The sequence below is a fragment of the Dyella sedimenti genome (assembly GCF_022760995.1).
Classification (GTDB): domain Bacteria; phylum Pseudomonadota; class Gammaproteobacteria; order Xanthomonadales; family Rhodanobacteraceae; genus Dyella; species Dyella sedimenti.
In genome coordinates this window covers 1-57,671 of record NZ_JAKWJO010000007.1, presented here as the reverse complement: position 1 = coordinate 57,671, position 57,671 = coordinate 1, and the positions used below count along the sequence as shown (strand labels likewise).

The 57,671-nt window shown below is 66.1% G+C and carries 41 protein-coding genes and 2 pseudogenes; 29 read left to right on the top strand and 14 right to left on the bottom strand.

Translation table 11 applies throughout. The annotated features are described in order from the left end of the window. Positions 1-176 precede the first annotated feature (176 nt). Together MJ605_RS14700 and MJ605_RS14695 are read left to right on the top strand one after the other, a co-directional pair. Positions 177-2,036 (top strand): ABC transporter ATP-binding protein, encoded by a 1,860-nt coding sequence (locus MJ605_RS14700; protein WP_243042296.1) that lies wholly within the window; start codon positions 177-179, stop codon positions 2,034-2,036. Between the two features lie 202 nt (positions 2,037-2,238). Further along, positions 2,239-2,760 (top strand): DUF6496 domain-containing protein, encoded by a 522-nt coding sequence (locus MJ605_RS14695; protein ID WP_243042295.1) that lies wholly within the window; start codon positions 2,239-2,241, stop codon positions 2,758-2,760. Here the strand turns inward: MJ605_RS14695 and MJ605_RS14690 are convergent. The 4 genes from MJ605_RS14690 to MJ605_RS14675 all read right to left on the bottom strand — a co-directional run bounded on the left by MJ605_RS14690 (position 2,757) and on the right by MJ605_RS14675 (position 7,833). After that, complete coding sequence (locus MJ605_RS14690; protein ID WP_243042294.1) at positions 2,757-3,959, bottom strand: cytochrome-c peroxidase; 1,203 nt, start codon at positions 3,957-3,959, stop codon at positions 2,757-2,759. The two genes, MJ605_RS14695 and MJ605_RS14690, sit on opposite strands and share 4 nt — an antisense overlap. A gap of 17 nt (positions 3,960-3,976) precedes the next feature. Continuing rightward, on the bottom strand, positions 3,977-6,550 hold the full coding sequence (locus tag MJ605_RS14685) for a TonB-dependent receptor plug domain-containing protein (protein ID WP_243042293.1): 2,574 nt from the start codon (positions 6,548-6,550) through the stop codon (positions 3,977-3,979). Positions 6,551-6,793: 243 nt separating this feature from the next. Further along, the gene (locus tag MJ605_RS14680) at positions 6,794-7,243 is read right to left on the bottom strand and encodes a PaaI family thioesterase (RefSeq protein ID WP_243042292.1); all 450 of its coding nucleotides are present in this window, start codon (positions 7,241-7,243) and stop codon (positions 6,794-6,796) included. Next, positions 7,240-7,833 carry a TetR/AcrR family transcriptional regulator gene (locus tag MJ605_RS14675; RefSeq protein WP_243042291.1) on the bottom strand — a complete coding sequence of 198 codons (594 nt, stop codon included), beginning with the start codon at positions 7,831-7,833 and terminating at the stop codon, positions 7,240-7,242. The genes MJ605_RS14680 and MJ605_RS14675 overlap by 4 nt, the downstream gene beginning before the upstream one ends. A 76-nt stretch (positions 7,834-7,909) precedes the next feature. Here MJ605_RS14675 and MJ605_RS14670 point away from each other — a divergent pair, with 76 nt between their 5' ends. From MJ605_RS14670 to MJ605_RS14660, 3 genes are all read left to right on the top strand, one after another. Further along, positions 7,910-8,089: a hypothetical protein gene (locus MJ605_RS14670; RefSeq protein ID WP_243042290.1), complete on the top strand. Its 180-nt coding sequence runs from the start codon at positions 7,910-7,912 to the stop codon at positions 8,087-8,089. Positions 8,090-8,185: 96 nt separating this feature from the next. Next, on the top strand, positions 8,186-8,767 hold the full coding sequence (locus MJ605_RS14665; protein WP_243042289.1) for a TetR/AcrR family transcriptional regulator: 582 nt from the start codon (positions 8,186-8,188) through the stop codon (positions 8,765-8,767). Between the two features lie 83 nt (positions 8,768-8,850). After that, positions 8,851-9,588: an SDR family oxidoreductase gene (locus MJ605_RS14660; RefSeq protein ID WP_243042288.1), complete on the top strand. Its 738-nt coding sequence runs from the start codon at positions 8,851-8,853 to the stop codon at positions 9,586-9,588. 230 nt (positions 9,589-9,818) lie between these two features. On the opposite strand, the gene MJ605_RS19445 is transcribed toward MJ605_RS14660, so the two are convergent. Further along, the gene (locus MJ605_RS19445; protein ID WP_425601021.1) at positions 9,819-10,157 is read right to left on the bottom strand and encodes an Lrp/AsnC family transcriptional regulator; all 339 of its coding nucleotides are present in this window, start codon (positions 10,155-10,157) and stop codon (positions 9,819-9,821) included. 418 nt (positions 10,158-10,575) lie between these two features. On the opposite strand from MJ605_RS19445, the gene MJ605_RS14655 reads away from it, so the two are divergent. The 5 genes from MJ605_RS14655 to MJ605_RS19440 all read left to right on the top strand — a co-directional run bounded on the left by MJ605_RS14655 (position 10,576) and on the right by MJ605_RS19440 (position 14,042). Further along, a complete protein-coding gene (locus MJ605_RS14655) occupies positions 10,576-11,406 on the top strand; it encodes an alpha/beta hydrolase fold domain-containing protein (RefSeq protein ID WP_243042287.1) in 831 nt (276 codons plus the stop codon). Positions 11,407-11,499: 93 nt separating this feature from the next. Then, positions 11,500-11,976, top strand: coding sequence for a carboxymuconolactone decarboxylase family protein (locus MJ605_RS14650; RefSeq protein ID WP_243042286.1), 477 nt, complete (start codon positions 11,500-11,502; stop codon positions 11,974-11,976). Beyond that, the gene (locus tag MJ605_RS14645) at positions 11,973-12,935 is read left to right on the top strand and encodes a sigma-70 family RNA polymerase sigma factor (RefSeq protein ID WP_243042285.1); all 963 of its coding nucleotides are present in this window, start codon (positions 11,973-11,975) and stop codon (positions 12,933-12,935) included. The genes MJ605_RS14650 and MJ605_RS14645 overlap by 4 nt, the downstream gene beginning before the upstream one ends. Continuing rightward, positions 12,932-13,417, top strand: coding sequence for a hypothetical protein (locus tag MJ605_RS14640; protein WP_243042284.1), 486 nt, complete (start codon positions 12,932-12,934; stop codon positions 13,415-13,417). The genes MJ605_RS14645 and MJ605_RS14640 overlap by 4 nt, the downstream gene beginning before the upstream one ends. Positions 13,418-13,601: 184 nt before the next feature. Next, positions 13,602-14,042 (top strand): SRPBCC family protein, encoded by a 441-nt coding sequence (locus MJ605_RS19440; protein WP_425601020.1) that lies wholly within the window; start codon positions 13,602-13,604, stop codon positions 14,040-14,042. A gap of 85 nt (positions 14,043-14,127) precedes the next feature. Here the strand turns inward: MJ605_RS19440 and MJ605_RS14630 are convergent, their stop codons facing one another. The 6 genes from MJ605_RS14630 to MJ605_RS14605 form a co-directional block, all read right to left on the bottom strand. After that, the gene (locus tag MJ605_RS14630) at positions 14,128-15,150 is read right to left on the bottom strand and encodes an amidohydrolase family protein (protein WP_243042282.1); all 1,023 of its coding nucleotides are present in this window, start codon (positions 15,148-15,150) and stop codon (positions 14,128-14,130) included. A 69-nt stretch (positions 15,151-15,219) separates the two neighbouring features. Continuing rightward, on the bottom strand, positions 15,220-15,891 hold the full coding sequence (locus tag MJ605_RS14625) for a 4-carboxy-4-hydroxy-2-oxoadipate aldolase/oxaloacetate decarboxylase (RefSeq protein WP_243042281.1): 672 nt from the start codon (positions 15,889-15,891) through the stop codon (positions 15,220-15,222). Positions 15,892-15,910: 19 nt separating this feature from the next. Beyond that, entirely contained in the window at positions 15,911-17,401 is a 1,491-nt protein-coding gene (locus tag MJ605_RS14620; protein WP_243042280.1) for a carbohydrate porin, read from the bottom strand. Between the two features lie 72 nt (positions 17,402-17,473). Then, entirely contained in the window at positions 17,474-18,766 is a 1,293-nt protein-coding gene (gene dctA / locus MJ605_RS14615) for a C4-dicarboxylate transporter DctA (RefSeq protein ID WP_243042279.1), read from the bottom strand. A gap of 62 nt (positions 18,767-18,828) precedes the next feature. Continuing rightward, positions 18,829-19,728, bottom strand: a complete 900-nt coding sequence (locus MJ605_RS14610; protein WP_243042278.1) for a substrate-binding domain-containing protein — start codon at positions 19,726-19,728, stop codon at positions 18,829-18,831. Then, on the bottom strand, positions 19,725-20,582 hold the full coding sequence (locus tag MJ605_RS14605; RefSeq protein ID WP_243042277.1) for an amidohydrolase family protein: 858 nt from the start codon (positions 20,580-20,582) through the stop codon (positions 19,725-19,727). The genes MJ605_RS14610 and MJ605_RS14605 overlap by 4 nt, the downstream gene beginning before the upstream one ends. A 255-nt stretch (positions 20,583-20,837) precedes the next feature. Between MJ605_RS14605 and MJ605_RS14600 the strand changes: the two genes are divergently transcribed. Together MJ605_RS14600 and MJ605_RS14595 are read left to right on the top strand one after the other, a co-directional pair. Next, positions 20,838-22,061: a LysR family transcriptional regulator gene (locus MJ605_RS14600; RefSeq protein WP_243042276.1), complete on the top strand. Its 1,224-nt coding sequence runs from the start codon at positions 20,838-20,840 to the stop codon at positions 22,059-22,061. 132 nt (positions 22,062-22,193) lie between these two features. After that, positions 22,194-22,754: pseudogene (locus tag MJ605_RS14595) on the top strand (alpha/beta hydrolase); the annotation flags it as partial. 52 nt (positions 22,755-22,806) lie between these two features. Here MJ605_RS14595 and MJ605_RS14590 read toward each other — a convergent pair. Further along, the gene (locus MJ605_RS14590) at positions 22,807-23,415 is read right to left on the bottom strand and encodes a TetR/AcrR family transcriptional regulator (RefSeq protein ID WP_243042275.1); all 609 of its coding nucleotides are present in this window, start codon (positions 23,413-23,415) and stop codon (positions 22,807-22,809) included. A 156-nt stretch (positions 23,416-23,571) separates the two neighbouring features. On the opposite strand from MJ605_RS14590, the gene MJ605_RS14585 reads away from it, so the two are divergent. The 3 genes from MJ605_RS14585 to MJ605_RS14575 are packed head-to-tail and all read left to right on the top strand — an operon-like array spanning position 23,572 to position 29,332. Continuing rightward, positions 23,572-24,705, top strand: a complete 1,134-nt coding sequence (locus tag MJ605_RS14585) for an efflux RND transporter periplasmic adaptor subunit (protein ID WP_243042274.1) — start codon at positions 23,572-23,574, stop codon at positions 24,703-24,705. After that, a complete protein-coding gene (locus MJ605_RS14580) occupies positions 24,702-27,872 on the top strand; it encodes an efflux RND transporter permease subunit (RefSeq protein ID WP_243042273.1) in 3,171 nt (1,056 codons plus the stop codon). Before MJ605_RS14585 ends, MJ605_RS14580 begins: the two co-directional genes overlap by 4 nt. Then, positions 27,869-29,332: an efflux transporter outer membrane subunit gene (locus MJ605_RS14575; protein ID WP_243042272.1), complete on the top strand. Its 1,464-nt coding sequence runs from the start codon at positions 27,869-27,871 to the stop codon at positions 29,330-29,332. Before MJ605_RS14580 ends, MJ605_RS14575 begins: the two co-directional genes overlap by 4 nt. Positions 29,333-29,379: 47 nt before the next feature. Here the strand turns inward: MJ605_RS14575 and MJ605_RS14570 are convergent, their stop codons facing one another. Then, on the bottom strand, positions 29,380-29,964 hold the full coding sequence (locus MJ605_RS14570; RefSeq protein WP_243042271.1) for a cytochrome b: 585 nt from the start codon (positions 29,962-29,964) through the stop codon (positions 29,380-29,382). Further along, positions 29,961-31,037, bottom strand: coding sequence for a catalase family peroxidase (locus MJ605_RS14565; RefSeq protein WP_243042270.1), 1,077 nt, complete (start codon positions 31,035-31,037; stop codon positions 29,961-29,963). The genes MJ605_RS14570 and MJ605_RS14565 overlap by 4 nt, the downstream gene beginning before the upstream one ends. A 235-nt stretch (positions 31,038-31,272) precedes the next feature. Here MJ605_RS14565 and MJ605_RS14560 point away from each other — a divergent pair, with 235 nt between their 5' ends. The 14 genes and pseudogenes from MJ605_RS14560 to MJ605_RS14495 all read left to right on the top strand — a co-directional run. Beyond that, on the top strand, positions 31,273-31,977 hold the full coding sequence (locus MJ605_RS14560) for a TonB family protein (RefSeq protein WP_243042269.1): 705 nt from the start codon (positions 31,273-31,275) through the stop codon (positions 31,975-31,977). A gap of 7 nt (positions 31,978-31,984) precedes the next feature. Continuing rightward, the gene (locus MJ605_RS14555; RefSeq protein ID WP_243042268.1) at positions 31,985-32,530 is read left to right on the top strand and encodes an RNA polymerase sigma factor; all 546 of its coding nucleotides are present in this window, start codon (positions 31,985-31,987) and stop codon (positions 32,528-32,530) included. Between the two features lie 5 nt (positions 32,531-32,535). Next, positions 32,536-33,525 carry a FecR family protein gene (locus tag MJ605_RS14550; RefSeq protein ID WP_243042267.1) on the top strand — a complete coding sequence of 330 codons (990 nt, stop codon included), beginning with the start codon at positions 32,536-32,538 and terminating at the stop codon, positions 33,523-33,525. A 548-nt stretch (positions 33,526-34,073) separates the two neighbouring features. Next, a complete protein-coding gene (locus MJ605_RS14545; protein WP_243042266.1) occupies positions 34,074-35,684 on the top strand; it encodes a ShlB/FhaC/HecB family hemolysin secretion/activation protein in 1,611 nt (536 codons plus the stop codon). 58 nt (positions 35,685-35,742) lie between these two features. Further along, the gene (locus MJ605_RS14540; protein WP_243042265.1) at positions 35,743-37,548 is read left to right on the top strand and encodes a DUF2341 domain-containing protein; all 1,806 of its coding nucleotides are present in this window, start codon (positions 35,743-35,745) and stop codon (positions 37,546-37,548) included. Between the two features lie 11 nt (positions 37,549-37,559). Next, positions 37,560-37,964: an ExbD/TolR family protein gene (locus MJ605_RS14535; protein WP_243042264.1), complete on the top strand. Its 405-nt coding sequence runs from the start codon at positions 37,560-37,562 to the stop codon at positions 37,962-37,964. 17 nt (positions 37,965-37,981) lie between these two features. Further along, complete coding sequence (locus MJ605_RS14530) at positions 37,982-38,653, top strand: energy transducer TonB (RefSeq protein WP_243042263.1); 672 nt, start codon at positions 37,982-37,984, stop codon at positions 38,651-38,653. Between the two features lie 61 nt (positions 38,654-38,714). Further along, positions 38,715-40,475: a putative porin gene (locus MJ605_RS14525; protein WP_243042262.1), complete on the top strand. Its 1,761-nt coding sequence runs from the start codon at positions 38,715-38,717 to the stop codon at positions 40,473-40,475. 12 nt (positions 40,476-40,487) lie between these two features. Beyond that, positions 40,488-41,111 carry a DUF4407 domain-containing protein gene (locus MJ605_RS14520; protein WP_243042261.1) on the top strand — a complete coding sequence of 208 codons (624 nt, stop codon included), beginning with the start codon at positions 40,488-40,490 and terminating at the stop codon, positions 41,109-41,111. 20 nt (positions 41,112-41,131) lie between these two features. After that, entirely contained in the window at positions 41,132-41,500 is a 369-nt protein-coding gene (locus MJ605_RS14515) for a hypothetical protein (RefSeq protein WP_243042260.1), read from the top strand. 234 nt (positions 41,501-41,734) lie between these two features. Continuing rightward, the gene (locus MJ605_RS14510; RefSeq protein WP_243042259.1) at positions 41,735-54,916 is read left to right on the top strand and encodes a filamentous haemagglutinin family protein; all 13,182 of its coding nucleotides are present in this window, start codon (positions 41,735-41,737) and stop codon (positions 54,914-54,916) included. Between the two features lie 229 nt (positions 54,917-55,145). Beyond that, positions 55,146-55,580: a hypothetical protein gene (locus MJ605_RS14505; protein ID WP_243042258.1), complete on the top strand. Its 435-nt coding sequence runs from the start codon at positions 55,146-55,148 to the stop codon at positions 55,578-55,580. Between the two features lie 263 nt (positions 55,581-55,843). Then, on the top strand, positions 55,844-57,130 hold the full coding sequence (locus MJ605_RS14500; protein ID WP_243042257.1) for a substrate-binding domain-containing protein: 1,287 nt from the start codon (positions 55,844-55,846) through the stop codon (positions 57,128-57,130). Positions 57,131-57,452: 322 nt separating this feature from the next. Beyond that, positions 57,453-57,671: pseudogene (locus tag MJ605_RS14495) on the top strand (type II secretion system protein GspE); the annotation flags it as partial.

Below are 57,671 nucleotides of genomic sequence, written 5' to 3'. Positions count from 1 at the left end.
TATCTTAAGTAACAGTCTTACGATATATCTTATTTTGTTGGGAATGCAAGCGGGGTTGGCGTGCAGCGTTCAGAGCGGCAAGGCGGTAGCTACGCCACCAATCCAAAACTTGAAACTCCCCCTCTTCACCATCACTAACCAACGATTCCCTCCCGTCCCGAGGACGCATCCCCCTCATGCTCTTCCGCTGGTTCGAAAAGCTCATCGACCCGTTCAGGGCGCCCGCCGACGGCATGCCGCCCACCTCGGTGTGGCGTTTCTATGCCTATTACTTGCGCCAGGCCGGCCCGCTATTCGCGGTGGTGCTGCTGGTGGGGCTGGGCTTTGCGCTGGTGGAGGTGGCGCTGTTCGGGTTCATCGGGCGCATCGTGGACATGGCGCACGGCGTGCCGGCGGCGGATTTCTTCCATGTGCACGGCCATGAGCTGCTGTGGATGGGCTTCGTGGCACTGGTGCTGCGGCCGGTGCTGTCGGCGGTGCACGACCTGCTGGTGAACCAGGCGGTGGTGCCGGGACTGACCGCGCGCATCCGCTGGCAGCATCACCGCTACGTGGTCCGCCAGAGCCTGGGCTTTTTCCAGAACGATTTCGCCGGCCGCATCGCCAACCGCATCATGCAAACCGGTGCCTCGCTGCGCGAGTCGGCGGTACAGATCGTCGACGCCATGTGGTACGTGGTGATCTATACCGGCAGCGCCATCGTGATGTTCGCCCAGGCCGATGCCTGGCTGGCCGCGCCGCTGGTGCTGTGGCTGGGCTGCTACGTGGCGATCCTGGCCTATTTCGTGCCGCGCACCAAGGAGCGTTCGTGGAAGGCGTCGGAGGCGCGTTCGCGCCTGATGGGCCGCATCGTGGACGGCTACAGCAACATCCTCACGCTCAAGCTGTTCGCGCATACCCGCCGCGAGGAGGACTACGTGGCCGACGCCATGCGCACGCAGGTGGACAGCACGCGCGCGATGACGCGCCTGACCACCGCGATGGACGCCAGCATCACCACGCTCAACGGCTTCCTGATCGTGGGCACCTCGGGGCTGGCGGTGTGGTTGTGGAGCCAGGAAAAGATCACGGTCGGCGCCATCGCGCTGTGCACGGGCCTGGTCATCCGCATCAACAACATGTCCGGCTGGATCATGTGGGTGGTCAACGGCATCTTCGAGAACGTGGGCACGGTGCAGGACGGCATCACCACCATCTCGCAGCCGCGCGCGGTGCAGGACCGCGAGGGTGCGCCGCCGCTGGCGGTCACCGAGGGCAAGGTGCGCTTCGAGGACATCCACTTCCATTACGGCAAGCAGGGCGGGGTGATACCGGGGCTCGACCTGGAGGTGCGCGGCGGCGAGAAGATCGGCGTGGTCGGGCCGTCGGGCGCGGGCAAGTCCACGCTGGTGAACGTGCTGCTGCGCCTGTATGACCTGGAGGGCGGGCGCATCCTGGTCGACGGGCAGGACATCGCCACTGTCAGCCAGGAGAGCCTGCGCGCGCAGATCGGCGTGGTGACCCAGGACACCTCGCTGCTGCATCGCTCGATCCGCGACAACCTGCTGTACGGCCGCCCGGACGCCACCGAGGCGCAGCTGGCCGAGGCCGTACGCAAGGCGCGCGCGGACGAGTTCATTCCGCAACTGGTCGACGGCGAGGGCCGCACCGGCTACGACGCCCACGTCGGCGAGCGCGGCGTGAAGCTCAGCGGCGGGCAGCGCCAGCGCATCGCCATCGCCCGCGTGCTGCTGAAGGACGCACCGATCCTGGTGCTGGACGAGGCCACCTCGGCGCTGGATTCGGAGGCCGAGGCGGCGATCCAGGACAGTCTGGAGCTGCTGATGCGCGGCAAGACGGTGATCGCCATCGCCCACCGGCTCTCCACCATCGCGCGCATGGACCGCCTGGTGGTGATGGACAAGGGCCGCATCGTGGAAAGCGGCACGCATGCCGAGCTGATCGCGCGCGGCGGCCTGTATGCGCGCCTGTGGCAACGCCAGACCGGCGGCTTCGTGGCGGCGGAGGATCCGGCCGAGGACCACGCGCTGGCATGATGCCCTCCTTAAGCTCGTGTAGGAACGCACCCAGTGCGCGACCGCGGCATGGCCATGACTCCGCGGTCGCGCACAGGGTGCGCTCCTACAAAATTAAGGCTGGTTGGCCCTGAACGCTTGGCGGCACCTTCAATATTCCTTGCCCCATGCTTCACGGCGCCGCCTTCAGCATAGGCCTTCCTTTCGAGACCGGAGCAGCGTCATGCCTACCCAGAGAGCGATGGCACGCGCGCGCAAGGACCAGCGCGAAGGCAAGTCCGCCAGCACGCAGGCCGGCGAGTTCGTCCGCGAGGAGATCGAGCACGTCCGCGAGGGCAAGCACGGCGCCCGGTCGGCCAAGCAGGCCATCGCCATCGGCTTGTCCGAGGCGCGCCGGGCCGGCGTCAAGGTGCCGGCGAAGAAGGGCTCGACGGCCAGGAAGGGCACGGCCGCCAAGAAGAGCGCGCGCAAGAAGCCGGCGGCTCGCAAGCGCGGCACGGCGACGACCAAGCGCACCTCGGCCACGCGCAGCCGCGCCACCGAGGCGGCGCTGAAGCGCGAGCCCGCCGGCACGGCGAGCAAGTCCGCGCTGTCGCGCCAGGCCCGTACGGCGGCCAGCAAGCGCACCTCGTCCCAGCGTTCCGCCGCGGCCAAGAAGGCGGCCCGCACCAAGGGCGCGGCAGGCCGTTCGGCCGCCGCCAAGAAAGCAGCGCGCACCCGGACCATGCGCGCGCACGCCCGCTAGAGCACTTGCAGGAACTCGGCGATCGCCTCGATCTCGGCGGCACTGAGGTCGAGTGGGCGCAGCAGCGGGTCGGTTCGGGGAAACAGCGGGTCGTTCACCTGCGCGGCGCTGGGTTCGGGGTGCGGCGCGCCTGCCGCGTACATCGCCACGATGCCGCGCAGGTGCGGGAACAGCCCGTTGTGCATCCAGGGACCGCTCTGCGACACCATGCGCAGCGACGGCGTGCGGAATTTGCCCGCGTCGGCGGGGTCGCCGGTCACCTCGTAGCGGCCCAGGTCCTGGTAGCGCCGTCCGTAGTAGTGCAACCCGAGGTTGTGGAAGCGCTGGTCGGTGAGGGCCGGCCCGCTGTGGCAGTTCATGCAGCGGCCGCGCGTGCGGAACAGGTGCAGGCCCCATAGCTGGCGATCGCTGAGCAGGCCACGCTGGCCGGCCAGGAAGCGGTCGAAGCGGTTGGGCCGTGGCGCCAGGCTGCGTTCGTAGGCGGCCAGCGCCCGCGCCACGCGCGGCGCGCTGACCTTGGTGTCGCCAAAGATCTGCCCGAACGCCGCGCGGTAGTCGCCATCGCGGTCCAGCCGCCGTTCCAGGTCGCCGAGGTCGAAGGCCATTTCCCTGGGGTCCTGGATTGGCCCCGGCGCCTGTTGCTCCAGCGAGCCGGCGCGACCGTCCCAGAACAGCGAGGTGGCGTAGGCGGCCATCGCCACGCCCGGCGCGTTGCGTCGGCCGGCCTGGCGGCCGTGCCCGAACGAGACGCTGCGCCCATCGCCCCAGCCGAGCTGGCGGTCGTGGCAGCTGGCGCAGGCGATCTGCCCCGAGCGCGACAGGCGAGGATCCTCGAACAGGCGCTTGCCGAGCGCGATCTTCGCGGGCGTGGACGGGTTGCCGGCCGGCTCCGGCGGCAGAGGCAATGGCGCGAACTCCTGCCACGCGGCGCCTTCGGACAGATGCGGCGCGGGCCAGGCGGCGATGGGCCGCGCATAGATCCGCCGCAGGCAGACGGTGTCGACGCGGTCAGTGCGCGTGGCGAGGCGCGCCGCGCATTCGCCCAGCGAGGGCGTGGCGTCCTGGGTGCCGTCCGGCGCGACGGGAGACGATGCGGTGCCGGCCGCCACCGCCAGCAGCAGTACGGAACAGCGGCGCAGCGCCGGATGCATCCGGCGCGGGAGATCGCGGTACATGGCTGGAATGTGGCCGGCTGCCATGGGGCGCTTCGGTGGCATCAGAACCGGTAGCCCGCTTCCAGCCAGTAGCTGCGGCCCGGTTCGTAGACGTTGGTGCCGTTGATGAGGTTGGCGCGGTTGGTCAGGTTCATCGCCTCCACGCGGATATAGGCCTGCTGCGTGCTGGTGAGAGGGAGCGTGTATTCCAGCGCGCTGTCCAGCGTCCAGCTGCGCGGCCAGTGCACGTTGCTCACCACGTCGATCAGTTCGTCGCCGAGCATCTCGCCGCCGGTGACGGCGCGGCCGCGGTAGCCGGCGCGGTAGCGGAGGAAGTTGCTCCACAGCAGGCCCAGCGAGTCGATATGCGTCTGTGTGGACAGACGCGCGGTCCATGGCCGGTTGAAGTTGCCGGCAGGCAGCTCGTAGTAGCGCATCAGCTTGCCCTCGTAGCGTACCCAGGCGTTGTAGGCGCTCTCGCTGTAGAGGTTGTCGTAGTCCATCGTGGTGCTGGAGCCGGTGTACGAGCGGCTGGTGTCGGTGTAGTCGAAGGCCAGTTGCGCGTTGGTACGGGCCGGTCCCCATTGCCACGGCGAGAGCAGGCCGACGCTCAAGGTGTAGGTATTGCTCCTGGCACGGCCGACGTTGCGGTATTCGTAGACGTTGGTGTCGTAGTAGCCGCTGGTATCCAGGCTGGGCACGCGCCAGCGCATGATCTCGTCGCGGTTGTCGCGGTGCACCGCCTTGAGGTTGACGTCCAGGTTGCGCCAGCGCTGGTTGAAGCCCAGGTCCCACTCGTCGCTGTACGGCACGGACAGGTCGCTGAAGCGTGTGGCGCTGCGGCTCTGCGTCGGCTTGCCCCACACCAGGCTGGCGCCGCGCGTCTGCACGGTTTCCAGCGTTTCGCGTCCCTCGCGCAGCTTGTAGGCGAACAGGTTGCGGCCGTAGTAGCGGTTGACGCCGCCGGTAAGCAGCGAGTTGCGGTCGCCGAACAGATCCCACGAGGCGGCGAAGCGCGGCGAGGTGGTGGTCTTGCCGCTCAGGCTGTCGTGGTCCACGCGCATGCCGGGACGAAAATTCCAGTGGCCGAGGCGGATATCGTCCTGGGCGAACAGCGCCCACTCGCGCGATTGCGCCTCGAAATAGCCGGCATGGTAGGTGGTGAGGCGCGACAGGTACTGCCCGCGGCCGCTGTAGTAAGGCACCGGCGACATCGAGCAGGCGACGGTGTCGAGCACGCCACTGGCGTCGATGCAGGTGCTGGTGGCGGCCGGGGTGATATAGGAATAGTGGTCGTACAGGCGCTCGTAGCTCGCCTTGCGGTCGGCCAGTTCCGCGCCGAACTGCACGCGATGCTCGGTGCGGCCCAGCGACATCGGGTCGTGGTCCACCAGCAGCTTGTAGCCGATGTTGCGGTTGGTCTGGTCCACGCTGCCCCAGTTGCCTTCCGTGCTCAGGCTGCCGGTGCTGACGCCGGAGTTCTTTTCCGCCGAATAGCGCCAGCTGTACCAGTAGCGCGCGTCGCTGCGGCGGGAACTGTCCAGGTCGCTGTAGCTGAGCGTGTTGCGGAAATTCCACGCGCCGCGCTCAAGGTTGGCGCGCAGGCTCATCACCGGTCCGCCCTGCTTGAGGTCGAACCAGGAGTCCTTGGCGTTCTGGATGAAGTAGCGCTCCTCGGTGGGCGCCCAGTTGAGGCTCGCGCCCAGCGACAAGCCTCGGTCGTTGCTCCAGTCCGCGCGCAGGCTGGCGGCGGTGTTCTGGCGAGTGGTGTCCTTGCGGTTGGCGTCGTGCTCGGAGACGTTGCCCGCGCTGTAGCCGCGCAGCGGGATGGTCGAGTGGGTGCGCACCACGTTGGCGATCAGCCCGATGCCGCCGGCGGTGCGGCCTTCCAGCACCATATTGGCCTGGTACTTGTCGTAGCGCGGCTGGCTGTCCAGCGTGGAGGATTGCTCGAACGCGGTGCGGCTGGCGTCGGCGATATGCACCTCGTTCCACGCCGAGCGTGCCATGCGGTAGGACAGCCTGCCGGCCAGCCTATTGCTGGCTTTGCGGCTCTCGGCCTCCACCACGCCACCGTTGAAGCCGCCGTAGCTGGCCGGCACGTTGCTGTCGTACACGGTGAGGCTGCCGATCAGGCTGGTGTCCAGCGCGATGCCCTGGGTATGGCTGGACGGGTTGTTGATGTCGTTGGGGTTGTTGCTGTTCGGGTCGAGGTCGTTGGTGAAGCTGGCGCCATCGAGCAGGAAGGCGTTCTGGTAGTACAGGCCGCCGTTGATGCTGATCTCGGCGGGGCGGATCTCGCCCATGTTGCGCGAGGTGGCCGCGGTGTCGTTGAACTGCACGCTGGGATTGAGCCGCAGCAGGGTGCCGATGTCGCCGTTGCCCTTGACCTGGTCGTCGATGGCCGACTGGTCGATCACCATGCCTTCCTGGTAGGGAAACAGGCGGTAGCCGACCACCTGGATAGTGGGGAGGGTGGCGTGGGTGTCGGACCTGGCCTTGTTCTTCTTGCCGTCGGCCTCCTTGCCGGAGTCCTCCTGTTCCGCCGGTTCCGTGGTGGCAACGGTCTGGGCGGCGGTGCCGATGCTGCCGAGCGAAAGCGCCATCAGCGCCATCCATGCATGGGTACGACTCATGAGATCTCCGTGGAGCGACGAACGGCCCGGACAGGGCGGTGACGCTGGCGGGAGGTCGCATGGCGATCTCGCTGGCTGGCTGCGAAAGCGCGCGACTATCGTAAATTATTGCGATAAGAGGCAATGGACAAAATGCCGCACGCTGCCTTTGCGCGCGGAATGAAAAGCGTGCGGACATGGCCCGCGATCACGGCATCGTTCATGGGAGTCGTCCGGTGGGGAAGGGGCAGTCGCTGCGGCCGGTCAGCGTTCGAACACCAGCAGGGTGGAGGTGGCCGAGGCATATAGGCGGCCCTGCGCATCGAGCAGGCTGGCCTCGGCGAACGCCACGCGCCGGCCGAGGGTGCGCACGCGGCCCTCGGCGCGGACGCGGCCGGTATCCTGCGTCATCGCCTTGTGGAAGGCGACCTTCAGTTCCAGCGAGGTATAGCCCTGGGCGGCGGTGAGCCGGGAGTGCACGGCGCAGCCGCAGGCCGAGTCGAGCAGGGTGGCGAAATAGCCGCCGTGCACCGCGCCCATGGGGTTGTAGGCATGCGGTCCCGGCGTGCCTTCGAACGCGGCGAAGCCGTCGCCCGCGTCGACCAGGTCGAAATCCAGTGCATCGGCGATGCCGGGCCGGCGGCCCGAGGCGATGAATGCGCGCAACTGGGCAAGGCCGTCGAGGCCGGCGCCGATCTCGGTGACCATGCTCATGTGGCGGCCTCCAGGCCCAGGCGGCGTTTCAGCAGGCGGCGCGAGCCGGCCAGGATGGCATCGGAACGGGTGGCGTCGGGCTCGATGCGGGCCAGCGACAGCGCGCCGATCAGTTCGGCCACGGCCGAATGGGCTTCCGCCGCGGCATCGTCGTGGCCGAGCGCGCGCAGCTTTCCGGCGAGCGTATCGGCCAGGTGCCGCGTGCCATCGGCGAACAGCCGGCGCGTGTCCTCGGAGAGCCGCGGCAGGTCCGAGGCGAGCGCCGCCATCGGGCAACCCTTCGAGCGGTCGTCGCGGTGCGCGGGAGAAAGATAGAAGTCGATGTAGGCGGCCAGGCCCTCGGCGGGACCACGGCCATCCATCTCATGGCGCTGGCGCGCGCGGCCCTGTGCGAGCATTTCGCCGATGGCGGCGGTGACGAGTTCGTCCTTGGAGCTGAAATGGGCGTAGAAGCCGCCGTGGGTGAGGCCGGCCTGCGCCATCACGCCGGCCACGCCGACGCGGTCGGGACCTTCGGCGCGGATGGCCCTGGCGGCCACGCGCACGACCTTGTCATGGGTCTTCTGCTTGTGTTCGGCGTCATAGCGCATGGCCGGGCTCCGTATATTAGGATTACAACCATAATACTAAGCGTTCGCGCCGATGCAAGCGCGCGTAACGCGCCGAATGGCCGAAGCCGCGCCCCAAGCGGACGGTACGGATATCGCATCGGTGGTATTCCCTGCGCAGGCGTTGGTAAAGGACGACATCCTGCACGACGGTTCCATCTATGTGGTGATCTACGAAGGTGGAAGCACGGTGCGCGTGCGACGCCTGCATGCCATGCAGGGTGACGAGCGCCATTGATGGCGGGGACGGGAGCGGGAAGTCCACAGTTCCTGCGCCAAGCGAATGAGACGATGTGTTATTGACCGGTGAGTCCATAATTGCCATGATGACGCCATGGCCAGGCCGCGTGAATTCGATCGTGAAACCGCCCTCGGGCAAGCCCGGCTCGTTTTCTGGGCCAAGGGTTATGCCGGCACGTCTACTGACGATCTGGTGAAAGCCATGGGTATCGGGCGCCAGAGTCTCTACAACGCCTTTGGCGACAAGTGGCAGCTGTATGTAGAAGCCCTCACCGACTACCAGCAGCGTTCGACCTCGTCCCATGTGCTTCGCTTGCAGGCTCCCGCTTCTGCGCTGCAAGGCTTCCGGGACATGCTCGAAGGCCTGGCGGTCGACGACGATGCCATGCGGGCGCTGGGCTGCATGGGCGTAGGCTCCGCATGCGAATTTGGCTCGACCGAGCCGCAATTGTCGGAGCTTCGTGCGAAGGGCTCGGCTTACCTCCATTCGCGGCTGGTCAAGCGGATTCGCGAAGGACAGGCCGCCGGTGAGATCGATCCGGCGCTAAGCCCGGGCGAAGCGGCCAACTACCTGTTGATGAGCATGACCGGCATCCAACTCGCTGCCCGCAGTGGGGCGAAGGTGGCGGAACTGCGCCGGCTCGCCCGTTTCGCGGTGGACCGCCTGCAGGCTTAACTACCCTATGGAATGGCGGCGCCTGGCATGGCGCTTTTTTTGTTGTCAGTTATTGACCGATCATTCAATAAAAAGGATATGTCGTGAATGCCGATCCGAGCAATAACAGCGTAGCCCTCGTCTTTGGTGGCTCCCGGGGCATTGGTGCGGCTGCGGTGCGACGATTGGCGCGCGACGGCTTCTCCGTGGGCTTCACCTATGTGTCGCGCCCCGACAGTGCGCGGCATCTCGTGGATACCGTCATGGCGGATGGCGGCCAGGCCTTTGCCTTGCAGGCCGACAGTGCCGATGCAAGTGCCATCCAGGCAGCCGTCGAGAAGGTGGTGACACGTTTTGGCCGACTTGACGTCGTGGTGGTCAACGCCGGCATTCTGCGCCTGGGCATGATCGATGCCTTCACCCTGACGGATCTCGACCAGGTGCTTCAGGTGAACATACGCGGTGTCTACGTGGCGATTCAGGCCGCGGTTGCCCACATGGGCGAGAACGGGCGGGTCATCACCATCGGCAGCAATAGCGCGGTACGTCCACTGACGCCGATCGGCACGGTCTACGGCATGAGCAAGGCCGCGGTGGCAGCCATGGTGAAAGGCCTTGCGCTGGACCTGGCCCCGCGCGGCATCCGTGTCAACAATATCCAGCCCGGTCCCATCGAAACCGATATGACGATCGAGCACATCGAGCATATCAAGGGCCTGGTGCCGCTCGGACAGGTGGGCCAAACCGAAGACGTCGCCGAACTGGTCTCCTATCTGGCAGGCGCGTCGTCCCGCTACATGACGGGTTCAAGCCTCACTATCGACGGCGGCATGACGCTTTAGAGCCTGTTCACGATCTCCCCGTGGCCCGCGCCGGGAGCTGTTTGCGCGCAGGCCAAGGAAGAGCGAGGGAGTGTACGTCCGTACACGACCGAGCGATGACGCCGGCCTGGGGGCAAACAGACCCGGCCCGGAGGGTTGAGTCGGTGTGCCCGCCAGGAAGCCGCGCGCGGCTCGACCTGACAGCCAGTCAGGCGCTTCGCCACGCACGACTCCCTGGCGGGCACACCGACTCAACGCGGGCTACGTGGAGATCGTGAACAGGCTCTTAGTCCACGCAGGCATTGCCATGGCAACCCATGCGGGAATGGATGCCTGCTTCGGTCGCCCCATGGAATTCGCCGCCGGCAGGTCGAGGGGAGTGCTGGCCATTTTCCCCAAAAGGCACCGCACCCGGTGACCTCGTCCTTGATCACGCCCTGTTCGCGCATGCGCTTGAGGCGCCGCCGCACGGCGGCGGGGGACAGCCCGACGGTGGCGCCGGCTTCGGCCACGATGCGTGTATTCGCCTGGTAGAGCTTCAGGATGGCGTGGTCGAAGCGATCCAGGGTGGGTGGGCGTCTGGCGGTCATGACGGGTGGCTTGGCGAAACCGGGGGCGCGGTTCGTTTAGCCGCGGTCGCCGTGGTGTATCCAAGGGATGCCATGGACCGTCATATCGCAGGGCAGGCGTCCGCGCCGTGCCATGTCACATCGCCGGGAGCTGGCTCGTCAGGGTGAAGGAAAGCATCCGTCCGATAGCGCTTTCCGACCCGGTCGGACGCCGCCGCCATTCGATCCGTATCCATGGCATGTGAACCATTGCCCATAGGCCCGTTAGATGAAAGCAGAATTTCCATCGGTACCATCCATCCGTCTGGGAGGCGAGGTCGCAACGGTATCTCCAGCGGCCGACGCCGGCCCAAGTTGGCAGAGCCGTTGCTTCAACCGGCTGTTCCGGCTGCTTGGCGTCAAGCAGCAGATGGCATCGGCCGACGCCGTCCACGATTGGGTGGCCAGGCTGGCGCTGCGCCCCGTGTCCCACCAGCCCAAAGGCCTGGGCCGTGGTGTCATGGTGACACGCAAGGACGAGCACGGCTGGCCGGTTTATCACACGGCGCGAACCACCGACCCAGGGGGCTGCAACTATGTGATGTTCCTGCACGGCGGGGGATACATCAACGAAATCGAGCGCGCGCACTGGCGGTTCATCGGCCTGCTGACCCGGGAGGCCGGTGTGCGCTGCGTGGTGCCCATCTATCCGCTTGCACCGGATGCCACGGCGAAACTCATCGTGCCACGCATGGGTGAGATCCTGCGCAGGCTGATGGATGACATCGCGCCCGCCAGGCTCACCTTGATCGGCAACTCGGCCGGTGCCGGCATGGCGCTGGCCGCCGCCCAGTGGCTGCGCCATGCCGGATACCGGCAGCCGGATGCGATGGTGCTCATTTCCCCCGGCGTGAATGCGGTGGTGAATCGACCGGAGCAGGCTGCGCTCGCCGCGCTCGATCCCATCCTGGACATTCCTGGCCTGCTCGAAGTAGGGCGCTTGTATGCCGGCGACCTGGATGTCGCCCACCCATACGTCAGTCCACTGAACGGCGAATTCCCGGGACTGGCGCCGATGATCGTATTTTCCGGTACCCACGACCTGCTTTACCCGGACAGCGTGGACCTGGTGGCCAAGGCCCGTTCGGCAGGCGTGCCGGTCCAGTTCCACCTGCGCGAGGGCCAGCCGCACAACTACGCCGCGCTGCCGACACCGGAGGGCCGCCAAGCGCGGGAGATCATCCTGCGCACCGCCGCGCTCGGGTCGGCGCTGGACCTGCCTGCGCCATGATGCCGGCGTCGTGCCGGCGCCTCGGCGGGTGGGATGTCACAACCGGCGGCTGCCGCTCGTCCAGGTATTGCGATCCTATCGAGGAGTCCATGCATGAAAGCCCGATTCGACCCTGTCGCCGCCGCGCCCGAGCTGATGAAAGCCTGGATCGGTGCGGCGCCCCCCATTGCCGCGAGCCTGGAGCCTGCGCTCGCGGAGTTGGTGGAAATTCGCGCCTCGCAGATCAACGGTTGCGCCAGCTGCATCCATATGCACAGCCAATTCGCCCGGGAAAATGGCGAAACGGAGCAACGCATCTACCTGTTGCCGGCATGGCGCGAAGCGCCTTGCTATACCAGGCGCGAACGTGCGGCGCTCGCATGGACGGATGCGCTGACCCTGCTTTCCGATGCCTCCGCGCGTGAACGCGCCTACGAGGCGTTGAGACCCCATTTTACCGGAGAGGAAATGGTCAAGCTCACCTTGACGATCGTGGTGATCAACGGATGGAACCGGATCGCCATGGGATGCGGCGGTTTCGCCGATCCGGCCGCCGCCAGGGCCGTGGCAACAGCGGTGGCCGGGCCATGAGCGCCGATAAGCCTGAGGATGCGGCGGCGACGTTCGCGCCGTGGCGCCCGGCGCTGTTGCGCATCGCCTATCGCATGCTCGGCTCGGTGGCCGATGCAGAGGACGTGACGCAGGAGGCTTTCATCCGCTGGATGAAAGTGGATCGCCGCGAGGTGCGCGAGCCGGCGGCATTCTTGCGGCGCACCGTCACGCGGTTGTGCCTGGACCAGCTCAAATCCGCGCGTCATCAGCGCGAGACCTACCTGGGTCCGTGGCTTCCCGAACCGGTCCTGGAAGAGGACGAGGTGGAAGACGTCACCCTGCCGCTGATGCTCGCACTGGAGCGCCTTTCCCCGCTTGAACGGGCGGCGTTCCTGCTGCATGACGTGTTCGGGTTGGACTTCAAGGAAGTGGCCGCGACCATCCAGCGCGACACTGCGGCCTGCCGTCAGCTTGCCGCCCGTGCGCGAAAGAACATCCGCCAGGAACGGCCCCGCTTCCGAGTGGAAAGGCAGCGTGGCATCGAGCTGGCGGAGGCTTTCTTTGCCGCTTCGCGCAGCGGAAACATGGATGCGCTCGGCGCCATGCTGATGGACGACGTCAGCTTCCATGCCGACGGTGGCGGCAAGCGCCCGACGCTGCTGGAGGTGATCCAGGGCATCGATGTCGTCATGACGCAATTGGAAGCGCTGGCGCGCATCGTCTTCCGTGCGCGCGGATCGAAGCTGTTGCGCGCCGGTTTCATCAATGGCCTGCCCGGGTTCGTCAGCCAGGAAGCGGATGGCGAGCTGCAGAGCACGGCGCTCGACGTCGAGAATGGAAAGATCGCGGCGATCTATCTATGTCGTCAGGAATCCCGACAAGCTCAGGCACCTGCATTAGCCGCTCCGTGGCGCCACGCAACGGCGCCGAACGCAATTGCCCCGGCTGGCGTCCACGAAGCCGGCTGCCATTCTTCCGATCCGAGAGCCCAGACATGAAAGATGAAACATACGCAAGCACATCGTTGATGCGCTCGATAGTGCAAGCCACCTTGGCCGCCGCGACCCTGGACATCGCTTCGGCGTTCGCCTATGGGTGGTTGGAAGGGCATCCTCCCATCGTCATATTGGTCGGTATCGCCAGCGCCGTATGGCCGGATGCGCGTCACGCACCTGTTGCGGCCGCTTTCATTGGATTGCTGGTGCACGTCGCGATCATGCTGGTCATGGTCGTGGTCTTTGCGCTGATGGCAAGGCGGCTGAAGTGGCCGCAGGCGCATCCGGTTTGCTCGGGGTGCCTGTATGGCCTGTTCTTGTGGGCGGCCATGAACCTGGTGGTCCTGCCATGGCGCTGGCCGGCCATTTTCCCGCATTTCACGGCACTCACCCTGGCCGAGCAATGGTTCAGTCACATCGTGCTGGTAGGCGTTCCCATCGCCTGGTTGACCAGACCTGGCGCCGATGCAAGAGGAGTCGAATGAGCATGAACCATCCCTTGCCAGAGAGATCGTCCGAGGAGCGCGCTGTGGACGCCTTAGGCGATTTCTTCAACAGTGAATTGCACCATCACCAGGGTGCGTCCCGTCATTGACCGAGGCCAGCGCTGGGATGAAGCGCCTTCCGACGACAAGTGATTTGGCCCTGACTGAACGCAAGCCTTGATCCATGACGACGGCCTTTTTCCAAACAAGCCAGGATATAGCCGCACCGGCCGCGGTCGTGTGGCGTGTGCTGTCACGTGTAGCGGATTGGCCCGCATGGACTCCCACCGTGTCGTCCATTGAGCCGCTGGATGGTCCCGAGTTGCGTCCGGGGGCACGGTTCACGGTCCGCCAACCCAGGCTTCGGCCAGCCACGTGGCGCGTGAGTTCCATCGAGCCGAATGAAGGCTTTACCTGGACCATGCGCACGGTCGGCGTCACGGCCTCGGCATTCCATCGCGTTTCCGCCACGTCGGAATATACCTCGATGGTTGTTTTGAGCATCGGGTTCAGTGGGCCAATGGCTGCCGTGATCTGGCTATTGGTCGGTCGTATCACCAGGCGATATGTCGTACGAGAGGCGCTTTCGCTCAAGAGGGCTTCCGAGCAGGCATTCAGGCCATGATGCGGCATGGCCTGGCAAGTCACCGCTTTTTCGGCTGCAGGCAGGCCATCCGGCGTCGTGGGTGCTGGTAAGCCAGTGAACAGGGTTACTTGCCGCGCGCCTTAAGCTGTGCGTCCAGGCGCGGATAGACGCGGCGGGCATTGCCTTCATACACCTTGTGCGCGTCCTCGGCGGAAAGCCCCAGCGAATCGATGTAGCGGCGGGTATCGTCGAAGTAATGGCCGGTGGTCGGGTCGAGGCCGCGGACCGCGCCCAGCATTTCCGAGCCGAACAGGATGTTGTCGATATCGATCACCCTGAACAGCAGGTCGATGCCCGGCTGGTGGTAGACGCAGGTATCGAAGTACACGTTCCGCATGACGTGCTCGCCCAGCGGCGGCTTCCCCAGCATGTCGGCCAGCCCGCGGTAGCGCCCCCAATGGTAGGGAACCGCGCCGCCACCGTGCGGAATGACGAAGCGCAAGGTGGGGAAATCCCTGAACAGGTCGCCCTGCAGGAATTGCATGAACGCGGTGGTGTCGGCGTTGATGTAGTGCGCGCCGGTCGCATGGAAGTTGGCGTTGCAGCTGCCGGAGACATGCACCATCGCCGGCACGTCCAGCTCCACCATCTTCTCGAAGAACGGATACCAGGCACGGTCGGTGAGCGGCGGCCCATCCCAGTGGCCGCCCGACGGATCGGGATTGAGGTTGCAGCCGACGAAGCCCAACTCGTCGACGCAGCGTTCCAGCTCGGCGATGGAATGCCTGATCGTCACCCCGGGCGACTGCGGGAGCTGGCACACGCCGATGAAGGTCTCCGGGTAGAGGCCGACCACGCGGGCGATCAGGTCGTTGCAATGGCGTGTCCACGCCTGGCTCACGGCTTCGTCGCCCTGGTGGTGCGCCATGGCGCTGGCGCGCGGCGAAAAGATGGTCATGTCCGCCCCGCGCTCGCGCAGCAGGCGCAGCTGGTTGGCCTCGATGCTGTCGCGGATCTCGTCGTCGGAGATGCGGGGATAGGCCGGCGGCGGCAGCGACGGATCGGCGAAGTGCTTCAGCTGCGCGTCGCGGAAGGCATCGTGGCCCTTTGGCGCGGTGGTGTAGTGCCCGTGGCAATCGATGATCATGGTGAGTCTGGTTTCCGGATACGGGAGTGCCGGCATGCACGCGGCGCCGTGCATGCCGGGAGGATTGCCTCAAAGGTATGTCAGGCCTTTCTGGGCCAGCCGCTCGCGCATGCCGTAGATGTCCAGCCCCAGTTCGCCCGCGGCCAGGCGCTCGCGCTTTTCCGCCTCCCTGGCCTCGCGCTCCGTCGCCTTTTCCAGCACCGTGGCGGCGGTGACCCGCGGCACCACGCAGACGCCGTCGTCGTCCGCGATGACCACGTCGCCCGGATGGACCAGGGCACCGCCGCAGACCACCGGCACGTTGACCGAGCCCAGTGTTTCCTTGACAGTGCCCTGCGCATGGATGGCCCGGCTCCAGACCGGAAAGCCCATGGCGGTGAGGTCGCGCACATCGCGGACGCCGGCGTCGATGATCAGGCCACGACAGCCGCGCGCCTTGGCGGAGGTGGCCAGCAGGTCGCCGAAGTAGCCGTCCTCGCAGGGGCTGGTGGTGGCGGCGACGAGCAGGTCGCCCTCGCGCAGCTGCTCGATCGCCACATGCATCATCCAGTTGTCGCCCGGCGGCATCAGCACGGTGACCGCCGAGCCGGCGATGCGTGCGCCGCCGTAGATCGGGCGGAGGCCGGACTGCATCAGGCCGGTACGGCCCTGCGCTTCGTGCACGGTGGCGACGCCCGCGAGGGCGAGGCCGGCGATCACACGGGTATCGGCACGTTCGATACGGGTTACTACGACGGACATAGCCAATCCTCTTTCATCATCAATCGTTGGCGGCGGCGGGCCTGAAGCCCATGAGCACGCCGATGTCCATGCGCAGGCCGATCGCATAGACGAACAGGTTCCTCGGCAGCACCGGCGTTTTCGGAATGGACGAGTTGTCCGGATGCACGATGTACTGCAGGCTCGGCATCAGCTCGAGACCCCTCACGAGGTGGAGGCTGTAGGTCAGGTCGTAGGCGAACTGGTGCCGCGCGTTCCAGCCGCTGCCGCCGAGCTTGGAGCGTTCCTCGGCGAGGTAGGCGCGTTCGCCCGTGGTCAGCTCGAATGCGGAAACGTTCAGGCCGAGCGTGTCGTACGGCCGGGAGGCGAGTGGGCCGGTCATCACGAAGCCGGCATAGATCTGCTGTCGCATGATCTCCTGCTGTTCCAGCTGCTGCACCCAGCCACCGAAGACATTGAAGCTGCGCGGTGAATTCGGATCGGGGCGCCAGATGACCTTGTCGCCCATGAGGTAGACGCCGTCGCGGACGTGGTGGTCGGTGGCGGCGGTGCCGCCATCGATGCCCAGCGGCAGACCCCGCGTATTGAGGTTGACGTCGGTCAGCGGCGCCGTGCTTGCATAGACGCCGCCCTTGAGTTCGAACGGGTATTGCACGGCATGCGGGTCGTTCTTCACCCAGCCGAATTCGACCGGCACGGTGTAGCCGGTCGCATGCTCGATGCCCCAGTGCAGGCCGTTGCTGGGCTGCACAGCGGGATTGACTTCGAAGGCGCCAACGTCGACATAGGTGCTCTCGGTGGTCTTGTACTTGACGTTGCCGCCCCAGGTGGCCGATGGCAGCAGGCTGAGGCCGGTTTCGGATACCAGCATGCGCGGCTCGCCGCAGGTGTTGGCTGAGGTGAACTGGCAGTTGACCACGAGGTGGCCGAAATACGTGGTGCTGCCCAGGCGGCCGACCTGGATGTCCAGGCGATCGTCCAGTCCCTTGAACTCGTACGAGAACAGGCCAAGGTGCCAGCGCGGATAGGGGTTCTTGTAGATGTATTGCTGCTTGGTGTAGGTGCCGGTGATGAGCGCGTTGAGGCTCAGCCCGTAGTCGCGGTACACGGTGAAATGGAAACTGGAGCCCGACCAGCCGAGGATCTTGCCAAGGTCCAGGTCCGCGCCGACATAGAACTGGCCGACGTTGTGGCCACCCTGATGGACACCACCGGCGGTGTTCCTGGCGTACTGGTCCACCAGGTTGGCGCGGATGTTGACGCCATCGTCGAGCATCTTCTGCACCCATGCCGGGCGCGGCAGCGCCGGCTCCCGGTAGGGTGACTGCGCTCCGGCGGCCGCGCCGGAAGCATCGGCACCGTTCTGCTGAGCATCCGCCTGCGCCGCGGCATACGTATCGGCCCAGTTGCTTGCCGGGCCACTGTCCGGCGCCGCCGGCGATGCCAAGATGGACTGCGCGTGTGCCGCGGGCACCAGTAGTGCGGCGGCGAGGCCAGCGTACAACGTCTTGCGTGCTATCCGACTTTTCATAGGCACAACCCTCCCCATCGCGGCGCCATGAGGAGCCGCGGTCTGCATGTTGTCTTGAAGGCGAACTTCCTGTTAGCCCGCTTGTAGTTCCCGTTGAAGCCTGTCGCGGTCGACGGCCTTCTCCCAATGGCCGACCACCACGGTGGCAACGCAATTGCCAACGATGTTCACGAACACGAAACCCGCTGACAGCAGGCGATGCACGCCCAGGATCAGGGCGACGCTGCCGACGGGAATGGTCTTGGTCGCCGCGAGGGTCATGGTCAGCACCGCGATGGCCGAGCCCGAGACGCCCGCGCCGCCCTTGGAGGTCACCAGCAGCACTAGCAGCAGGCCCAGTTGCGCCTGCCAGCCCAGCGCCGTGTCGGTTGCCTGCGCGAGGAACACCGTCACCGCCGCGAAATAGAGGCAGGTGCCGTCGTGATTGAAGCTGTACGCCGTAGGCAGCACCATGCCGACCACGGATTCGTCCACGCCGAGGCGGGTGAGTTTCTCGGTGAGCTGCGGAAACACGCTCTCCGAGGAACTGGTGCCGAGCACCAGCACCAGTTCCTCGCGGAAGTAGCGCATCAGCTTGAGCAGGCTGAAGCCGGATGCGTGCGAAATCGGGGCAAGCACCGCGACCAGGAACACCACGCAGGTCAGCGCGAACACCGCCACCAGCTTGGCCAGCGGCAGCAGGCTGCCGACGCCGAACCTGGCGGTGGTGAAGGCGATCGCGCCGAAGGCGGCCAGGGGGGCGATCTTCATCACCAGCCGGATGATCCAGAACAGCGCCTGCTGGGTGGCATCGACGACGCGCAGCACCGGCTGTGCCTTGTCGCCAAGACTGGCCAGTCCGCAGGCAAACAGCACGGAGAACAGCAGCACCTGCAGGATGTCGCCGCGACTGAAGGCATCCAGCGCGGACGTCGGCACCAGGTGGGTGAGGAACTCGCCGAAGCCCTGCGGCGCGGACGCTCCCTGGTCGGCCGCATCCATGCCGTGCCTGAGCGAGGCCAGGTCCACGTGCATGCCCACGCCGGGCTTGAGCACGTTGACGGCCACCAGCCCGATCACCAGCGCCACGCTGGTGACCAGCTCGAAGTACACCATGGCCTTGAGCGCGATGCGCCCCACCTTGCCCATGTCGCGAACGCTGGCGATGCCATGGGTGACGGTGCAGAAGATAATCAGCCCTACCACCATCTGGATCAGGCGGATGAAGATGTCGCCCAGCGGCTTGAGCGTGGCGCCGACGTCCGGCCACAGCACGCCGACCAGCACGCCCAGCACCATGCCCGCCAGCACCTGGAAAGTGAGGTCGCGGTAGAGCGGGCGCCGCTGCGCGGTTACGTGGGTCTGCAGGTTTACCGGTCCGGTCATGGTGAAGCTGAACTCTTGGCAGGCGCCGCGCCGGTTTTCACGGAGCGGCACGATAGGCAGTGTCAGGGCGTCTCGCCTTCCAGCAGTGCATGGGCGGGACCCAGCACCTCGTCGAGGCTAAGCTTGCGCGGCAACAGCGCCTGTTCCAAGCAGGCATCGATGATCCATGCCAGCGGGCCGCTCAAGGCGTCAAGGCCGGACAAGGTCTTGCGTGGGCCGGCCGTCGCCGCGGCCTGTTGCCTCTCGGCCTGCGACAGCAGCCCATAGGCGGCGCGCACGGCAGCCGGCTCGCGTCGGCAGGTCTCGGCGCTGGCGGCCACCACATGGTTGATGGGCACGAAGCCGTGCTGCTGCGCCCAGGCCAGGTCCTTGGCGCTGGCATGGTCGATCACGGGCACGTAGTCATCGCCCGGTGGCAGGTCGTTGCCGAAGATCGCCGCATCGATGTCGCCATCGTGCAGCATCGCCAGCAGGCCCTTGCCATGTGCCGGGTGTTCGACGAACGGCGGATCCCGATACTGCTCCACATGGGCCGGGTCGTGGGTCACCCAATGGATGTCGGGCGTGGCCAGTCCGTAGTCTTCCACCAGGTGGGCACGTACCCACATGCCGGTGGTCTGCGTGTAGGATCGCACGCCGACGCGCTTGCCGCGCAGCTGTTCGGGCCTGACCTCGCCATGCGGGCGATACGAGACCAGGCAGCCGCGCTGGTAGCGCGAAGCCACCACCACCGGCAGCAGCACGACCGGCCGCTCGAAGGCGATCGCCTGCAGGGCAGTGACGATGGCCAGCTCGGAGATATCGAACGCCGCCTCGCGCACCATCGGCGCAAAGGCCTTGTGGATGGGTTCGACCTCGGTGAAATCGAGCGCCACCCGGTCGCTGCGGAGCGTGCCGTCCTTCAGCGGTGCCGTCATGGCCGTGGTCTTGAGCACGGCGCGCAGGTGCACCGGCTGGCTCATGCCGCCACTCCCGCCAGTGCCGGGTAGATGCGCGCCACGGTGCCGCCGAAGATCATCGCCTGCTGCTCCGCGGGCAGGCTCGACAGCACCTCGCGCGCCGTCGCCGCCAGCTCCTGGAGCGAGCCTTCGGCCGCGGGGAAGTTGGAGCCCCAGGCGATGCGCTCGGCACCGAACGTGTTCACCAGCTTTTCGAGGAAATCCCTCGGATGGGATCGCCCCTGGGCGGCGGCGGCCAATGTGCGGTTGGTCAGCTTCAGGTGCACGCCCTGGAACTGGGCCATGTCGAACAACGCCTGCGCGGCCTTGTAGGGCGTGCCATCGTCCAGGTCCGGGCGGGCGCAATGGTCCAGCAGCACACGCACCCTGGGGAAATGCTCCAGCAAGGTGCGCAGCGTCGGCAGGCCCTGCATGGTCATTTGCAGGCAGACCGGAATGTCCTTCTTTTCGGCATGGGCCCACGCCGGATAGGAATCCTTGTGGCCGAGCCAGTCCGACTGGCCTGGCATGGTGGTGCCGGTGGTGAACAGGCGGAACCCGTGCAGGCCCTGCGCCTCCCAATGATCGATCCGCTCCACCGCATCCGGCGACAGCGCATCGATGGAATACACGCCGACCAGCCGCTCCGGGTACGCGCGCACCGTATCGACCACATAGCGGTTGTCGTGTCCGTACACGGTCGATGCCTGCACCACCACGGCCTTCGCGATGCCGGCGGCGTCCAGCGCCTTGATGACGCCTTGCGCATCGACCGGACGCTTCTGCGACCACTCGGACTGATGGCCGCCGATCGGGTTCTTCGGGTACGTGGCCGTATCGGATGCGATGGCGTGAAGGTGGGAGTCGACGAGGTTCATGTGATCGGTGGGTCCACGGTGCCTGGGTATGTTTTCTTGCATTGCAACAATCGCCAAGGAGGAAAGGTCGTGAAACGGAGGGATTCCCATGCTGCGGTGCGCAAGCGAAAGATGCCGTCCCGACTTTCGAGTTTGGTATCGACTGTCACGGGAGCCTTCGCCCCCTTGCAGTTCGGTGACGGAATGTCAGCGAAATCGCGCGTGTTGCCAAATTCGTTTTACTATCAGGCTATAAGTAAATACTATTGATTGTGCATGGACCCGATTTATGCGTTGAACCTCCGCCATTTGGACGCGCTGAGCGTCATCGCCCGCGCCGGCGGCATGAGCGCGGCCGCCGAGCAGATCGGCCTTTCGCAGCCGGCGCTGGCCCAGGCCGTCGGCAAGCTCGAACGCAACCTCGGCATCCGCCTGTTCGAGCGGCAAGCCGCCGGCATGCGCCCGACCGATGGCGGACGCGCCTGGATCATTCGCATCGAGCGCGCATTGCGCTATCTCACCCACGGCATGCGACTGGTGCGCCGCTCGGCGCGCCTTGCACCGATGGACCATATCGAGCGCCGCGTCAGCATGGTGCAGCTGCGCGCCCTGGTGGCGGTCGTTCACTGTGGCAGCTATGCCGCGGCCGCCGAGCAGATCGCGCTATCGCAGCCGGCGGTCTATCGTGCCGTGCGCGAGCTGCAGGATGCCCTGGGCGCGCAATTGCTGGTGCGTGCCGGGCGAGCCGTGCGGCCCACCGACCTGGCCAGCCGTTTCGTGCGCTTCGTCCGCCTGATGCTTGCCGAACTGCGCACGGGAATGGACGAAATCGCCGCCAACGAGCACGGTGGCGGCCGCATCAGCATCGGTACGCTGCCGATGGCGCGCGCCGTGTTCCTGCCCGACCTGCTGGCGCGATTCGCGTACGAGCACCCCGGCGCGTCGGTGGAAGTGCGCGAGGCGCCTTATGGCGAGTTGCTGGTGGCGCTGCGCCATGGCGACATCGACCTGCTGATCGGCGGCGCCATGCGCGAGCCGGCACCCGCCAATGACGTGGAGCAGGAAAGCCTGTTCGATGATGAACTCTTCATCGTGGGCAACAGCGCGCATCCGCTGCGACGCAGGAAGCGCGTCACCATCCAGGACCTGCTTGCCTATCCCTGGGCCGTGCCCGCGCTGGGTGTGCCGATGCGACACAACTGGGAAACCCTGTTCCGCTCCCATGGCGTCGAGCCGCCCACGCCGCGCATCGAATGCGGTTCGGTGCTGGTCACGCGCGGGCTCATGCTCAAGGGCGAATGGCTGACCCTGATGTCGCTGGACCAGTTCCTGTTCGAGCGGCAGGCTGGCGCCTTGGCCGAGATACCCATCGAGGGCGGCGTCCTCCGCCGGCGCATCGCCATGATCCGGCGCAGCGACTGGCGCCCGACACCCATGCAGGAACGGTTTGCCGTGCTGGCGCGCGAGATGAGTGCCGAACGCATGCGCACGCCCCCATGAGCTGGGCCAACCCCACGCCTTTCGATCCTCCTCGGGTTCATGCCGCTTCGACGGAACGGCGCGCCGCGCGAAACGGGCCGATGCTTGGGTCGCAATGACGGCCAGGGCGGTGCGGTGACACCTTGGTGGCCAATGCATGATGGTCTCGCGAAAGATCATGCACGGGCCGCCAGCATCGTGCAGGGAGACGGCGGCACGTGTCTCCAGAAATCCGCGAATGCGGCCGCTTTGATAGGCGGCAAGCCGATCGCCGGCATCAGGAACGTATCGCAGCCCACGATGACGATTTACGGTCCCCAGGGACAGAACACCGGTACCGCGGTCGTGGTGTTTCCCGGCGGGGGCTTCGAGATGCTGGTCATGGATCTCGAAGGCACGGAGGTCTGCGATTGGCTGACCTCCAAGGGCATCACCTGCGTCCTGTTGAAATATCGAGTCCCGAGCGAGCCTTATGACTGGCGATGCGATTGCCGTCCCCACAATTTTCAGCTGTCACTGCAGGCGTTGCAGGACGCGCAACGGGCGCTGAGGCTGGTGCGCTCCCACGCCGCGGCATGGCACGTCGATTCCCGCAAGGTCGGCGTGCTTGGGTTCTCCGCGGGCGGTTACCTGGTGGCGGAAGCAAGCACCAACTTCAATCGTCGCCTGTATGCGCCGGTGGATGCGGCGGACGGGGAAAGCGACCGCCCCGACTTGCCGCCGATGCGCCGCATCCGGGCCGCATCCTGCGCGCAGGGCGTGGCGGTCAGGTGAAGAAGGTGCGGGTGAACACAGCGCTCAGCACCTGCTGCGCCGCTTCGTCGGACAGTTCGCCGCGCATCGATTCGTTGAAGAAGCGTACGCCATCGATCAGCGCCATGGTGCTGAAGGCCAGGTCGCGGGCGGGAGCGGGCAGGGTGGTGCCCATCAGTCCGCAGAATTTCTCGATGAAGTAGGCGATCACGTCGCGCTTTTCCAGCAGCAGCGTGTTCAGCCGGGTTCGGAAGCGCGCGTCGCGCAGGGCCTGCAGGCGCGCCTCGGCCCACAGCACGAAGCTGGTCTCGCCGCAGTAGGCCTGCACGTAGAACTGCGCGAGCTGTTTCTGCATGTCCTCGATCGACAGGCCCGCGTCCAGGATGTCCTGCAAGCCCTGCTGGATGTCCGCGTGGTCGCGCTTGAGCAGCTCGATGAACAGGTCGTTCTTGCTCTTGAAGTTGGAATAGAACGCGCCGCGGGTATAGCCCGCATGGGCGGCGATGTCCTCCACGCTGCTGGCCGCCAGCCCTTTCTTGGCGATGACGAGCGCGCCCGCCTCCAGCAGGCGCTGGCGGGTCTGGTCGCGGCTTTCTTCCCGGGTCAGTCGCTTGCGTGCCATGGGCCGATGGTAGCACGTGCCCAAAGTCATGTATCTGCATGCACTTGTGAATTCTAATCCATAGTTGTATCTGTATTCGTAATTGAATCCGAGGTGGCGGCCAGCCGGGCCTTGCCGCCGTATTCCCCCCCAGGCATCCCCATGCAGGAGTGGTTCGTGACCCATCGTGATGTTCTTCCGCCGCCCGGCTTCGCGGCACAGCCCGTCTGGCTGGTCGGCGCCCTGGCGGCGCTGCTGCTGCTTTCGGCCTGTGGCAGGCAGGCGCCGGCCGACGAGGCGGCGCGGCCGGTGATCGCCATGCCCGCGCCGCTCGCCGATGGCGCGGCGCAGGAGCCATATCCCGGCGAGGTGCATGCCCGCTACGAAATGCCGTTGTCCTTCCGCGTCGGTGGTCAGCTGGTGGCGCGGCAGGCGCGTCTGGGTGACGTGGTGAAGCAGGGACAGGTGCTGGCGCAACTGGACGACGCCGATGCCAGCCGTTCGCTCGCCGCCGCCCAGGCCGCGCTGGAGGCGGCGGAGCATCGCCTGGTATTCGCCATCCAGCAGCGCGACCGTGATGAGGCGCAGGCGAAGCAGAACCTGATCAGCCAGCTGCAGCTGGAGCAGACCCGTGACGCCTATGCCTCGGCGCTGGCCTCGCGCGACCAGGCCCGGCAGCAACTGGCGCTGGCCCGGAACCAGCGGCGCTATACCACGCTGGTGGCGGATCGCGACGGCAGCATCACCAGCGAGCAGGCCGAGGTGGGACAGGTGCTGGCCGCGGGCCAGGCGGTGTTCGGCTTCGCCTGGTCGGGCGAGCGCGACGTGTTCATCGACGTGCCCGAGGATCGCCTTGCCGGCATCGCGGTGGGGCAGGCGGCGACGGTGAATCTGCTGGCGCTGCCGGGCCACAGCTTCGCCGCGCGCGTGCGCGAGATCGCGCCGGCGGCGGACCCGCAGTCGCGCACTTACCGCATCAAGCTGGGCCTGGACGCGCCCGGGCCGCAGGTGCGGCTCGGCATGACCGCGCGGGTCAGCCTTGCCGTGGACCATCCACGCCAGGCAGTGCGCCTGCCGGCCACGGCGCTGTTCCACCATGGCGAGCAGCCGGCGGTGTGGGTGGTGCGCCCGAACGACGCCACGCTGGAACTGCGGCCGGTCACGGTGCTGCGCTTCGGCGAGCGCGACGTGTTGGTCGGCGAGGGCCTGCACGCGGGCGAGCGCGTGGTGATGCAGGGCGTGCATACCGTGTCAGCCGGTGAGAAGGTCGTGCCGGTCGCGCCGCCGCATGCGGAGGACGCGCCGCTATGAGCGAGGAGGGACGCTTCAATCTTTCCGCCTGGACGCTGCGGCACCAGTCGCTGGTGTTCTTCCTGATGGTGATGGTCACGCTGTTCGGCCTGCTGGCGTACAGCCGTCTGTCGCAGTCGGAGGACCCGCCGTTCACCTTCAAGGTGATGGTGGTGCAGACCTTCTGGCCGGGCGCCGATGCGCGGCAGGTGCAGGAGCAGGTCACCGACCGCATCTCGCGCAAGCTGCAGGAGACGCCGTCGATCGATTTCCTGCGCAGCTATTCGCGCCCGGGCGAGTCGCTGATCTTCTTCAATATCAAGGATTCCGCGCCGGCGGCCAGCGTGCCCGATACCTGGTACCAGGTGCGCAAGAAGGTGGGCGACATTGCCGCGCAGCTGCCGCCGGGCGTGCAGGGGCCGTTCTTCAACGACGAGTTCGGCGACGTCTACACCAACATCTACGCGCTGGAGGGCGACGGCTTCACGCCCGCGCAGCTGCACGACTACGCCGACCAGTTGCGCGACGAGCTGCTGCGCGTGCCCGGCGTGGCCAAGGTGGATTTCCTGGGCGACCAGAACCAGCACATCTACGTGGAGATCCCCAATGCGCGGCTGTCCAAGCTGGGCATCAGCCCGCAGCAGCTGGCGCAGGCGATCAACCAGCAGAACGCGGTGGCCACGGCGGGCGTGCTGACCACGGCGGACGATCGCGTGTTCGTGCGTCCCACCGGCCAGTTCGGCGACGTGGATGCGCTGGCGAACCTGCTGTTGCGCATCAACGGCCAGACCTTCCGCCTCGGCGACATCGCCACGGTGCACAAGGGCTACGACGACCCGCCGAGCCAGCAGATGCGCTTCCTGGCGCAGCCGGTGCTGGGCATCGGCATCACCATGCAGTCCGGCGGCGACGTGATCCACCTGGGCAAGGCGCTGGATGCTTCCGTGGCCACGCTGCAGCGACGCCTGCCGGCGGGATTGAAGCTGTCGGAAGTGACCAGCATGCCGCACGCGGTCGCGCATTCGGTGGACGATTTTCTCGAATCGGTAGCCGAGGCGGTGGCCATCGTGCTGCTGGTGAGCCTGCTGAGCCTGGGCTTCCGCACCGGCATGGTGGTGGTGATCTCCATCCCGTTCGTGCTGGCGGCCACCGCGCTGTGCATGGGGCTGTTCGACATCGGCCTGCACAAGGTCTCGCTGGGCACGCTGGTGCTGGCGTTGGGCCTGCTGGTGGACGATGCGATCATCGCGGTGGAGATGATGTCGGTGAAGCTGGAGCAGGGCTGGAGCCGTGCGCGCGCCGCCGCGTTCGCCTATACCAGCACGGCTTTTCCCATGCTTACCGGCACGCTGGTCACCGTTTCCGGCTTCCTGCCGATCGCGCTGGCCAAGTCGAGCACGGGCGAGTACACCCGCTCGATCTTCGAGGTGTCGGCCATCGCGCTGCTGCTGTCGTGGCTGGCGGCGGTGGTGGTGATCCCGCTGCTGGGCTATCACCTGCTGCCTGAGCACCACCAGCGCGCCAGGCCGGGCGAAGAGTGGTGGGCGCGTCTGCTGCCCGCGCGCTGGAACGCGGCGCGTCGTGCCCGGGCCGCGGCCATCGTGCACCACGAGGGCGACATCGAGATCTACGACACCGCGTTCTACCGCCGCTTCCGTGGCTGGCTGGACGCCTGTCTGCGGCACCGCTTCCTGGTGCTGGGCGGCACGGTGGCGCTGTTCGTGGTGGCGCTGGCCGGCTTCGGCCTGGTGCCCAAGCAGTTCTTCCCCAGCTCCGACCGGCCCGAGCTGATGGTGGACCTGCGCCTGCCGGAAGGCGCCTCGTTCGACGCCACGCTGGCCCAGGTGAAGCGCTTCGAGGCAGCCATCAAGGACCGCCCGGAGATCGCCAGCTACGTCAGCTTCGTCGGCGCCGGTGCGCCGCGCTTCTACCTGCCGCTGGACCAGCAGCTGGCCCAGCCCAACTTCGCGCAGTTCGTCATCACCGCCAAGGACGTGGAACGGCGCGAGCAGCTGGCGCGCTACCTGGACGGCCTGCTGCCGCGCGACTTCGCCGCCGTGCGCACGCGCGTGAGCCGGCTGGAGAACGGCCCGCCGGTAGGCTTTCCGGTGCAGTTCCGCGTGCAGGGCGACGACATCGCCACCGTGCGCCGCATCGCCGAGCAGGTGGCCGGCGTGATGCGCGCCGATCCGCAGACGCGCAACGTGCAGTTCGATTGGGACGAGCCGGCCGAACGCTCGGTGCGCTTCGAGATCGACCAGGACAAGGCGCGCCGGCTCGGCATCACCTCGCAGGACGTGGCCGGCTTCCTCGCCATGACGCTGTCGGGCAGCACGGTCACGCAGTATCGCGAGCGCGACAAGCTGATCGCGGTGGACCTGCGCGCGCCCAAGGCCGACCGCGTCCATCCCGACCAGATCGAGCGGCTGGCCCTGCCCACGCCGAACGGCATCGCGATCCCGCTGTCGCAGCTCGGCCGCGTCAGCTACGGGCTGGAATACGGCGTGATCTGGGAGCGCGACCGCCAACCGACCCTCACTGTGCAGGCCGATACGCGCCATGGCGCGCAGGGCCTGGACGTGACCAATGCCATCGACGCCAAACTCGGCGAGATTCGCCGCCACCTGCCGGTGGGCTATCGGGTAGAGGTCGGCGGCTCGGTGGAGCAGAACCAGAAGGCGCAGGGCTCGATCAACGAGCAGATGCCGTTGATGGCGATCGCCGTGCTCACCCTGCTGATGATCCAACTGCAGAGCATCGGCCGCACCTTCATGGTGGTGCTCACCGCGCCGCTGGGGCTGATCGGCGTGATCGGCTCGCTGCTGCTGTTCCACCAGCCGTTCGGCTTCGTGGCGATGCTGGGCACCATCGCGATGTTCGGCATCATCATGCGCAACTCGGTGATCCTGGTGGACCAAATCGAGCAGGACATCCGTGCCGGCCATCCGCGCTGGGAGGCCATCGTCGGCGCCACCGTGCGCCGCTTCCGCCCGATCACGCTGACCGCGGCGGCGGCGGTACTGGCGCTGATCCCGCTGTTGCGCAGCAACTTCTTCGGGCCGATGGCCACCGCGCTGATGGGCGGCATCACCGTGGCCACCGTGCTCACCCTGTTCTATCTGCCGGCGCTGTATGCCGCCTGGTTCCGCGTGCGGGCCGACGAGCCGGCGCGGGAGGTTGCCCCATGAAGGCCGTGACACCGTTTCGCTGGACCCTGCTGGCAGGCGCGCTGGCCTTGGCCGGATGTTCCTTCGCGCCTTCGGCCCGGCCGCCGGCGCCGCCCTCGCCATTGTCGTATGCCGTGACGCCCACGCCGGAGGCGAGCGCTGAAGCGGATGGCGTGGCGCAGCGCTTCGTGGCGGGTGTGCCGGCGGTGCCCGAGTGGTGGCGCCAATACGGGTCGGCCACGCTGGATGCCTGGGTGGACGAAGGGCTGCGCCACAACCCGTCGCTGGATGCCACGCGGCACACGCTGGACGCGGTGCGCCAGCAGTTCCGCGCCCAGGCGGGGTCCACCCGGTTGCCCTCGGTGGATGCCAGCACGCTGACCGAGCGGCAGCGCGCGCTGACCCTGCCGGATTTCGGTCCGCCCACCAGCCTCTACGATGTCTACGCGGGCGAGTTGAGCCTGAGCTACACCTTCGACCTGTTCGGCGCGACCCGCAATACGGTGAAGCAGGCCGCCTCGCAGGTGGACCAGCAGGCCTTCCAGCTCGATGGCGCGCGTCGTGCGCTGGCGGCGAACATCGTGATCGCCGCCGTCAATGCCTCCTCGCTGGCCGAGCAGGTCGCCGCGACCGAACGGCTGGCCGCGCTCGCGCGCGAGCAGGCGACGCTGGCCGAGGCTTCGTATCGCCTGGGTGCGGCGTCGCGCGACGACATGCTGGGCGCGCAGCAGGCCGCCTCGACGCTGGAAGCCTCGCTGCCGCCGCTGCGCACGCAGGCCGAGCGCGCGCGCCATGCCCTGGCGGTGTACCTGGGGCGCACGCCGGACCAGGCGCCCGAGGCACTGCCGCTGGCGCAACTGCACCTGCCGGCAGCGGTGCCGGTCAGCGTGCCGTCGGAGCTGTTGCGGCAACGCCCGGACGTGCGGGCCGCTGAGGCTGCCGTGCGCGGGGCCGCCGCCGAGGTGGGCGTGGCCACCGCCCACCTGTTCCCGCAGCTTTCGCTGTCGGCATCGCTGGGCACGGGCGCCTTCAGGTCGGCGGACCTGTTCACCGGGGCGGGGCAGATCTGGAGCGGCGGGTTGTCGTTGACGCAGCCGCTGTTCCACGGCGGCGCGCTGCGCGCCGAGCGCAAGGCGGCGATCGCCCGCTACGACGCCAGCCTGTCGCAATACCGGCAGACCGTGCTCAACGCCTTCCAGAACGTGGCCGACTCGCTGGTCGCCCTGCAGCAGGATGCGCTGGCGCTGCAGGCCGCGCAGGCCGCGGCCAACGCGGCGCGGCAGTCCGATGCCGATGTGCAGGCGCGCCATCGGTTGGGCGCGGTGTCCTATCCCTCCACGCTGGCCAGCGAGCAGCGCTGGCAGAACGCCAGGCTGACCGATATCCAGGCACAGGCGGCGCGCCTGGTGGATACGGCGGCGCTGTACCAGGCGATGGGCACGGCGCCGGAAGGGGCGGATCGCGGCGAAGCCTCGCGCTGACGCATGCCCCGCCGGCCCGCGAAGGCGGGCGACGGGGCGATGGACGTCTATTCCTGCGCGGGCTCGTCCGCCGCCGGCGCGGTGGCGGAAACCTGGGGCCGCACGCCTACCGTCATGCTGGGCAGCACTTCGTCGCGGCGGATCAGGCCGTGATAGAGCGCCGCCGCCATATGGCCCAGGATGGTGAGGAACAGCAGGTAGGCGAGGTAGCGGTGCGCCTCGCGCAGCCAGGCGAAGGCCAGCCCGTTGGCCGGCAGGATCGGCGGCAGGTGCAGCGCGCTGCCCAGCATCACCGGGTAGCCGCCGGCCGACAGCATGGCCCAGCCGATCAGCGGCATCGCCAGCATCAGGCCATACAGCAGCCAGTGCGATGCATGGGCGAGGAAGCGCATCGGGAAAGGCATGTCCCGCGGCAGCGCGGGCGGGCGGAAGCGCAGCCGCACGACCAGGCGGATCACCACCAGCACCAGCAAGGTGATGCCCAGCGGCCGGTGCAGGGCCAGCAACCACTGGTGCTTCTCCGACACGGTGGACACCATGCCGACGCCGACGAACAGCATCGCCAGGATCAGCACCGCCATCAGCCAGTGCAGCAGGCGAGCGAGGGGATGGAAAGCGGCGGGCTTGCTCATCGCTTGTCCTCCGGATGGGCCGTGCCGGGCAGGTGGGCTTCCTCGCCGGTACGGCGCAGGTAAGAGTCGGCGTACGCGGCCGAGCGCGCGGCCAGCAGCGGATCGTCGGAAACCTCGATGCCGTCCGGCAGCACGGTCGGGTCGTAGTTGATATCGCGGCACGGGCCGCTGTCCTGCGGTTGCGCGCGCTCGATCACCAGCGTGCCGGCGTCGACGGTGGCGCGGTCCGCCGGCCATGTCTTGGTGGCGTCGTTGGTCGGATCGCCCGGTCCGGCCAGCGTCACCATCAGGTGCCAGCGCTGCGGGCCCTGGGCCAGGCGGCGCTGCAGGTCGCCGGCCAGGTAGTCGCCGTCGCCGGCGGCCGGGCCGGTGCCGGCGTCGTCCCTGGCTTCGGGCACGACCTGCCAGCGCACGGCATGGCGCTGGCCCTGGGCGTCGACGAAGTAGAACGCATTCAAGCCGCTATAGCTTTCCGTCACGTAGCTGGCGGAAGGCTTGGCCGTCTTCACCCAGGCGAGGAACGGGCCGCTTTCCGGATGCGCGGCGAAAAATGCCGCCATGCGCTTGGGATCCGGCTTGCCGGTGGCCAGGTCGGGGCGGCCGGCTTCCACCTGTTCGTAGAAGGCCTGGGGCGTGGCCACCAGGAATACCGGCATGCTGTTCATGCCCGTACGCCACTGCTGGCCGTTGGCGAGGTTGAAGCGCAGCGCGAAGCTGCGGATCGGCACGCTGCTGTCCGGCGCATAGGGGTTGCCGCCGGGCAGGGCGAAGCGGCCCACCACCGGCGTGCGTACCTGCCCGAACACGGCCGAGCGCGAATACGGGGCGGCGGCGCCGCTGCCCTCGAAGTAGCCGGCCACGCACACGCCCTTGGCATGGTTGCGCCGGTAGCCGGGGTACACCCCGCTATCCTGCTGCAGGCCGTCGATGATGCGCCGGGGCGTGAGCCGGTCCGGCGCGAGCCATCCGCCGGCATAGCCGAAGGCGGCGGCCAGCACGATCACCGCCGCCGCGATGATGGCCCATCGCCACCACGGATGGGGTGGGGCGGACGAACGGGAGGGATCTGGCATGGGACGCTCCTTGCAGGGATTGAATACCTGGCTTCGTCCGGGATCACCCGAAGGTTACGCCAGTGTCCGCCGCTGGCCGTGAAGCCGCCGTCCCGGTAGTCTCGGAGCGGGCCGGCGCCGGGCGCCCCCGCCGGGGATGTTATGGAACTGACATAAGCCGCCGATAGCATCCCTGGGGTTGCAGGAGGGGCGGCGTTCGGCGCAAGGACCATTTTTCCGGTCTCTGGAAGTTGTCATGTCGCACGCCAGATGGGTGCTGGGAATAGCGGGTTGGCTCTGCTGGGGAACAAGCCATGCGGTGGGATTGCAAGCGACGGCCGGCATGGCGGCGGATGAGGCGCGCGAGCGCATCCACTTCGACATCGAGCCACAACCCTTGAGTACGGCCGTGAAAGCGTTCAGTGACGCCACCGGCCAGGCCCTGCTGGTCGACGAGCGGTTGCTCACGGGGCGGCTGTCGCCGGGAGCCCGGGGCGATTTCACCGCCGAGTCCGCCTTGCGCCGCCTGCTGGCCGGCACCGGATTGCGGGAGCACTACACCAACGACAAGGCCTTTACCCTGGTGCCGGTCGAACCGGCATCGGCGGCGGATGGCGAGCCGGACGCGGAGCCGGCGGCGGAGGCGCCGCTCGACGAAGCCTATGGCTATGCGCTGCAGTCGGCGGTGGAGGTGGCGCTGTGCCGGTCGGCCTCGACCCGGCCCGGCGACTATCGCCTGGCGCTGCAGGTATGGGTGGATCCGCAGGGCGAGGTCGAACAGACCCGGCTGTTGGGCAGCACGGGGCAGCCCGCGCGGGACGAGGCCATCGAGTCCGCGCTCAAGCGCGTCCAACTGGAACCGCCGCCGGCCGCGCTCGGCCAGCCGTTGACCCTGCTGCTGCTGCCTGCCGGTTCCTCGCGCGCCGCGCGATGCCAGCCGGCCGCCGCGACGCATCGCTGAGGGCGCCATGGAACCGTCCTCGCTATCGTTGCTGGCCCTGTTCATCGAATGGCAGCCGGAGCTGCGCAAGCGGCTGCGCCGGCGCCTGGGTTCCGACGAACTGGTCAATGACGTGTTGCAGGAAACCTACCTGCGGGTCGAGCGCATGGGCGAGGCCACCGCCGTCTCGCACAACCCGGCAGGTTACCTGTTCCGCATGGCGCTGAACGTGGCGGCGGACCAGCGGCAGGCGGAGGCGCGCTACCTCAGCGGCGAGGAGGTGCAGGACCTGCTGCACTTCGCCGACGACGCGCTGGACCCCGCCCGCGTGGTGCACGCGCGCATCGAGGTGGCCGCGCTGGAGCGCGCGATGGAGGAGCTGACCGCGCGCCAGCGGGCCATCCTGATCGCGGCCCGGGTCGAGGACCTGCCGCAGCAGGAGATCGCCGACCGGTTCCGCATTTCGGTGCGCATGGTCGGCAAGGAGCTCAAGCGCGCGCTCGAGCATTGTGGCGCACGTCTCGATCGGCGCGTGGTCCAGCGGTTCGGTCCCGGGGCCGGAAAAGAGTCTTGAAGAGTATGAGTTCGCGTCTTTCCACGACAGGCCACGATTCCGCGCTGCACCGCGAGGCGCGCGAGTGGCTGCTGCTGCTCACTTCCGGCCGTGCCACCACGGTCGATGCGCAGGATTTCCGGCGCTGGTGCGCGCAGAGCCTGGCGCATGCCCAGGCCTTCGCCGAAACCCGCCTGCTATGGGACAACCTGGGCGCCGCCGCGCGCAACTTGGCACGCCGCGAGCCGCTGGCGCCGTCCGGCACGGGCGGGCGTGCCCCGCGCGGCATGAGCCGGCGCGCCTTCCTCGGCGGCGCCGTGGCCGCCTCGGCGGCCCTGCTGGTGGCGGCGCGCTCGCCGCTGCAGTGGTGGCCCAGCCTGCCGGACGTGCTGGCCGACTACCACACCGCCACCGGCGAGCAGCGTCAGGTGCAGCTGGGGGGCGGCGTGGTGGTGGAGATGAACACGCAGACCGCCATGAACGTGCGCATGCTGCACGGCCAGCCGATGGGTATCGAGCTGCTTACCGGCGAAATCCAGTTGCGGACGCCGGGCGGGCTGGCCGGCAGCTTCGTGGTGCAGGCCCTGCAGGGACGCATCAGCGCCCCGGCCGGCGCGCAGTGCAATGTGCGCTGCCTCGACGGCAAGGTCGAGGTGACCGGCCTGGATGGCCGCGTGCGTCTGGAATACCTGGGGCGCAGCGAATCGCTCGGCCGCGCCGAGCAGGCGGGCTACGGCAGCCTCGGCCTGGAAGCGGCGACGCCCGCCGACACCGAGGCCGCCATCGCCTGGCGCCGCCGGGTGCTGATGTTCGACGACCAGCCCCTGGCCGACGTCGTGGCGGAGATCAATCGCTACCGGCCCGGTCGCATCATCCTCACCAACGACGCGCTGGCGGCCCGCAAGGTGCGGGCGCGCTTCTCGCTCAACCAGCTCGGCGACGTGGCGACGCTGATCCACGAGGCCTTCGGTGCCCAGGTGCGCACGCTGCCGGGCGGCATCGTGCTGGTGAGCTGAGCCTTCCCTTTCCTTGCGGGCTTGCCGTGCTCCACCGGAGCGCAGGCGGCCGCATCGTCTCTCCCGGCATGACCCGGCGCATGACGTTTCCGTGTCAGTGGCGCCGCAAATACGCTGAAACAGTCACTGACATGAATTTTTCGTGACTTGGTTCAGTCCTCGTCTGCGACCTCGGTCTATCTGGGCAAGGACGACATTCAGGGCTGGGATGCCCATCTTTCTTCGCCGGGGCATGCGCCCCGGCGATCGTTCCGGCATGAGGGAAGGGCGGGCCGCCGGCTCCGCCCTGGGGATGGTGTTGGCGTGATGGGACATATCGCGATGCGGCCGTCTGGATGGCCGTGGCCTGTGCTGGCCGTGAGCGGGGCGGATGCCCGGGATGCGGGAAGGCATCCCGGGGTGCCTTCCGTGCGTCGGCTTGCGGCGGGCGCGCAAGAAGCCGCGAATCGGACACCTGGCTGTCGTCTTTCGGTTAGGACCGTGGACGTAGCCTCTTTCATCTCGTCCGTGCAGGGCGCCAGGCACATGGCCAGGGGGCGGGGGAACGTATGAGCAGCCGCAAGGGACATGCGTGGATGGGAAGGACGCTGCGGCCGCTGTCCATGGCCTGCGTGCTGGCGCTCGCCAGCGCCGGCGTCCATGCACAGCAGGCCGCCGAGGCGAGCGGCCAGCCGCCGGCCCGCTTCGACGTCAACGAATACCTGGTGCGCGGCAACCACCTGCTGGACGCGGTGGAGGTCGAGAGCGCGGTAGAGCCTTACCTCGGCCCCGGGCGCAGCCTGGACGACGTGCACGCGGCGCGCGACGCGCTGCAGAAGGTCTACCAGGCCAAGGGCTACCAGTCGGTGGTGGTGGAAGTGCCGCCGCAGCAGGTGAAGAACGGCGTGCTGCTGCTGCAGGTGACGGAGAACAGCATCGGCCGCGTGCGCGTGGAGGGCGCCAAGTACCACTCGCCGGAAGCGATCCGCGAGGCGGTGCCATCGCTGGCCGAGGGCAGCGTGCCCAATTTCACCGCGGCGCAGGCGGAGCTGGCCCAGGTCAACCGCCAGCCGGGCCAGCAGGTGATGCCGGTGCTCAAGCCGGGCACCCTGCCACAGACCATGGACGTGACGCTGAAGGTCGAGGACAGCTATCCGCTGCACGCCAGCGTGGAGGTCAACAACGACCACAGCGCGGACACGCCCGAACTGCGCACCGTCGCCAACGTCCGCTACGACAACCTGTGGCAGGCCGGCCATACGATCTCCGCCAGCTACATCGTGGCGCCGCAGGACCGCCATGCGGCCGAGGTCTATGCGCTGTCCTACCTGGCGCCGCTCAACAGCGACTGGAGCCTGCTCGGCTCCGGCTACAAGTCCAACAGCAACGCGAACACGCTGGGCGGCACCACCGTGCTCGGCAAGGGCAACTCGTTCAGCCTGGAGGCCACGCGCCTGCTGCCCACGCTGGGCGCCTACGGCCAGTCGCTGTCGTTCGCCATCAACCGCAAGCATTTCGACCAGAACATCACGCTGGGCGAGCAGACCTCCAGCGTGCCCATCACGTACTACCCGCTGACCGTGTCCTACACCGGGCAGCGCGCGGGCGACAAGTCGAGCCTGCTGTTCACGCTCGCCGGCAATTTCGGCGTCAGCGGCGCCGGCAGCACGCGCGTCGAGTTCGACAACCTGCGCTACAAGGCCAAGGACAACTTCGTCTACCTGCATTCGGACCTCAACTACTCGCACGCCCTGGGCGGCGGTTTCTCGCTGGCGCTGCGCGGCAGCGCGCAGCTGTCGGATTCGCCGCTGATCTCCAGCGAGCAGTTCGCCGCGGGCGGCGAGACCAGTGTGCGCGGCTACCTGGCGGCCGAGGAGACCGGCGACAACGGCGCGGTGGCCTCGGCCGAGCTGCGCAGCCCGTCGCTGGCCGATGCCATCGGCGGCTTCCTGGACGACTGGCGCTTCCACTGGTTCGTCGATGGCTCGCGCGTGCTGCTGATCGATCCGCTGCCCGAGCAGCGCAGCCGCTTCAACCTGCTCAGCACGGGCGTGGGCACGCGCTTCAGCTTGTTCCGGATGGTGAACGGACAGATCGAGTTCGCCTATCCGCTGAAGGACGGCGCGCGTACCCGCGCGCATGACGGCCAGGTGCTTTTCAGTCTCAAGGCCAGCCTGTGAGGGCACGGCCATGACCCGCTCATCAAATGGATTCCTGTCGGATAGGGGTGGAACTACCATGCGTTACCTGATCTTTGCGTGCCTGCTGTGCCTGTCGTGGCTAGCGCGTCCGGCCGTCGCGGCGGACGTCGCCTGGTGGAACGACGACTGGTCCTTCCGCAAGCCCATCACCATCGATACCGGCAGCAAGGGCGCGGGCATGGCGCCGGCGGCCGGCCGCGTGCCGCTGCTGGTGCGCCTGCATTCGGGCAACTTCCAGTTCGACGGCGTGGCCAAGAACGGCGCGGACCTGCGCTTCATCGCGGCCGACGGCAAGACGCCGATGAACTACGAGGTGGAGAGCTTCGACCCGGTGATGGGCGTCGGCCAGATCTGGGTGGACGCCAGCGACCTGCCCACGAACGGGCAGCAGACCATCTATATGTACTACGGCAACGCCAAGGCGCCGGCGCAGAGCAGCGGCGCGGCGAGCTTCGATGCCGACTACGCCCTGGTCTACCACTTCGACGACGCGGCCGGCGGCCTGCCCAAGGATGCCACCGCCTACGCCAACAACGCGCAGAAGGGCGCCGTGCGCTCCGTCGACGGCGGCATCGTCGGCCACGCGGCGCGCTTCGACGGCACCACGATGCTGGAACTGCCGGCCAGCACCTCGCTCAACGTGGCCGCGGGCGGCGGCTTCACCTTCAGCGCGTGGATCAAGCTCGACGCGCTGCCCGCCACGCCCACCGCCCTGTACGCGCGCCGCCAGGATGGACGCGCGCTGCTGATCGGCCTGGCCGGCGGCGCCCCGTTCGTGGAGATCGGCGGCGAGCAGCCGCAGCGCAGTGCCGCCGGCGAGCCGCTCAAGGCGGGCCAGTGGACCCACCTGGCGGTGACCGGCGACGCCAGCCGCGTACGCCTGTTCGTGGATGGCCGTCCCTACGCCGAGGTGGCGGCGCCGATGCCGGCCTTCAGCACCGTCGCCACCGTCGGCGGCGAGGCGCCAGCCGCCGATGGACAGGGCCCGGAGCTGGCCAACTTCCTGGGCGAGATGGACGAACTGCGCCTGTCGCGCGTGGCGCGCCCCGCCGCGCTGATCGCCATGGACGCCGCCTCGCAGGGTGCCGAGTCGCGCCTGCTGCAATACGGCGAGGACGAGAAGAAGTCCGGCTTCGGCTTCGGCTACTTCGGCATCATCGTCAAGTCGGTCACCGCCGATGCCTGGGTGGTCATCGCCATCCTCATCGCGATGGGCCTGCTGTCGTGGGTAGTGATGTGGAACAAGGCGCGCTACGTCGGCGCCGTGAGCGCCGCCAACGAGCGCTTCCTCAACCGCTTCCGCGACCTGGGCAGCGACCTGCTGGGCCTGTCCGGCGAGGCGCCGGCCACGCGCGTGGAGCTGCGCGATTCCTCGCTGTACCGCCTGTACGAGACCGGCAAGAAGGAAGTGTGGCGCCGTCGCGACGCGCAGGGCCGCGTGGTGATCGCCACCGAGTCGATCGAGGCCATCCGTGCGGTGATGGATTCCACCCTGGTGCGCGAGAACCAGCAGCTGTCGCGCTCGATGGTGATGCTCACCATCGCCATCTCCGGCGGTCCGTTCCTCGGCCTGCTCGGCACCGTGGTCGGCGTGATGATCACCTTCGCCGCCATTGCCGCGGCGGGCGACGTCAACGTCAACGCCATCGCGCCGGGCATCGCGGCGGCGCTGCTCGCCACCGTGGCTGGCCTGTTCGTCGCCATCCCCGCGCTGTTTGGCTACAACTACCTGCTGACCCGCAACAAGGCGGTGACGGCGAACATGCAGGTGTTCGTCGACGAGTTCGTCACCCGGCTGGCCGAACTGCACCGGGAGGCCGACCAGAACACGGTCGGCGCCTGAGGGGAGCCGCCATGCAGGTCCAAGACGACGACAAGCCCTACGACGACATCAACATCACGCCGATGCTCGACCTGGCGTACGTGCTGCTGGTGATCTTCATCATCATGACCACGGCCTCGGTGCAGGGCGTGAAGGTGAACCTACCCAAGGCCAGCGCCTCGGTCAGCCTGGCCAAGCCGCAGACCAAGGCCATCACCGTCTCCGACAGCGGGCAGATCTTCCTGGACGCGTTTCCGGTGACGCTGGGCGAGCTGGAGCAGCGGCTGCGCACGCAGAAGGCACTGACGCCCGACTTCCCGGTGATCGTGAAGGGCGACTCCAACGTGCAGTACCAGAAGGTGGTGGACATCCTCGACCTGCTGCGCCGGCTCGATCTTTCCCAGGTCGGCCTGGTCACCGGCAAGCAGCCGGGCTGATGGTGCGGAGACCTGCGATGAACGCATCGGCACCACGGAACGGGGGATGGAAACGCTGGCGCGGACGCCTTGCGGGCGGCGCGGCCATCGTGGCGGCGTTGCTGCTGCTGTGGCATTTCGCCGGGCACCAGGTGGGCGTGCGGCGTTCCGCGCCGCGCATCGCCACCATCACGCCATTGCCGCCGCCCCCGCCGCCCAAGGAAAAGCCGCCCGAGCCCAGGAAGGTCGAGGAGACCAAGCAGGAGCTGCCCAAGCCGAACGAGCCGATGAAGCCGGTCGAGGCGCCCAAGCAGGCGCCGGACCTGGCCAAGCAGGTGACCATCAATGGGCCGGCCCAGGCGGGCAACGACTCGTTCAACATCGGCGCGGGCGAGGGCGGCGGCATGGTCGGCAGCGGCGGCGGCAATGGCGTCGGCGGCGCCTCCTACGAACAGTACCTGGGCTATGCGCTGCAGCAGGCCATCCAACGCGACGACCGCACGCGCCGGCTCGCCTTCGAGGTGCAGGCCAGCCTGTGGATCGAGGCGGATGGTCGCATCTCGCGCGTCGAACTGATCACGCCCAGCGGCTCCGCCAACACCGACCGCGCCCTGCTCGACGTACTGCAGGGCCTGCACATCGATACACCACCACCACCGTCCATGCGCATGCCCGTGCGCGCGGCGATCCGCGGACGGCGGCCCACATGAACATCTCGTCCTTGTTCTTCCCTTGCTTGCCGCATGGCAACACCACGCCTTGGAGAAAGTCATGAGTTCCAGGAACGATCACTGCGCGGGCGCGCGCCTTCACCGGCGAGCCCTGTGCACCGCCGTCGCCGTGCTGCTGTCCGCCACGGGGACCGCGGCGCTGGCGCAGGACGCCGCGCCCTCGCCCAACGCGACCATCAACCTGATCCGCCTGATGGTGAAGAAGGGGCTGATCACCCAGGCCGACGCGGACGGGCTGATCGCCCAGGCCGACGCCGAGGCGGCGCAGGCGCGCAAGACCGCCGCCACGCAGGCCGCGTCGCCGCCGGTGGACGGCGCGCAGCCGGGCGACGTACGCGTGACCTACGTGCCGCAGAGCGTGCGCAACGAAATCCGCGACCAGGTCAAGCAGGAAGTCGTGGCCCAGGCCAAGAGCGAGCACTGGGCCACGCCCAATGCGCTGCCGGAATGGCTGGACCGCATCAGCTGGTCGGGCGACATCAAGGTGCGCGACGAGTCGTGGCTGTACAGCCGCAGCAACTCGCCGTACTTCATCGACTACGCCACGCTCAACCGCAATGGCCCGTTCGATATCAACAGCATCAGCCAGGGCGTGAACCCGCCCATCCTCAATTCCCAGCAGAACCGGATGAGCCTGCTGGACATGCAGGCGCACCTGGACCTGCACGCCAAGCTGGGCGACACCGTGTCCGTCGGCGTGCGCATCGGCACCGGCAACGACAACAGCCCGGTGTCCACCACCCAGGCGCTGGGCGGCGGGCTGGTCAAGAAGGACCTGTGGCTGGACCGCGCCTGGATCCGCTGGCAGCCGGTGCAGTGGGGCTCGCTGACCGCGGGCCGCATGGCCAATCCGTTCCTGGCCACCGACCTGATCTATTCGCCGGAACTGAACTTCGACGGCATCGCCGGCCAGTTCAAGCTGCCGGTTACCGACGGCATCGACGGCTTCGCCACGGTCGGCATGTTCCCGATCCAGTACACCGGCAACAACACGCCGAACCAGGCCTTCGGCTATGACAAGAACCACAGCAACGAGCGCTGGCTGTCGGCGGCGCAGATCGGCGCCAACTGGCAGATCGACGACGACATGAAGTGGAGCGCCGCGCTGGCCTACTACTTCTACGATGGCATGCGCGGCAAGCTCTCCGATCCGTGCCTGATCTACACCGGCGTGAACTACTGCAGCACCGACGACGACGCGCCGGCCTACATGCAGAAGGGCAACACGGTGTTCCTGCTGCGCGACATCGTGCCGGACCCGTCCTCGCCGAGCAATTACGCGCAGCCGCAGCTGGTGGGCCTGTCCTACGACTACCACCTGGCCAACTTCACCACCATGTTCGACTTCAAGATCGGCCAGACGCCCGCGCGCATCCAGGCCGACTACGTGCGCAACATGGCCTACCACGCGCGTGACGCCCTGACGCGCTATGCCAACGGGCTGGGCACGCCGGTCAACAACTACCAGGACAGCGACTCGCCCAACGAGACCGGCCCGTACAAGAGCGGTCCGGTCGGCTGGCTGGTGCGCGGCATCCTGGGCAACCCGACCCCCATGGCGGCCAACGACTGGAACGTCACCTTCGGCTACAAGTACCTGCAGCCGGATGCCGTGCTCGACGGCCTCACCGACGTCAACTTCCACCTCGGCGGCACCAACGCCAAGGGCTTCATCTTCAGCGCGGACTACGGCATCGCCACGCGCACCTGGCTTTCGGCGCGCTACTACAACGCCAAGCAGGTGTACGGCTCGCCGCTGTCCATCGACGTGGTGCAGCTCGAGATCAACGCCAAGTTCTGACGGAGGCCATCCATGAAGCAGATGTCACGACTGGCGCTCGCGCTCGGCCTGCTCGGCATGGCCGGCGGCATCCACGCGCAGAGCCTGGAAGAACAGTTGCGCAGCCAGCTGCGCGATGCCCGCAGCCAACTGCAGGACCTGCAGAACGAGCAGGCCGGCTGGCAGGCACAGAAGGCCGCCGCCGAGGGCGAGCGCGACCAGGCACGCAAGGCGCTGGAACAGGCCCAGGCCGAGCTGGCTCGCTACAAGTCCGGCGCCGCCGGCAGCGGCGCCGCGCTCGCCGCCGAGCGCGAGGCGCGCCAGCATGCGGACGAGGCGCTGCAGCAGGGCCGCGCCGAGGCGGCGACCACCTCGGCGCGCCTGCAGGAGCAGCAGGCGCGCAATGCCACGCTCACCACCCAGCTCGACCAACTGCATAAGGAGCTGGGTACCTGCGCCGCGCGCAACGAGGCGCTCTACAAGGTGGGCAGCGAAGTGGTCGATGCCTATGAGCACCTCGACGTCGGTTCGGTGCTGTCGGCGCGCCAGCCGTTCGCGGCGGCGGCCCGGGTCAAGTTGGAGAACGCCGCGCAGGCCTATGGCGACCGGCTCTACGAGCAGCGCTACCGGCAGCCGGCGGAGACGGCGCAGCCATGAACGGCGCAAGGGGCGCGCGCATGCCGTCCCGCCGTTCGCCGCCGTGGCGCCGCTGGGCATGGGCCGGCGTCATGGTGGTCGCCGGCCATGCCTGGGCGCAGCAACCGGCCTCGCCGCCCAGTTGCGTGGACGTCAGCATCAACCAGCATGCCGTGCTGGCCTTCGACTGCCTGAGCCGTGCGCTGTCGCCCGCGCCGGCAGCGACCGCCGCGCGGACCATGCCGATGGACAGCGTGGTCGGCGAGCCCTCCAACCGCCAGGTCGGCCAGTACAACTTCTCCGCGCTGAGCCATCGCATGGGGTCCAACCTGGGCAAGTCCGTGCTGCCGCAGCGCCCGCCGCCGAGCTACCCGGCGCCACCCGCGGTCTCGTTGCCGGCCGGGCATTAGGCCATGCGCGGGCCTGTCCACGGCGGCACGGAGGTGAAGCTTTGGTGTCAACGCCCGCCATGCCGGCGTGTGGCTGGGGCGATCGATGAAGTTTTGGTGACAACGGTTCAGTCGCGCCGCGCACTGGGCGTCTTATTGCCGAAGCGGGGCGTCTTTTTTCGACGGGCTTCCGTCGGGGTCCCAAGCGGCCCGGGATGCGCTTGTAGCCAATGAACGACAGGGGATGAAGGTCTCGTGAGCAAGCCGGTCAAGTCGCAGCAGGGTTCCAGCATATCGTCTCGCACCGTCTTGGGACGCCGTCCCCTGGCGCAGTGGATCGCCGCCGCGCTGGCGATGGGCGCGGCCATGCATGCGCAGGCCGGCACGCCGCCGCCGCTGAGCCAGGCCTGGCTGGCCGGCCAGCGCACCGCGCCGACGGCGCCGGTACCGGGCAGCGCGGCGCCGGGCGCGCCGGACATCAGCGGCATCGCCGCGCAGACCTCCGGCCAGCTGCTGCAGCAGCGCGTGGTGCAGCAATCCATCGCCAACCTCAACAATGCCGCCGCCGCCGTGGCGGCGCAGATGAGCGCGCAGCAGGCCGCCCAGCAGGCGGCGCAGCAGCTGTCCTCGCCGGTGCCCGACGGCATCACGGCGGGCGGCCTGCAAGTGGCCGCCGGCGTCGCCAGCAATCCGCTGCTGTGGCAGAACGCCAACGCGCCGACGCAGACGGCGGCCGGCGGCAAGACCACGGTGGAAGTGAAGCAGACCGCCCAGAAGGCCATCCTCACCTGGGACAGCTTCAACATCGGCCGCAACACCACGCTCTACTTCAACCAGAGCGGCGGCACCCAGTCCGACGGCAGCAACAACTGGATCGCGCTCAACCGCATCCAGGACCCCAGCGGCTCGCCCAGTCAGATATTCGGCCAGATCAAGGCCGAGGGCACGGTCTACCTGCTCAACCGCAACGGCATCCTGTTCGGCGCCGGCAGCCAGGTGAATACGGGGTCGCTGCTGGCCAGCTCGCTCGACCTGTTCAGTAGCGACGTCGCAACGAGCAATGCCAGCTTCATCAGCGGGGGCATCAACACCTCGGCTGCCACCGCTGGATTCCTGGTGAACGGCATTTTTTCCGACGGACGCAATCACGACGTCGTGATTGAGAAGGGCGCATCGATCACGACAGGCCCACAGGGCTTTGCGCTGGTCGCGGCACCCAATGTGTCCAATGCGGGTTCGATCATTGCCGACGACGGGCAGGCGATATTGGCGGCGGGTACGCAGTTCGGCAATGCCAACAGCGGGAGTTCCAGCCAGTCTCTACTGGTGACCAACACGGGTTCCGGCATCAACGGGGCGTCGCACGTGCCCAGCACGGCGACGAATACAGGTCTTGTGCAGGCGCGGCGTGGCCTGGTGCAGATGCTCGGCTACAACGTCACCCAGTCCGGCGTGGCATTGGCTTCGACCAGCATCAGCTACCCCGGCAGCATTGATCTTGAGGCCGGCGATGGGGCCAATCGCCCCTTGAGCGGACCGACTACTTATGTTCACCATGGTTCGCTGGTGCTAAGCCCGGGGTCGGTCACCGCAATTCTTCCCGAGAAAGATGGTAGCACCACATCCTCCACGGCTGCCGCGGACGCGGCGTTCCAAGGGAGTAGTATTTCCTTGGCCGGCGGCATGGTCACCCTGCAGTCTGGTTCCCTGCTGGAGGCGCCCAGCGCGACCCTCTCGGTGGTTGCTGCGGCGGATACGGTAGACACGAGGCCCACCGCGGGCCGCATCTATATCGATGATGGCGCCGTTGTCGATGTCTCCGGCCTCGCCAACGTCAGCTTGCCCATGTCGGCGTTGTTGGTCAGCGTGCCCCGCATCGGCCAGAACGAGCTGGCCGACTCGCCGTTGTTGCGGAACAGTTTCCTCTACACGCAGAAGAACGTGCTGGTGGATAGCACGCAGAGCGGCACGCGCGCGGATGGCCTGGACTGGGTAGGCAGCCCCATTCTCAACGTGGCCGGCTACGTGCAGAACGTGCCGCGCGACATCACACAGATGATGACCAAGGGCGGCGATATTTCGCTCAACGGTTCGGAAGTCATCGTTCGCAGCGGCGCCCAGCTCAATCTCGATGGCGGCTATATTGCATACCAAGCGGGTTGGGTGACCACGCCCAATCTGCTGGGTGCCAACGGGCGCGTCTACAACATTGCCGATGCCGATCCCAATATGGATTACGTGGGATTTGCCGGCAACTTCACGGTGGATCACGCGCGCTGGGGCATCACCGAGTACTACAACAATCCACTGCTTGCCGGCGTAGGGCGTTGGGATCCCGGATTTATCGTCGGCAGCGATGCGGGATCACTCACGGTCTCGACCGGCGCTGCGCTGGCGCTGGATGGCGACATCACAGCACAGGCATTCGCAGGCCGCGACCAGGTAGGTCAGGGTAAGCAACCGGACGGTGGCAGTTTCGATCTTTCATCGGGTAACACGATCTATTATCAGCGCGCCAACTATGCCAGCGGCGTCCTTCTGCAGCAGTCTGCGTTGATGCTGGAGGATCGCGTTCCCGATTTCGATGCCCAGACGCCGTGGGATGCTGTGCTGGCTGCCCAGCCGGCGGACACGACCAGCGATCAGGATCTCCATTATTGGGTTTCCGTATCCGCCGATATGATACGCGACGCCGGCTTCTCGCACTTCAGCGTCCTCGGAAGTGGGAATGGGCAGATCGTTGAGCAGGTAGGTACACAGCTTAGCGTGATGCCGGGGGGAAGCATCGCGCTGAACGGTTCGCACATCGACATATTTGGCGCGCTGAGCGCGCCTTCGGGTTCCATTTCGATTACCTCGTCCGGACCAGCCAATTTCGCGGCGTTGCCACAAGGCCTTTTGGTTGATCCCGATGCCAAGGACGACGGCAACATTACGATTGGTTCTGGAGCAACGCTGAGCACGCGTGGCCTGTGGGTGAATGATGGTGGCAAGTCGGCGGATTCGTTGATCGGCGACCGCTACATCGATGGCGGAAGCATCTCCCTCACCACGCAGCAGGCACTTGCCGCCGGTCTCAATCGAACCAACATCGACGGCACGGGCTCCATCATCCTGCAGCAGGGCAGCATGCTGGATGTGTCGGGCGGCGGCTATGTCAATACGGACAATCAGGTCGAGCTCAATCAGGGCGTGCCGGTGGGGCATGGCGGCGATGTGTCGCTGTCGACCTATGCGAAGGTCAACGGGTTGGACCTGTTCACCAATCAGGCCGCGCCGGCTGCGTTGGACAGCGGTTCGCTGGTTCTCGATGGAGCCATCCAGGGCTACGGTTTCAGTGGCGGCGGCACGTTGAGCCTGGGGGCTGCGTCCATCACGATTGGCGGCGATCCCAATACCGTGCCGTTGTCGAACGGCCTTTACCTTGATCCATCGTTCTTCAGCGGAAAGGGCTTTGACAACTATGCGCTGACGGCGATCACCGATGGCGTGATCGCGCCGGGCACGCAGATTCATGTGTCTCGCAACAACTTCCTGCCGAACTACCAGGCACTGCTGGTCGCGCCTACGGGAGCGGACCTCTATGCCACGGACGCTGCACATCCGGAGGGCACTTACGCATCGATCGGTACGCTGGACGCTTATCACCGCTACGTCACCCGTGACACGTCGGACGGTCACGGACCGGGCTTCTCATTGAGTAGCGGCAGCTATCTCGATTGGAACGGGTCGCTGCCCACGCTTACGCCCACACCAGCACCGGTCTACGCAGGCGTAAGCGGCTCGGTCATCTTGGGGCAGGGCTCAAGCATCACGACGGATGCGGGCGGCAGCGTTGGCCTGGCGGGAACGCAGGCGACCACGGTGCTGGGCAGTATCCAGGCGCCCGGCGGCGACATCAGTATCGCCACCAATCGACTGAATCGCCCCCAAAACCTGCCGGCCGTGACGCCGGAGGTATGGCTGGGCGCGTCCGCCGTGCTGGATGCGTCAGGTGTTTCGCTGGTCAATCCATGGGCTGGCGCCGTCAATGGAATCAGTTCCACCGGAGGATTGCTCGGCCAGGGTATTCCCCGGACGGGCCTGGTGCTCGATGGCGGCAACGTTTCGCTGACCGGCAACGGCGGCTACGTGGTGGCCCAGCAGGGCAGCATCATCAATGTGTCGGGTGCTTCCGATCAATACGATCTGCCAGCCAGCGGCAGCTTCCTTGGTGGAACAAGCCAGTATGTGAGCACGCCGGTGTGGAGCGACGCGGGTAGCATCGATCTCGCTGCTCAGGCGGGCTTGTTCTTCGATGCGGACCTCGCTGCCCATGGCGGCGCCGCCGATGCCGAAGGCGGTAGCCTTAGCATCATCGGTCTCACGCGTAGCAATACGGCGCAGACCTCCGCACCGGTGTCTACCGCCATCGTGTTTCAGCAGTCGGGCGACCTGGTGCCCGCGGCATGGGCACCCGGTGCGGTGGCCGAGCAAGGTGGCGTCCCTTCGGGCGTGCTGCATTTTGCGGTTGACCGCCTGACAAATTCCGGGATCACCTCGTTGGTCGTGGGGCCGGACCCGACAGACACCACCACTGGCGGGTTACACCAAAGCGTCCTGCCTCTTGTGTTTTCGGGTGATGTGAATCTTTCGCTGGGGCGCTCCTTCTCTGCCAACGTGGCCACCGTTCAGGCGGTTCCTGCGGGAACTGCCACGTCCATGGCGGGCGCTGGCTATACCGCCGGTAACGGCAGCGTGCAGATCAGCGCGCCGTATGTCAGTCTCCTTGGAAGCTTGGCGCTTGCCGCGGCTCCGGTAGCCCAGGCGGGCGACGGAACGCTTCGGGTCAATGCGGATTTCATCGACCTCGGCGGCTGGCTCAACCTGCAGGGCTGGGCAAATGCCGATTTCACATCCAGTGGTGATATCCGTTTCTACGCGCCGCCTATCCTGGCGTATTCCGGCGGTGAAGAGAAAGCGGGTCTGTTGTTCACCACGGGTAACCTGCAATTCCAGGCGGCGCAGGTCTATCCCGCCAGTGACTACGCGTTCGTCGTAGACGCCAATGCTTCGGGCCTCAAGGATGCCTCGGGGCAGGCGTTGTCGACCACGGTGACGTTCCTGCCCAATGGCAGCAGCACCGCGCCGCTTTCGGCAGGCGGTGGGTTGCTGGTTGCCGCAGACCATATCGAACAGCTCGGCACGCTGCGGGTGCCCTCGGGCACGCTGGTGCTTGGCGTGAGTGACCCTGCTGCGCAGGCCGTGGCCTTTGGTATTGATCCCAAGCTGTATCCGCTTGCTGTCACCCAGTCGGTGCATCTTGCGCCGGGCAGCCAGACCTCTGTGTCGCTGGATGGCCAGACCGTTCCGTTCGGCACCACGGTGGACGGTCTCGAGTGGCGCTACAGCGGAGACCCAGCCAACGATTCGACTGACCTGACGGCGGCACCCGCCAAGCAGATCGAGATCAACGGCAGTGCGCTGTCGTTGGATGCGGGCGCTGGCATCGACGTGTCCGGTGGCGGTCACCTGCAGGCTTCCGAATGGGTAGCGGGTACGGGCGGCTCGCGCGATGTACTGGCGCAGTACCAGACCAGCTACGAAAACAGTACCAGCGGCGCGCAGGTGCCGCAGTACGCGGATGGCCGCGCCATCTACGCGATTCTGCCGGGTTATTACTCGCCGGTTGCACCGCACGATGCGGCATTCGACAAGTTGGGCAATGCCGCTCCACAGGTGGGCCAGCAGGTGTACCTGTCAGGTGCGCCAGGACTTCCCGCGGGCTACTACACATTGCTTCCCGCACAGTACGCGACGCTTCCCGGTGCCTACCGCGTGGTGCAGGACACCAGTGCCGCGGACACGGTGCTTGGCCGCAATGCGGTGCAGGCCGACGGCACACTCAGCGTCAACGGCTATTTCGCCGATGGCCTGACCGGCGCGCGCTCAGCACGCAACACGACCTTCCTGCTGCAATCAGCGCAAGTGTGGCAGCAGTATTCGCAGTACACCCTCACCGATGCCGATACCTACTTCGCCAATCTGGCTTCCAAGAGCGGGCTGGTTGCACCGCCTGCCGTAGCCGATGCGGGACGCATCGCACTGGCCGCCACACAGACACTCAACCTCGGTGCGACGTTGACGGCGACACCGGCCACGGGCGGCCGGGCCTCGCTGGTGGACATCTCGGCCAAGGCCATCGATATCGTCGATGCAGGCCAGACGGGCGATGACGGTTATCTGACCTTGTCGGTGGATGGGCTCAATGCGCTTGGCGCAGGCAGTCTCCTGATCGGCGGTTCGCGGCAGTTTACTGACGATGGCTATCAGGTCACCGCCTCGGCGGATAGCGTGGTGCTGTCCAATGATGCCGCGCACCCGCTGCAGGGGCCGGAGATTCTGCTGACGACGAACGGTGCCGGCAATCCGGGGGCGCAGGGTGTGGTGCTGCAAAATGGCAGCGCCTTGCTCGCCACCGGAAACGGTTCGGGCGGCGCAAGCATTCCGCTGATTTTCGGCCAGATGGCCGGGACCGACGCTGCGGGCAATGCGATCGCGGCTGTCGATGGCGATGGCGCGCTGCTACGTGTTTCGCAAAACGGCGCAGCGAGCGTGGTGCGCAATAGCACCTCCGCTGCTGGTGTAGGCCAGCTCACCATTGGCGCCGGGGCACGCGTGGACGGCGGAAACGCGCTGACGCTCGACGCTACCGGCGCCACCACCGTGGATGCCTCGGCGGCGTTGTCGGCGCAGGCCATCGACAGCTACAGCAATCAGGTGTCGTTCGTGGGCAGTGATGCTTCGCTCACGCCCGGCACCGGCGGTTTCGTGATCGGCGCCGATACACTCAGTCTGCTGGTTAATACACAAAGCCTGACCCTGCGCAGCCGCGGCAATATTGGTTTCTACGGCGACGTGGACATCGATCTACCGCATGACCTGAGCCTCAGCGGCGGCACGTTCACCAGCGATGGCGGTGCGGTGGTTATCCAGGCGGATCATTTGAGCCTGTCCAACGATCTTGGCGCCAACAGCGCCGCGTTCTCGGCCGGTAACGGCCAGCTCTCGATCCGCGCGAACGAATTGGATTTTGGCAATGGCAGCACGGGCCTGAGCGGCTTCGGCAGTTTCAACGCCACGGCTGCGCAGGGTGTGAAGGGGCAGGGCGTCGGTACGTTCAACTTCGGTGCGATCGACGTCAACCTCACCACGCCGTGGCTGTTGGCCGACAACGCAGCCAACATCGCGCTCACCACCACAGGCGCCATCAACGTCGTCGGCACGGCAGGCGCCACGCCGGCGGACATCATGGGCGGCGCCCTGCAACTGACCGGCGGTTCCGTTGCCATCAATACCAACGTAGCGGCGCCCGCGGGCAACCTGACCATCGAGGCGACCAGCGGCGACGTTACGCTCGGAAGCGGTGGCAGGCTTTCCGTTGCCGGCATCAACAAGACGTTCTATGACACCACCACCTATGCGCCGGGTGGTGCCCTCGCCATCACCTCCGATCATGGGGCGGTGATTTTGGCGCAGGGTTCGTCGCTCGATTTCTCCGGTGCCAGTGCCGGTGGCGATGCGGGTAGCCTCACGGTTCAAGCGGGAACGCAGGCGACCTTCGGTGGTGCGTTATCCGGTGGCGCCACGAGTGGTTATCGCCCAGGTTACTTTACCTTGGGCAGCGGTGATGCCGTTGATCTCGATGGGTTGGTGGATATCGCCGCCAATGCAGGGGCGACAGGGCTGTTCCAGGTCAGCACGAGTGCGGGCAACCTTGAACTTTCTGCTGGCCACACGCTGACCGCGCAGCGCGTGTATCTGAGCGCGAATGGAGTCGGTACGGACGATGGCCAGGTGCTGATCGACGGCACGGTGAATGCCGGCGGCCAGTCCGGTAGCAGCATCGCCTTGTTCGGCAACAACGGCGTCGATATCGAAGGCAGCCTGATCGCGACCAGCAGCATTCCTGCGCAACGTGGCGGCACGGTGACGCTGGGCACCGGTGGAACGCCGGGTACGGGCACCAACGCCACCTATGGTTATGAGGATGTCTCTTCCGACGCGTCCGGCTATATCCATGTGGGTAGCCAGGCAGTGATCGATGTGTCGGGCGGCTCCGCCGATGCTTTCTCCGGTGGCTCGGTGAGCATGCGCGCGCCGCTGCTTTCAGACGGCGATGTGCATATCGCCGTGGACAACGCCTCCTCGATCAAGGGGGCGCGCGTCGTCACCATCGAACCATATGCCGTCTGGAGCACCAAGGACACGTCTGCGGATGCAACCAAGCACTTCGATGGGCTGATCGACCCGGCCGGCTGGTACAACCCCGATGGCAGCATGGTGCCGGGCACCTGGGCGGATGCATCGGGCAAGATCCTGGCTGCACCGGCCGATGCCGCAACGCTGACCCAGTACCTGCAGAACGATTACTTCATTCCCGATAGCGTGAACGCCTCGCACGCGAGCTTCTACGGCTATATCGATGGAGATGCCAGCAAGGGTGCTGGCACGCTGATGTCGTACGTACAGCAGCCCGGCTACGGCTTCGGCAATCGCTATGCCGGTATCGCCAACGTGCAGGTTCGCCCCGGCATCGAGCTGGACAACCCGTCCGATGGCACGCAACAAGGCAAGATCTCCGTACTTACCAATTGGAACCTCGGCGCAGGCACCACGCGGACCGACGGCAGCATCGTGTTGGCCTATCGCTACCAGGGACTCGCTCCGATTCTCACGGTGCGGGCGGCCGGAGACCTGGACGTCCAGGCCAGCATCACCGACGGGTTCTATCAGCAGAACGATGGCGCGACGCTGGCCAACCCTCCGCCACCGCCGCCGCCGCCAGTGTCCGACAACGGTTACGGAGAGGCCTTGTCGGCCTACCAGTCGACCCAGCAATACCTGGACGCGAACAATATCTGGAACGGCACGATCAACCTGAGGGCGGGCACGGCGGCGCAAGGCGCCACGCCGGGCGGCGGTACGATCAATATCACCAGCGATCCGTACTACCAGGCCATCCAGGCGCCGCTGGCCGACCAGTCGGCCAACTACTATACGAATTACGGGCAGTATATCGGTGACATTGGCAAGGGAGCCACGGGCAGTTGGTCCTACGACTTCAACTACATCAACAACACCGCGAGCCGGTATTTCCTGGCCTATTCGCCCACAACCCTGGTGGCGCCGCAGCCGGGTGCTTACACCGACTACGCTGATTATGTATCGGCCTACCAGAAGTGGTTGCAGGCCAACTTCGCTGCCGCGCCTATCGCCAAGAAGAGTACGACGCCCTCGCCGTTGTTGTTGCCGATCGATTCGGACTATAGCGACTACACGACCGACTACGCGTCTTACATCACGGGTCACAAGGCCTATTACACCTATATATTCCAGCGCGTGGGTTCGGCGGCCACCGGTGTCCAACTGTTCTATGCGCCGTTCGCACCGGCCCCTGATGCTGTCGATCCGGCTTATGCAAAGGCCTTGTCCGACTACCAGTCGACCCAGCAATACCTGGACGCGAACAATATCTGGAACGGCACGATCAATCTGCGTGCAGGCACGGCAGCGCAAGGTGCCACCCCAGGCGGCGGCACGATCAATATCACCAGTGACCCGTATTACCAGGCCATCCAGGCGCCGCTGGCTGGGCAGTCGGCCAACTACTACACGAACTATGGGGAATATATCGGCGACATCGGCAAGGGAACCACGGGCACCTGGTCCTACGACTTCAACTACATCAACAACACCGCGAGCCGGTATTTCCTGGCCTATTCGCCCACAACCCTGGTGGCGCCGCAGCCGGGTGCTTACACCGACTACGCTGATTATGTATCGGCCTACCAGAAGTGGTTGCAGGCCAACTTCGCTGCCGCGCCTATCGCCAAGAAGAGTACGACGCCCTCGCCGTTGTTGTTGCCGATCGATTCGGACTATAGCGACTACACGACCGACTACGCGTCTTACATCACGGGTCACAAGGCCTATTACACCTATATATTCCAGCGTGTGGGCTCGGCGACTACCGGTGTCCAGCTGTTCTATGCGCCATTCGCACCGGCCGCCAATGCCTCGACGCCAGATGGCGGGAATCCCACATCGATCGATGTCCCGGCCAGCGCGGCGAACAATAGCCCATCGAATATGCCGTCGCTGGGCAGCCCGGCCTCGCTGGCGTCGGCGACGCTGCTGGGCGGGTCCAGCACATCCTATCGCCTCGTGGCAGGTGCTGATGCCGGGTCGGTCGATCCGCTCGCCACCATCGCCGGCGCAGGCAATGTGACGTTCGACGGCCATTTTGCCGTGGTGGATACGCTCACGCCGCCAACGAACCCCACCAGTGTCTACAACGGCAAGACCATGCTGTTGCCAACCACGGTGCGTACGGGTAGCGGTTCCATCGATATCGCGTCGGGTGGCGACATTGATTGGCTTGATGCCAGTTCTCCGGCGGTGGTGTATACGGCGGGCGTGCCAGCAGAAGGTACGGCGGTGAGCACCGATGTGTCCGTCATCCGTCCGTTCTGGTTGGCACCGGCGAACGATATGAACCTGCCGGACATGCTGAGTACCGGGCAGGTTAATCCGGTGCAGGGCGGCGACCTGAGCCTTGCCGCCCAAGGTGACATCAACGCCATTCAGAATGTCGTTGATGTCACCGGTAAAGTCACCAAGGGAGCAGTGGGTACCAATATCTCGCAGTACTGGTGGCAGTGGATGCAGACCGGCAATGCGGCCGATGGCAGCGCGTCGTCCATCAATTTCGCCAATTTCGGCCAAGGTGTGATGAGTGTTGGCGGTAATGTGTCGGTGACGGCTGGTGGGGACATCAGCCAGCTTTCCGTGTCGTTGCCGACCACCTGGTACGCCAATGCGGACAAGACAGGCATCACGACAGTGGGCGGCGGCAACCTCAACGTTGCGGCTGGCGGTGACATCCTCAGTGGCACGTATTTTGTCGCCAAGGGAACTGGCGATATCCAGGCTGGGGGCCAAATCGGCAGTGACTTCAGCTACACCGTGCCATCCGCGAGTGTCTATTATGGTGGCATCTCAAGTGACGTATCGACGCTACTTGCCGCGCAGGACGCGCAGTTCGACGTGCAGGCACGCCTAGGAGCGGATATCGGCGGCATCTACAACCCGTCGTATCTTGCCGGCAGCATAAATAATCCCACCACTCCGATCAGTAAAGTCCTGCCTGCTCGTCAATTCGACTCGCAGAGCTACAGCGCCGATTCGTCCGTACAAGTGAGTGCGACGCAAGGCGACGTCGTGCTCGACAGCCTCAGCGTGCCGGGCATGCTGTTTGATTCCGGCAATGCACAGGTCAAGGGTGATCCAGGTCTCGATCCTGGTTCGATCCTGCCTTCCGCGCTCAGCTTGCAGGCGTTGGGCGGCAGCGTAGACGTGCGGGGTGCAGGCGCCTTGTATCCGTCGGCAACGGGCAACTTGACCCTGCTGGCGGCCGACAACGTCCTGCTGAGCCAGCAGGTCTACACCATGCAGTACGGCGGCACATCGACCTACGGCTTTGGCCTGATCGACGCGCCGGCCGACACGCTTCCTTCAGCACTTGAGCCTTTTGGAGTGAACGGCACGTCGAGTTTCGCCAACCTGTGGCAGGGCGGTTATCTCTATGGACAAAACCCGAATCTGCTGCATTCGGCCGATCCGCTGCACGCGGACGAAAGCGAGCCGGTCAGGATCTACGCATTGCAAGGTGATCTTACCGACGGCATAACAGCGTCCAGTGGCCTGGTATACCGTTCGTTGCTGCTGATGCCCAACAAGCCCGCGCTGGTATATGCCGGCAGGGATATCTCGAACCTGTCCTTCGCTGGACAGCAGCTGAGGGATGCCGACGTCACGCGTATTGTGGCTGGTCGCGACATTTACGACACGCAGATTCCCAAGACCTTCACTGCAGGAAACAAAACGGATCGAAGCGCCTACGTGCTTGTTCCAGCATTGTTGCTGGGTGGCCCCGGCAGTTTCCTGGTGCAGGCGGGACGCAATATCGGCCCGCTGGCAAACCAGACGGAGGTCGTCGGCAGTGTCGGGTTGCGGACCATCAACGGTGGTGGCTACACAGGCATCGACAGTGTTGGAAACCAACTTAACCCATACTTGCCTCACGAGAGTGCGGATATCGATGTGCTCTACGGCGTCGGCCCCGGTGTTGCGGTCGACAGTTTCATCGCAAGCTATGTGGATGGAACCACCGATGGCGTCAACCTGATGCCCGAGCTTGTCGATTTCATGGAACGTCGCATGGCGGGACAGGGCATCGATACCGGCTTTGCCCAGGACAAGGTGGCGGTGAGCCTGGCGCCCGAGCAGGCGCGCGAGTTGTTCAACGAGCAGCCCGACTATGTGCGGCAACAGTTCGTCTCGCAGGCGCTGTTTTCCGTCCTTGCCCAGGTGGGTGCCGACTACAACAATCCATCCAGCCCTTATTTCGGCAAGTACGCCCGCGGCTACACCGCCATTGACACGCTATTCCCTGCATCGCTGGGATACACCTCCAACGGCAGTGGGCAGGGTGGCATCAACGGTGCCGCACAGACGGTGGATACTGGCGATCTGGATATCCGCAGCTCCACCATCCAGACCCAGCAAGGCGGCGACATCACCATTCTTGGGCCCGGTGGTCAAGCTTTGATCGGCAGCGCATCGGCACCGCCAGTGATCACGAATAGCCAGGGTCAGGTTGTCGCTGGCCCCAATAGCATGGGCCTGCTGACCCTGGAGCAGGGCAACATCAATGTGTTTACCGACCGCAGCGTGCTGCTGGCGCAAAGCCGCATCTTTACCGAGCAGGGCGGCGACCTGGTGATGTGGAGCTCCAACGGCGACATCAATGCTGGCCAGGGCGCCAAGACCACCGCGGAAATTCCGCCGCCGACCTACCTATGCGATATCGACGCGTGGTGCCGCATCGATGCGCGGGGCCAGGTAAGTGGCGCCGGCATCGCCACCTTGCAGACCATACCGGGCGCGCCGACGGGCAATGTCTACCTGATCGCCCCGCGCGGCACGGTGGATGCGGGCGATGCGGGCATCCGCGTCTCCGGCAACCTGATCGTGGCTGCCGCGCAGGTGGCCAATGCCGATAACATCCAGGTGCAGGGAGAGAAGATCGGCGTGCCGGTCGTGCAGGCTGTGAACGTGAGCGCGTTGAACGCAGCCAATGCGGCGGCCGGCGCGGTGACCAAGGCGGCCGAGGACATGTCGCGCCAGCAGCAGGACGATGCCCGCAGCAAGATGCCCTCGATCATCTCGGTACAGGTCCTGGGCTTCGGCGATGGCACCAGCGGCATCGATGACAAGGACAGGAAGGGGCGCTACGACCCCAGCAGCCCGGTACAGGTCCTGGGTGGCGGCGTGCTGAGCGCCAGGGCGAAAGAGCAACTGACCCCTGACGAGCGCAAGCGTTTGTTGCAATAAAGGATGATGTGGGGAATCCGGCGGTCTGGCCATGGAAGGCCACGGCCGATGATCCTCGTTTTCAAATAAATGGCTATGGCCTGCCGAATGGCCAGGGTTTCTTGTGGATTGTTATTTATTTATGCCTATGGCGTTAATGAGGGCGTAATCCACATCATGACATTGTATTTTATCCATTTGCGCTTTGGATGCACATGGATTCAAGGCGGATCGATTCGGTCGAATAAATATGGACAGTGGGTTCGACGAGCAGGATAAATCGTTTCGCGATCCAGGCGTGATCAGTCTGCCGCCCTTGGCTGAGGCTCTGCGGCAATTGCTGGAGGCGCGCCAGGAAAAGCTGGCCATGCGATTGCTCGACCAGTGCGATCGGGGGCTGGTCATGCGGCTTAACGGATTGTCCACTACCGAATTGCATGCACGCCTGCTGTGCCTGCTGAAAACCCGTCTGCGCCGCCGAATGGAACGTGGGACCTACGGCACGCGCAGTGTCCTGCTTGCCCTGGCGGGGGTACTCAATCTTTGGTGCCGCGAAGGGCGTCGCCATGCGATTCGTTGCGTGTTGCGCGAGATGTCGGACAGGGACCGCGATGCGCTGATGCGGAGTGGGGAGCTTGAAGTGGAGGTGGCTTCCATGCTGCGTGATCTCGATGCGTTGCTGTGAGCAGGTTGGCAATTCTGATTGTCTTGATTGCTTTTTTGTTCGTGATTTTTGATTTGATGTTTGTCAACGAAATGTGATTTTATTTCTGGATTATTTCTTGGTTTTACTTTTTATATCTCAAGGTCATGCAATGGACATTTATAGGTACATCTTGAATTAATCGATGCGTCATGGCGGCGGCGTAAAAAGATACGGCCTCCACTCCGGAGGTATTTATGCCAAGGGGTAATGTCATGATTTTCGGGTCTAATGGAAATACCCGCATGAAGACGCTCGCGGGTGCGCTCGTTCTCGGTATGGCCGCTGTTGCGTCGGCTCATGCCACGATCGTGGGCGGTGGCGCCACACTGCCTGCCATTGGTTATACCTTCGATGACGTCTCGCATCGCCTTCTGACGCCGCAGCCGGGCTCGCTCCTCGGCGAGTACACCACGGCTGGCAATCCGGCGGCCTCCTATTGCCAGACCGGCAGCGGCGCTGGCAAGAACATCCTTGCCGGTGGTTTGATCGGCAGCCCGGCTGTTAACTACAACGTGCAGAACACCTGCCCGGATAACCCGACGCCGACCGGTTTCGGTGCGGGTCAAGTGGGTCGCTCGGATCTGGCCCAGCCGAACTTTATTGGTGCGGATTCGCCGCTCGCCCTGAGCGACTACAATAATTACGTTGCCAACACCAGCGTCCACAGCGGTAGCTTCCCGGTGCAGTTCCCCTCCGTGGGAGGCGCCATTGCCATCGCCTTCAATAAGAATGATGTCAACGGCCAGCAGATCACCTCGCTGGATTTGGATGACAACACGATCTGTCAGATCTTCTCTGGCCAGATCACGGATTGGAGCCAAGTTTCCAGCAACGCTACCGGCCCGATCAGCGTTGTCTACCGTTCCGACGGTAGCGGCACCACGTTTGGCTTCAGCAACCATCTGTCGCAGGTGTGCGGCGGCACTCCGACTCAACACTTTGTGACCGATCAGGCTTTCAGCACGGTGGCTGGTGAGTTTTTTGCGAATGCCGTGTTGCCTAGCACTTGGAATCCGCAGAGCGGCAACCCGAACGTTGCCGGTACCATCGCCGCCACCGAAGGCACCATCGGCTATGTCGAAGCCGCGAATACCCTGCCGCCGGGTGCCGTATATGCTACGGTCAATGGTCTGGATCCGTTCAACGACTTCGGTAACAGCCCGCTGGATGTCAGTGCCAGCGTCTTGTACAACAAGGTCATCAACGGTGCTGAGAGCGGTACCGGTCGTCCGCATGTGGACGATCTCTCGACGCTCGTTTCCGGTGCGCCGACCAGCCAGTGCATCGCCCTCGTCGATCCGGACTCCTATGCCAATCCGGCTGGCTACCCGATCGTCGCCGTGTCGTACTTCCTGGCCAACAGCGCTCATAACGGTGCTGACACGACGGCCGTGCAGAACCTGATGTGGGCTCCGTACGACTCGAACATCATCCCCAACGTGTTCGCGATTGGTGGCGGTACGGGCCTGTCGTTCCTGAACGCTGGTCTGACGCAGGGCGCGGTGCAGGGCTGCATAGCCAGCATGTAATTAAGATCTTTGTTGCCGTGAAACGTGGGAGAGGTCTTGCACCTCTCTCACGCTTTTTGCCGTGAATGATTTGAGTGTTGCTGATATTGCAGTCTCCTTGAGGATGGTCGCGACTCAACGAGCATCCTCATTTTTTGAGTACGAATATCTGCTTGAATCCATTGATGCGAACTTTGCTTAAAGTCGAATCGTCGTCTGTATGAACCTGTAGACCTACGTTGAGCGTGAGAGAGCGAAGCGCTCTTTTCACGGGATTTTCCAAAAGGCAATCTGTCATCCTTTTATGGCAGCCTGCGATCGTTTACTGCGTACTGGATGGATCATGGCCTCGCAGGTTGTTAACCGTGTTCAACAGGACGCTTTTCCGGCAGACGAGTCCTTGCTCTTTCGCGTGCTGCTTTCGCGAGGAAGACTGAAGGAGTCGGATCTCACCCGCGCGCGCCGCCTGCACGAGGAATCCCCCGAGGGCACGCTGACCGCGCTGATGGCGCGGCTGGGGCTGGTGTCCGAGCGGGATCTGGCGGAGGCGTGGTCCGAGTTG

Coding starts and splice junctions, on each gene's coding strand:
- MJ605_RS14700 (WP_243042296.1), top strand. CDS start 177: ATGCTCTTCCGCTGGTTCGAAAAGCTCATCGACCCGTTCAGGGCGCCC.
- MJ605_RS14695 (WP_243042295.1), top strand. CDS start 2,239: ATGCCTACCCAGAGAGCGATGGCACGCGCGCGCAAGGACCAGCGCGAA.
- MJ605_RS14690 (WP_243042294.1), bottom strand. CDS start 3,959: ATGGCAGCCGGCCACATTCCAGCCATGTACCGCGATCTCCCGCGCCGG.
- MJ605_RS14685 (WP_243042293.1), bottom strand. CDS start 6,550: ATGAGTCGTACCCATGCATGGATGGCGCTGATGGCGCTTTCGCTCGGC.
- MJ605_RS14680 (WP_243042292.1), bottom strand. CDS start 7,243: ATGAGCATGGTCACCGAGATCGGCGCCGGCCTCGACGGCCTTGCCCAG.
- MJ605_RS14675 (WP_243042291.1), bottom strand. CDS start 7,833: ATGCGCTATGACGCCGAACACAAGCAGAAGACCCATGACAAGGTCGTG.
- MJ605_RS14670 (WP_243042290.1), top strand. CDS start 7,910: ATGGCCGAAGCCGCGCCCCAAGCGGACGGTACGGATATCGCATCGGTG.
- MJ605_RS14665 (WP_243042289.1), top strand. CDS start 8,186: ATGGCCAGGCCGCGTGAATTCGATCGTGAAACCGCCCTCGGGCAAGCC.
- MJ605_RS19445 (WP_425601021.1), bottom strand. CDS start 10,157: ATGACCGCCAGACGCCCACCCACCCTGGATCGCTTCGACCACGCCATC.
- MJ605_RS14650 (WP_243042286.1), top strand. CDS start 11,500: ATGAAAGCCCGATTCGACCCTGTCGCCGCCGCGCCCGAGCTGATGAAA.
- MJ605_RS14645 (WP_243042285.1), top strand. CDS start 11,973: ATGAGCGCCGATAAGCCTGAGGATGCGGCGGCGACGTTCGCGCCGTGG.
- MJ605_RS14640 (WP_243042284.1), top strand. CDS start 12,932: ATGAAAGATGAAACATACGCAAGCACATCGTTGATGCGCTCGATAGTG.
- MJ605_RS19440 (WP_425601020.1), top strand. CDS start 13,602: ATGACGACGGCCTTTTTCCAAACAAGCCAGGATATAGCCGCACCGGCC.
- MJ605_RS14630 (WP_243042282.1), bottom strand. CDS start 15,150: ATGATCATCGATTGCCACGGGCACTACACCACCGCGCCAAAGGGCCAC.
- MJ605_RS14625 (WP_243042281.1), bottom strand. CDS start 15,891: ATGTCCGTCGTAGTAACCCGTATCGAACGTGCCGATACCCGTGTGATC.
- MJ605_RS14620 (WP_243042280.1), bottom strand. CDS start 17,401: ATGAAAAGTCGGATAGCACGCAAGACGTTGTACGCTGGCCTCGCCGCC.
- dctA (WP_243042279.1), bottom strand. CDS start 18,766: ATGACCGGACCGGTAAACCTGCAGACCCACGTAACCGCGCAGCGGCGC.
- MJ605_RS14610 (WP_243042278.1), bottom strand. CDS start 19,728: ATGAGCCAGCCGGTGCACCTGCGCGCCGTGCTCAAGACCACGGCCATG.
- MJ605_RS14605 (WP_243042277.1), bottom strand. CDS start 20,582: ATGAACCTCGTCGACTCCCACCTTCACGCCATCGCATCCGATACGGCC.
- MJ605_RS14600 (WP_243042276.1), top strand. CDS start 20,838: ATGGACCCGATTTATGCGTTGAACCTCCGCCATTTGGACGCGCTGAGC.
- MJ605_RS14590 (WP_243042275.1), bottom strand. CDS start 23,415: ATGGCACGCAAGCGACTGACCCGGGAAGAAAGCCGCGACCAGACCCGC.
- MJ605_RS14580 (WP_243042273.1), top strand. CDS start 24,702: ATGAGCGAGGAGGGACGCTTCAATCTTTCCGCCTGGACGCTGCGGCAC.
- MJ605_RS14575 (WP_243042272.1), top strand. CDS start 27,869: ATGAAGGCCGTGACACCGTTTCGCTGGACCCTGCTGGCAGGCGCGCTG.
- MJ605_RS14570 (WP_243042271.1), bottom strand. CDS start 29,964: ATGAGCAAGCCCGCCGCTTTCCATCCCCTCGCTCGCCTGCTGCACTGG.
- MJ605_RS14565 (WP_243042270.1), bottom strand. CDS start 31,037: ATGCCAGATCCCTCCCGTTCGTCCGCCCCACCCCATCCGTGGTGGCGA.
- MJ605_RS14560 (WP_243042269.1), top strand. CDS start 31,273: ATGTCGCACGCCAGATGGGTGCTGGGAATAGCGGGTTGGCTCTGCTGG.
- MJ605_RS14555 (WP_243042268.1), top strand. CDS start 31,985: ATGGAACCGTCCTCGCTATCGTTGCTGGCCCTGTTCATCGAATGGCAG.
- MJ605_RS14550 (WP_243042267.1), top strand. CDS start 32,536: ATGAGTTCGCGTCTTTCCACGACAGGCCACGATTCCGCGCTGCACCGC.
- MJ605_RS14545 (WP_243042266.1), top strand. CDS start 34,074: ATGAGCAGCCGCAAGGGACATGCGTGGATGGGAAGGACGCTGCGGCCG.
- MJ605_RS14540 (WP_243042265.1), top strand. CDS start 35,743: ATGCGTTACCTGATCTTTGCGTGCCTGCTGTGCCTGTCGTGGCTAGCG.
- MJ605_RS14535 (WP_243042264.1), top strand. CDS start 37,560: ATGCAGGTCCAAGACGACGACAAGCCCTACGACGACATCAACATCACG.
- MJ605_RS14530 (WP_243042263.1), top strand. CDS start 37,982: ATGAACGCATCGGCACCACGGAACGGGGGATGGAAACGCTGGCGCGGA.
- MJ605_RS14525 (WP_243042262.1), top strand. CDS start 38,715: ATGAGTTCCAGGAACGATCACTGCGCGGGCGCGCGCCTTCACCGGCGA.
- MJ605_RS14520 (WP_243042261.1), top strand. CDS start 40,488: ATGAAGCAGATGTCACGACTGGCGCTCGCGCTCGGCCTGCTCGGCATG.
- MJ605_RS14515 (WP_243042260.1), top strand. CDS start 41,132: ATGCCGTCCCGCCGTTCGCCGCCGTGGCGCCGCTGGGCATGGGCCGGC.
- MJ605_RS14505 (WP_243042258.1), top strand. CDS start 55,146: ATGGACAGTGGGTTCGACGAGCAGGATAAATCGTTTCGCGATCCAGGC.
- MJ605_RS14500 (WP_243042257.1), top strand. CDS start 55,844: ATGAAGACGCTCGCGGGTGCGCTCGTTCTCGGTATGGCCGCTGTTGCG.